Origin of the sequence: Mesotoga sp. UBA6090, assembly GCF_002435945.1 — a bacterium.
Taxonomy (GTDB): Bacteria; Thermotogota; Thermotogae; order Petrotogales; family Kosmotogaceae; genus Mesotoga.
Window position 1 is genome coordinate 1 of the sequence record NZ_DIXC01000002.1, and the last position, 49,384, is coordinate 49,384.

Below are 49,384 nucleotides of genomic sequence, written 5' to 3' on the forward strand. Positions count from 1 at the left end.
TCCCTACTCGTATATTCTCTACGAGCTGCAGGTAACTCCTGGTGGAACCGTCTTTGTTTTTGAAGTGTTTCAGTCTGAGAAACATGGCACCTATATTATATCATCCAGCACAGGTACAAGTCTAGTCATAACAAAGTGACAACAAAACCGACGTGGCACTGCATTTCAAAAGTGATTCGAGTATCTACGACGAATTTATGAGACTTTCACAACTTCTTCCTGCGATTTCTTGCCTTTTGCTGTCAAAGTTGAGACTAAATTACCGGCTTCAGCCAACGCTTCATGAAGATAACCATGGCCGCCACAGAGGAAATCACTAGATTGCTTAAGAACATCGCGTACCATATTCCTGTGGTTCCCATGGACAGACCGAAGAAGTATATCAGAGGAAGGCGTATTCCCCAAAGTCTTGTGATATTGAGAATCATGGACTGAATCGTATGGCCTGAGCCTCTTAAAGCCATGTCGAAGATGTTGTAACTTGCGAAGAAAGGTATGGAGAAGGAGACTATTCTGAAGTACTTCTCTCCTTCAATCAAGACAAGCGGGTCATTGATGAAAAACGCCGTCACTTCCTTCCCGAAAAAGAACGTGCCGGTGCTGATCACTCCAACAATCAACACGTTTATTCCGGTCGCCTTCCATACAACTGAATAAGCGTCATTCTTTCTTCCGGCGCCTAGGTACTGCCCAACCATCGATGACGTTGCCTGGGAAAGGCCGAAAGAGAACATCGTTGCAAGTGATGTTATCCTGTTCCCCACACCCAGGGCGGCGGTCGCCACCGAACCAAAGCCGGCAACCATTGAAGTGATTATCAGGAATGCGAGAGCCGTTATCGACTGTCCGGCAGAAGAGGGGAGACCTATCCTCAAGACGCGGGTAAGAGTCTTCCACTTCGGCCTAAGATCTTTGAAATTGACTTTAAATCCTCTCTTTCCCTTGAATAGAATGACTGTCGCAACGATCACAACAAATCCTCTTGAAATTACAGTTGCAAGAGCTGCACCGAAGACCTCCAGTCTAGGAAAGCCTATACCAAATATCAAGAGAGGATCGATAAGTGCATTCACCGTTACAGAGAAACCCATCAAGCACATCGGTGTCTTTGTATCCCCGATGGCGGTGAAGAGCGAGTTGAAAGTGAACATCGTGAAGGTGAAGGGAGCCCCTAGAAAGATCGTTCTCATATATGTATTGGTTACTGAAAGCAGTTCTGTCGGAATATTGAGGAGCTTCAAGACGGTCTCGGAAAAGATCGCACCGAGAAGACCGAGAATCACAGCGACGGCGAAGCTTATGGATATCACCTGCCCGGCTACATGAGAGGCCTCTTCCTTTCTTCCTGCCCCAAGATTCTGAGAGACGAGAGCCAGTCCCGCTACTGCAAGCCCCCCTCCTATGGAGATCAGTAAGAAGATTGCCGGCCACGCAATTGTGGGTGCGGAAATCTCTACCTTTCCTAGCTTCCCGAGCCAGTAGGCGTCGACCATGTTGTAAACGGTCTGGAAGAGCATGGTAAGAACCGCAGGCCAGGCGAGTTTAAGAAGGGCGCTCATCATGCTTTCATCTAGAATATTGACTCGTTTCATCTTCGCTCCTATGATTTCGATTACGTACTATTTCATTTATAACACAACAGTTACGAAATAAGAAGCAAGGAAAGTCCATGGTCGGGGGTAGGGGGTTGGTGGCATCAAGATCAGAAGTGATGCTGCCTCCGGCAAGAAGTGAGGCTCGCTGGCGCGAGGAAGTGATGCTGGCGCTTACGCACCAGGAGGCAAAAACCAAAGAAAAAGAGCGAGCAAATTAAAGTAATCTGATCAGAACGAACTTATTTTGTCATCCTCAAATGCTCCTGTTCAGGATCTGGGCTATTGAAAGACCGGGGTTGGGGATAGCGGGTTGGTGGCATCAAGATCAGAAGTGATGCTGCCTCCGGCAGGAAGTGAGGCTACAACAATACACAAGACGCAAGGCTGGGCAAGAACGGCCCAGGTCGCAATGCCCGCTTCGCGGGAAAAGAGCCGCTTGGATAAGAAACGCTGAAGGCTGTACGCTGGAAAAAACGATTCTTCGACACTTTGTGTCAAAGTTCTTCGTTAAGGACCACGAGATAAGGAGACAGGGCGAGACGGTGCTCTCGCCCTCTCGGTGAGCGCAGCAAAATCTCGACAATGCTCTTTCTCGACTCGTCTTATTGAAGGACCGAGATGCTAAAACAAGTTCAGAATGCATGAGAGACGCGGAATCCTTGATGTAGAACCAAAAACCTGGACGCGTAGCGTCGGAACGAAGAACCGTTCTTTGACGATTTTTTATTCTTGGGCTTGCAACTTGGAACAGGCAACTTGCAACTGTTCTTCGAAGGACGGTTCCTACTTGATGACATGATCTGGCGTTTTCGGAATAGCCAAACGTTATCTCAAGGCAGCGGTTTTCGGAGACTTGTCGTATCGTAATAACGAAGTGGTTTTCGGAATAACCCTTCGCTGTCATCCGGAACTTGATCAGGGATCTGGTTCCAAGAACGAACAACCACGAACCGGTTTTTTCTCAGCTGAAGACGGTGGACCGTTGACGGGCAACGCTGTTTTCATCAGCGACCAGCGGGTTTTTGATCTTAAGCGTACAGCGGTTCTTAGGATCGCGATGCTGAAACAAGTTCAGACGGATTGTGAGGTTTTCAGAACGATCTTGATCTTCATACCTCTGTCCTCACACCTCTGACTTCTTTTCCCCCTCTAGGTTGTTTTTTTGTCCTTCACATGAATCTCGAGTATTCTATTACTCCGGATATCAGTCCGGCGAAGACCTCAAGAAGCTCTATGTCTGCCTTGCTCCAATCGAATTGGCCACTAAGCCTTTCCAGTCCGACGAAACCGACGGGCATCTGCCGAGAGAAAATCGGAATGACGACAAGTGAAACGACTCCCTGCTGCGCAAGAACTTCGGCTTCTCTGCTTGCCTCCTCTGGGAGTTCACTGACTACATAAGAGTGTACCCCGCCTTTTTTCATTTCCTTTATCCACCAGGAGAACTCCTCGAACGGCATGTTTTGAAGATGGGGTTTGGCGCTCTTGACGCCTTCTTTACACCATTCGTGGGTGTTCCTGGTCGAATTGGTCCTGCAGTCCAACAAGAAGACATTGGATCTGTCTGCGGAAGTCAGCTCGCCTAGTTGTCCAAGCGCCTTTTCTATCGCATCGTCTATGTTCTCATACTCTTTTAGCGCTCCGGAAACCTCTGAAATCACTCGTTCGAAATTCTGTCTCCACTGGAGTTCTGCGGCCACCTTTCTGAATGCACTCGTGTCTCGGGCCACAACCATTGTGACTATGGAGTTCTGAAGATCAAGCACCTTCAAGCAAATCTCCACTTGAAGTTTCTCCCCGCTCTTCATAGTGAGAAACGAATCAGTTGTACACATTCCCTTTATCTGAAGATCGGCCCTTATTTTCTTTATCTGAGAATCAAGATCTCCGGCCACTGAATAGAAACTCATCTCCAGAAGTTCATCGTAGGAGTATCCAAGTTTTTCGGCTGCACTGTTGTTAGCTTCGACTATCCTGCCGGGCCTCATAGGATCGTCGAGGCTCACCAGGAAGATCATATCGTCAATCAGGCTGGCAAACCCTTCATACTTTCTCTTGAGATACTTGTTCAGCGTATAAAACTTATTGGACCTTGAGGTTTCTCCGACCAAGGGATCCTCTGAAACCCTCTCTACGTGCATATTCCATCTCAACTTGGAAATCCGTTCAGACAATGTCTTGATCTCCGCCGTACCGTTGTCAACGATGTACACTTTTATTGGTTCCATAAGACCCTCCGCAGCTGAATTGATAAGAATTCTATTCAGGATTTAAATACAGTCTTCCCGTTCAGAACGGTTTCTTGAACTTCAAGTGTTTCGTCTAGCAATACCAGATCTGCGCGATAACCCTCGGAGATTCTTCCGCGATCCTTTATGCCAATAGAATTCAGAGAATTGAGGGAGGATACCATTGCAAGCTCCTTCAGTGAGCATCCCGTGAATTCCCTGAAATTTCTGACAGCTCCGCTGAAGACAAGCACAGCAGCGGCTATTGTTCCGTCCTCCAAAGTAGGTCTTGCATTTTTCAGAAAGACTCTCTGTCCTCCCAGTTCATACTCTCCATCGGGCATGGCCGTCGCATCGATAGTATCGGTAACTATCATAATCTTCTTCGGGCCCTTTATTCCATAGATAAGCTTCACAAAACCCGGCAAAGAGTGAATCCCATCCACTATCATCTCTACCGAAAAAGGAAGCAAAAGAACAGCTCCAACGCAGCCCAGTTCTCTGTGATGAAGAGTGTTCATCCCGTTAGGGAAGTGGGTTATTCTATCGCAGCCTTGATTATATGCTCTCTCCATGTCCTCGTACGTTGCATCGGTATGTCCCAGAGAAAGAGTTATTCCACGCTTCTGTATCAGTTCTTGCGCCTGCGAGAAGCCCTCGAGCTCCGGAGCCATGGTGATGAGCTTCACCGATTCGATAAGCGTCTCCTCGATTTCCTTCAGGTCGATGCTTCGAATGAGTTCTGGATTCTGAGCTCCCTTTCTCTTTAGACTCAGGTAGGGGCCTTCATAGTGAATGCCCCCAACTGAAGTCAGAGTGTTGTTTTTTATGTAATCTCTTACTACTCTAGCAGCAGAAAGGATGGCCGAAGGAGTCGATGACATAGTAGTCGGCAAGAAACAAGTCACTCCCTGAGTGTAAAGGAAGTTCTCCCACTTCCTTAAAGCTTCCCCGTTCATAGAGAGAGTGCCCACACCTACTGAGCCATGGGTGTGAGGATCGACAAATCCCGGCATCAATATTCTTTCGAATTCTTGAGTCCCTTGAATTCGCTTAATTTCCGAGATTACGTTTTCTTCAGTTTCTACACTTCCCACAAACTCTCCATCGATAGGATCAACAACCAGTACGTTCTCGAATCTCATCTGCCTTCAACCCTCCCTGTTATGAAAAAATCATGGCCAGGTTATCTGATTACCCGTCGACATCTTTCCTCTTCCCATAAGAACCCTCTCATCGAGATCGAAGATACCCCTGTAGTAGGCCGAATATACTGCGAACCACTGGAGAGGGATCATCAGAAGGAACGGGGCAAAGAGCGGGTCGAAGTCTCCATAATCCTTCACATCAAAGCGTATTACCTCCGCGCCGTTAGACTCAGCGATTTTTATAACCCGTTCGCTCATATCTCTCGACTCGTCGCTCCCCACAAGGAAGACCATCAGTGGCTTGTGACCGTCAAGCATTTCCGCAGGGCCATGTCTGAACTCCGACGTTTCAATGAATGAAGCATTGACTCTCATGTTTTCCATGAAGACAGTCAGTCCGAACTTATAGCCTATGGCGTAGGCCGCCCCGCTTGCGAGAACGTAGAAGAGGTCGCTCTCCTGATACTTTCTCGCCAGCCTGTAGGCCCTTGATTCCTCTTCTTTGTATATTCTGCCAAGCAGTTCAGGCATAATCTCTATCTGTTCGTATAACTTCGAAACGTCTCTCCCTTTGAGCCTGGCTATTTCAAGACTGAAAATGAAGGCTCCGGCGAGTGGAAGTATAAACAGTCCATTAGAGTCGTAGACTATCGATTCGTCGGCTTCCCTTGCCAGAATGCTGTCGTGTTTGCTTGTAAATGAAATCGTTGTCGCTCCCTTTTCGTTGGCAAATCTAAGTGCTGCCGCAGTATCTTCGGTATTTCCAGAGAAGGAGGCGAGTATTACCAGCGCATCCTTGTCAAGTCTAGAAGGATTCAAGCAGATGAAATCATAGCTCTTGTAGTAATCAGAAGGAAGATCGGTCATCTTCTTGAGTATATAATCACCTGAATAGAGATTACACCAGGAGTTCCCGCTACCCACCCAGTAAATCTGCTTAAAGCCTTTATCTAAAGCAGTCTTCGCAAGATTCTTGATTCTTTCCGCATGCTCTTCTAGGAAGGCGGAAAGATCCTTCTCAAGAGAAGGGGCAGTAAAGAGTATGCTTTGTTTTGCATTATTCAAAAAATCTTCAATTGTCATTCCAAACACCTCCGAATATCTATCAAGAGTTTAGTTAGTCTCTTGGTGAGGTACATGATTCCCTTATGATGAGTCGTGTAGGCAGTCTGGTGAGTCCCTTTTCATATCTCTGACCTCTGATATTCATCAGTATCCTTTTCGCGGCCATACTGCCAATCTCTCTCGTATCCTGAGCCACAGATGTTATTGGAGGATTACATAGATCAAACCAAACAATATCATCGAAGCTAATGACCGATATATCTCGCGGAACCTCAATTCCCATGTCCTTCGCAGCAAGAAGCAGTCCCGCCGCCATATAATTGTTCGTTGCTATTACCGCCGTGATATCTTTGTTCTGTCCCAGTAGAGAGACGCCGCTTTTGTAAGCTCCCTCAACCGTAAAGCCGCCAAGTTTTACCCACGACTGCTTTTCCTCTATTCCGTACTTTGAAAGCGCTTCCCTGTATCCGGCAATCCGATCGTAGTTTGTACTTATGTCGAGCCTATCCGAAAGGAAACCGATTCTCCTGTGACCAAGCTCCAAAAGATATTCAGCTGCCTCAAAACCTCCACCGAGGTCATCGCTTACAATCATGTCAACATCAAGGCCTTCAATGATTCTGTCAATCAGCACTATGGGAATCTCGGACTTCACAAGTTCCTTCAAATGATCGGAATTGCTACGCGACACCGGGGCGAGAATCAAGCCATCTACCTGTTTCTGAAAAAAACGATCTATAGATGTCTTCTCGACCTCCACTTTTTCGTCGGTACTTGTGACAATCAAACTGTACCCTTCTGGGACAATGACATCGCTTATCGCTCTCGCTATCGTGGAGAAAAAGGGATTCTGAATATCGCCCACGATCAATCCGATATTCTTCGTCTCACCGGTAGCCATGCTCTTGGCAATGTAGTTTGGCTTGTAGTTAAGTTTCTTTGCAGCCGCTATGACCTTTTCTCTCGCCTTCTTGCTGACGTATCCATATTTCCCGATCGCCCTCGCTACCGTTGCCCTCGAGAGACCCGTCTCTTTCGCAATGTCGTCCAGCGTTGCTGCCATGCTCCATCACCCACTCGAAATGCACGTGCTTAGTAAAATCGTTTCTGATAACGGTATCATATCCTTCGATCTATTCTATCTTATTATCTTAAGTTATGTCAAGTTCAATAAACGATTGAAAGTGGCTCTCAAATTGGCTACACATTTCTTGATTTTTTTGGTTATAATTGTACTGAATGAGAAATGAGAACGCTCTCATATTCTACTAATGGCTGTTTGTTGTATTTATCATTCATTTCGATCATGGAGGTGCATCTTTGAAGACCATTACCAGATTCTCGAAAAGGTTCGACAGCACGCTTCTGAAGGCGACCGCTACAATCAAGGAGTCCGAAGTCTTTATAGACGATAGTGTCTCCTGTGATTTCAGAGCGATTGTGGTTCCATGGTACTTGATGGACAGAGTGGTTGGAAAAGTCAGAGGTACGGATATCTCGGCTGCCTGCGGGTCGGGTTTTCCTTTCGGATTTGAGACGACGGAAACGAAGGCTTATATGATTAGGGAGTCGCTTCGGCTCGGCCCCGAAGTGAGAGATATAGATATAACGGCCAATATTTCCGCTATGAAGTCTGGAGACTGGGATTACTTTGAAAGGGAGCTCTCTTATCTTTCCGGTCTTCTAAGAGATGTCGTCTGCAAAGTAATCATCGAAGTATCTTATCTCGATACCGGCGAAATTGAAAAGGCTTGCTCTATTCTGATGAAGCTTCCTTACGTCGACTTCGTCAAGACAGGTACGGGATACGGTTCAAGAGCCACTACGGTAGAGGATGTAAGGACTATCAAGAGAGTTGTGGGAGATGAAAAAGGAATAAAGGTATCGGGAGGAGTGAAGTCTCTCTCTCAAGTTGAGGAGTTCATGGCCGCAGGAGCTGACATCTTTGGTTCCAGCAGCGCGATAACTATATACAGGGAATTCAACGAAAAATACCCCGGGAGAGCCGACCTTGCATGAAAAGAACATGAATGGAGGCAGAAATGAAGCTGTTTATAGATGATGGAAACGTCCAAGCGATAAGTGAGTTGTTCGATTTAGGGTTCTTTTCTGGGATAAGCACTAATCCAAGTATTCTGAAGAGAACGGGAAGAAAACCACTCGAAGTCATAAAAGATATGTTGAATAGGTTTACGGGCCCTCTCTTTGTCCAGTGCGCCTCGAGAGGTCACGATGAAGTGCTCAAAGAGGGAAATGAACTCTTCAGGCTGGACCCCGAAAGGATAATTCTCAAGATCCCCTTCTCGAGAACAGGCATAAGGGTCTTGAGAGAATTCAAGCAGATGAATATAAATGCATTGATTACCGGGGTCTTCTCCGTTCCTCAAGTGCTGATGTCTGCAGAAGCGGGCGCCGACTATGTGGCGCCATATGCGAACAGGATCGAAAACCTGGGAATAGATCTCTCTGTTGTTGGGAGTATGCAGAAAGTATTGTCCAACGGGAGCTACGAGACAAAACTAATCGCTGCAAGCTTCAAGACTCTGACACAAATCTCTAAGATGGCCGAGCTACCTATATACGGAATGTCGCTTCCAGTAGCTATGTACAACGAGTTCTTCTCACACAGCGGAACACTGAAGGCAATCGAAAACTTCGAGGCAGATTGGGATTCAATTGAAGACCGTGAATGGGTTCCTCTGAAATCATGAGTTCCCATCTTGTTTGAAAGCGAGGTTAATTCTTGAAGTACATAATGGCACATGACCTGGGTACAACTGGAGACAAGGCAACTTTGTTCAGCCAAACAGGATCTTTTCTCACTTCATCCTTCGCCGGTTATGAAACCTTCTACACCGGTCCCGGAATGGTTGAGCAAGATCCCGAGGCATGGTGGACTGCCTTTTGCACGACAACTTCCGAAATCATTCAGAAGGCAGAAATCGACAAAAAAGATATCTCTGCACTCAGTATTAGCGGGCAGATGATGGCAGTAGTGCCGGTAGATAGATCGGGCAAACTGCTCAGAAGGGCAATTATTTGGGCAGATTCGAGAAGCACCGAACAGGCAAGAGAACTTCTATCTAAAATTCCGGAAAGCGATCTTTACAAGATAACTGGTTCCAGACTCTCGCCCACCTATCAGGGATTGAAGATAGCCTGGCTAAAGAAGTACGAACCCGATCTATATGAAAGAACTTTCAAGTTTCTTCAGGCAAAGGATTACATAAACCTTCGCCTGACAGGAAAGTTTGCGACAGACTTTTCCGATGCAGTTATGACAGCTCTATTTGATATCTCGAGGTTAGAGTGGTCTGAAGAACTGATTTTCGCTCTCGGAACTGAAAGCTCAAAGCTCCCTGATGTATACGCCTCCATTACCGACTTGGGAGAAATAAAGAAAGAAGTGGCGGCGGACCTCGGCCTTCCAAACTCATGCAAAGTAATACTCGGAGCAGGAGACGGTTGCAGCGCGGCCGTGGGAGCAGGCGCCGTTGAAGTGGGCGACACCTACCTATACCTTGGATCCTCCGCCTGGATTTCCACAATAACCGAAGAGCCTCTACTAGAGAAGGAAATGCGTGTGTTCTCTGGGGCGCATGCAGTAAAAGGCCTTTACTTTCAGTCAGGCACTATGCAGGCTGCCGGAACCTCATACAGCTGGATTAAGGATATTCTTTACGGTGATGGGTCCACAAAAGAAAGCGATCTTGATATCTATTCTCATCTTGACAACCAACTCTGTGAATCTCACTGTCACAGTGAATCAGTACTGTATCTTCCATATCTGCTTGGAGAAAGAAGTCCCATATGGAATTCCCATGCAAGAGGTACTTTCATAGGATTGTCTGCCTCCCACAAGAAGGTCGATATCGTGCGAGCAGTAATCGAAGGCGTTTCTATGAATCTGAAATGGATTCTGGAAAGTCTGGAAGAATCCTTGCCGATAGGTAAGATCAGGGTTATTGGAGGAGTTATAAAAAGCAGAATTTGGAAGCGTATGATCTCAAACATTCTCGGAAAGACTATCACCATTCCGCAAAACGTCGATGAAGCTACTTCTATCGGGGCGGCCATGATTGCCGGAGTAGGTGCCGGTCTTTTTAATTTCTCCGCGGTTCGGAATTTCGTCGTTGATGTCGAAGAAATCGAGCCGATCGGGGAACAGCAAGAAGATTACCTGAGACTCTACGACCTGTTCAAAGAATCATATCTTGCTCTAGAGAAGACATTTGAAGGGCTTAATGGAGTCAGAAGGGGTTAGGCAACGTAACGGGAGTTGTACCGAAACAGGGTGTCGCAACCATACTATGTAGAGAAATCGCGACACCCTGTTTTTTTGCTCTTTGAAATCGTCTTCAAATAATCTCGATTATAGGGAAATAGCTTTCCTAAATGAACCGATCTTTTGAACATACAACGTTCATAACCCTTGTTTTTCGACAATAATCACCTTGAAATGGCTTCCTACGCATGTTCAAAAATGTTGTCTCATAGCTCAATTGCAGTATCATTTTGCTGCATTTCTTGCTTCTGTCGACTTCCTTTTGAACATGACTGTTCCATAAGTTCTTCAGCACTTTCTGACATATATTAATACATTCAGCCATAATGGCTTATTACAGCTATCAATCTTTTGAACAACTTCAAGAATATCTTCTCAAGAGGCCTATCAGAGTTATCTACAATCAATGTTCAAAGCGAAAAAGTTTTGAACATGACCTCAAATACTTTGCAGAGAAGACGTCTGAGAGTTTTCGACGAGTTTTGAACATACCTAATTATTATTATTTATAAAGATATATAGAATAAAGAAAAGACCTATAAGAACACTCTATCGAAAAACAAAACACCAAAAATAGTTAGTATAACTGATTATATGGATCTACAGACTATTACAGTCTTTCCAGGCAATCAATAAGCATCCGTGACTGAGAATTCTTTATCTCCGATTATTGGCTTACACTCAGTACCGTTTGAGAAATCAACCTTTCTACAACGAAACAGAGAAGAACAATCGTAAGACCTGAAATACAGCTTCAAATTCTTGTTGTCCTTTATGGTAACCCACTGAGTGTTCTCAAAAGCTGCCGGACCACTTCCTTCTCTTTTTGAAACTCCTGCAGGAATGTCCACTGTATTTAGAAGGTGAAGGGCAAGCATTACTCCTTCCTCTTCGGTTTCAACCGGATTAGAAAACTCTCTTAAAAGAGTTATCCTAACAAATCTAGAGGGAGGAGTTCCATCACCGGGAATTCCAACGTATCCACTGCCAAAGCCCATTCCCTTATATGTTATCCCATTGATTTCAGCTTCTTTCATATATGCACTTAGATTGACGTAGTTTCTCAGGTTCTCCAGATGCCAGGGAAGCTCCGGAGCATTCGTGAGAACTGCATTTGGATTATCATAGATTTTCATCTCACCATCAATGAACTCCACAACCATGCTTCCACCAGACTTGTCATGTAAAGAAAGGTGAAGAGGGGGGGAACTTCCCCGAGAAGTTCATTTGATTCTCCCCAAATAGTCATTTCTTCAAGACCGTTCTTAACTGATTCGAGTGTCTCAAAGTTCCAAGAATCCAGGAAGGAAGATCGAACAGCTCTATAACCTTTGTAGGCTCTGAATCCCGAGAGACTTCTTCATACTCTGTTCCCGGTAACCAAAGGGCGCTCAAAGACAATCCGTTTTCATTCAATCCAACAAATCCATATTTGTTTTCCCACGAGACGGCTTCAGACCCATCGGGCATGTGGCTGCTAAAACTATCATCCCTGTTGAAGAAGACAACTTTCGAGTTCAGAGGATAGGAAAAGTCCATACTTCTACCTGAAATAACCATGCCCTTGTTCCTTTCAGGCGAAAGAAGGAACTCAGTACATCCAGTCGAACAGAAAGAAATACCGCTAAAGCAACAACTACTACTGACAATTTTCTCACTCATTTACGTTCTCTAGATGAAAGTGTTAAAGGTTAAAATGGGAGTAGATTTGACTCGTGATCCCGCTTAAATGAAGAGAGGTAATCTGTATTAATTGTGCTGTGCAATAGAAGCGTAAAACCTCTATTATTCAGAATCCTTACCTATAAAGGCCAACACAATGTGATTAACACCGAAAACCAGCAGAGTGATCCCAATCAGTACTGCAACTGAAAGACCAGCAATTAGAGGATGCAAAACAAGAATTACACCTCCAATGAGAACAAACACATTGAAGACTATGCTTAGAAAATAGATCCCCTTTCCTGCAGGTTTAATCCTGTCAGCGTTTATAAGGTTATTGATCGCATCGACTATGAACCAGATGGCTATGATGAAAGCGAAAACATTAGCTGCAAAGAGTGGTCTGAACAAGAATATGATCCCAGTAATTACCAAGAATATTCCGAGAACTAGAGCGAAAAACACCTTTGCTCCAGTTCTGTTCTCCACTTTGAAGAAGGCGACTATTAAAACAATCCCTCTAACAAGAACTACTATGCCAAGCATAATCGCAAGTGTTGAGAATGTCGCTAAAGGATGACTAAAAGAAAACACCCCTCCAATTACTAGAAAGAAGCCCACTAGAAGAGAAATCCAATCTAATTTCTTCACCTCTGCCATGTTATCCACCACCTTTACCCGTTAGTACAGAACGGGTCTATTATAAATCAATTGCCCTTCGTAAGTATCAGACGCCATTGTGTTCCATGAAGCCCAACTGAGCTCCACCTTACTTCCTTCACAATAACCGAATCCATTCCGCGTGAAAAGAAACTGTATTGTCCCCATCCAGATTCCTTTTTAGATATCTCACTACCCAACACTCTTAGCTCCTCAAAGGGCTTGTAAAGCTGATCGGTGAAGAGGTTCCTGCCTATCTCCATTTCATCCTGATCATAGAATATCAAACCATCTGGCTGCATAACCCAAAATTCGTAAGGTTCATAGTTCTTCGGAATTATTAGGGGCGCGAGGAAGGTTTCCGGTTTTATCAGGAAACTTAAAGAACCGGAGAGTTCCCCTTCCTTAGTAAATACTGGCCACTCAAGATCAAGAGCAGGGAAGCCCTCAACAGCAATAAAACTCTGGCTTAATACCGGTAATCCAGTTCTATGGAGTTCAGTCACCTGTTCTTGATCTCCAATCCAGTCTCCTTCCACATAATTGAATTCATCCGGGTATATGTGCGTCAGAACCCCTTCGATATCTATGAAAGATACGTTCACAACCTGAGGATTGTTTGAGTACAGCTCTTTCAAGATCTCTGTCATCTCAGCAGGATTATGGAGTACGCTTCTTATATCTTCCGCTCCTTTTGCGAGGGAGCTGTCCATGAGGTTGAACTGCTCCTGAATTCTTTTCTGTACACTTTTTAGTAGAAGATCCATGTCCTTCTCTTCGGCAACATCAGCGATCGGTTTGGATATCACAAATGTCTAGCCACCATGCGTTGATTTCTTGAAATACGCAGTATTCAAGTTCACACCGTCGGAATATATCAAACTCCCATCGTCAGTTGAGAGTCCTTCCAACCTCTCGCTCAGACCGATCACAGGGTAGTCCAGAGAACCGAGGAGAAGTGCGGTGTCGTCTGTCAAGGCAAGTGAATTCTGAGTGTCAAAGACGTAGAAGTGAATCTCTGGAAGCAGTAATAAACGTTCTATCAACGAGGAGTTCCAGTTTTCAAAGAAGGCAGAGAGGCCTACGAAAGCAGAAATCTTACCGTCATCCTTAACAGGAACCGCGAAGACTATCGATCTCTTTCCCGTAGATCGACTAAGTACCTGATAACCCAGTACCTCTTTTCCTTCGAGAAGATCGGGAAAGTAACCGCGATTCGCCAGATTCAAGCCGGTCCAGTCTCTTTGAACGGTATAGTATCCTCCATCAGGGAGAACATATAGGGCAAGCCCTTCATACTCCATGTTGAATTTCTCAAGTAGGGGGCGGATGAGTGACCAGTCTCCAGACTTTACTTCAGCACAGGATGCAAGAATCCTCAATGAACTCATAATTCCTAAGAGTCGTTCTTCAAAAGACGTCATGATAAGGTTTAGGAAACTCTGGGCTGGTATCGACCAATCAGAAATAACTTCATCGACAATGTCGGTCCAGCCGACATTGAGCTCGATATTCCATTTACCGAGAGTTTCGGTATTTAATAGTGTTTTCGGATTCTTGGAAGTCTCTATCTCAATTTCTGATACGGAGGTTCCAGAGAGGATACTAGATGCAAGAATCGCCGCCCGCCTTCCCTCTTCAAATCCAGAGTTTACGACTCCACCGACAGCTCCATCGCGAACAATGAAGTCAGATACACCGAAGACCGGACCGGACGAATTTTCCGCTGTCCATTGTGTGACGTCGCGGGCGTTGACTGTAATGCCTGATCTGTCCTCGACAGTCCTCACTGAGAGAAGAACGACCGCTTCACTCGGAGAAACGTCTTCTACGTACTCTTTCCAATCCTCAAATACCTTGAATCCTTCGATCTCTACCGATGTATCTCCCAAATCGAGATTTTGTAACTGCTCCTTCATTCCCTCAAAGGTCTCGCTGTCGTCTCCTATAAATCGAAAAGCTTCAATTTCTGGAAAGAGTTCAAGTATCATGGAGATCGTTTCATTGGCGAAGATTGTTTCTCTTACACCGGTTTGATTCGCGTTGATTAAATAATGAACCGAAGGATCGAGATTCACACCGCAAAAGATAACCGGCGCATCGAGATAATCCTTTGCGAAATATTCCATCGCATTGTCATCACAAGCGATCAATATGTCTGGATTGAATGCAGATGCCTCTTCTGAGGCCAAGACTCCGGACTTGATCTTCCATTCCTCCGAAGTCTGAAGGCGGGTATCCATGTAGAAGACTTTCCACTCGAAAGAAGGATCGGACAATACACCTTGAATACCTTCAAGAAGCTCTCTAGACCAGCTGTAATCGCTATCATAGCTCTGTACGACCATGATCTTCGTAGCCACAATATGAGAGCAAAATAGAATTGAAAAAAGGAAAATGATCAATAACACTTTTCTCATTGAGAAACCCCCCGTAGAAAGTATTGGAGCCCAAACAAGTGGATTATATGATATAAAGGCGCAAACTCAAGACAATCTAAAGTGTGTGGTTCCGCAACAGATGAATGACTCAGACTGAGAAATCTGCCCTACAACGGAGGAAAATCTTTCTACATCACTCTTCGGTATCTGAATCCTTCGTCTGTTTCTTTCTAAAAAACTGTACTGCGGCAAAATCATTGGTCATCATTGCAAGGGTATCTAACCTTCTTCCCGTGTACATCCAGGGCAGAAGAAAGAATACCACCTGAGCTGGAGGAATGTTGAATGGAAGCACAACCATCGAGATAGTGAAGAGGTCTAGTGGGCTGGGGACGCCAATCGATGCAAACACGGCAATGATGGATGAAAACATTATATAGAGATAATCTGCGGTACCCAGCGTTTTCCCGAGAAGCTGCATGTTGAAGATCGCTACCACTACAAAGAGGGAAACCGTTTGCGGCTGAAACATTACAAGAAGCAGCGGAATCACTCCTTTCTGATTCTCATCGTTGAAATGCTCGCTTTTCTCACATGTCTTCACCGCTTCGGGAATAACGGCAACAGAAGAGAGAAGGGCGAACAAAAGCATCATCGGCTTCTTTATTACTCCGAGGTATTTTTTCGGGGAGATAGACGCTTTCCTGGCTCCAAGGAATGTCCCGATGAGAAACCAGATTACAAAACAGACAATTTCACATACTATAAGCATTATTAGCGCAATCAGAACTTTAGTATCTCGGATGAAGATCAAGGCCTGTCCAAGCATGAGACTAAAAATTCCTATCGGAAGAACGTAATAGGAAAGCCTGAAAAGAAAGAGGAAGGCATCATTTACAGTTTCTATCGAAGTGACGATACCGGTTCTCTTAGAAGATTGAATATACCTCACTGCGAAGGCAAAGATTATTGAAAAGAAGACTAAAGATTATTGAAAAGAAGACTATAGTTAGGGTTCTGTTCTCTGCAAATGCCTTTACTACGCTATTACCAATCATATTTGAAGGTAAGGCCCATATTATGGAGCCTGCCGAGAGGTCCACTTCTTCATAAGGATCGGTCTCTCTCATCGAAGAAACAAGAGCTTCCTGAGCTTCCGTAGGGATTCCAACTCCGGGTTTCAGGACTATTGCCGTAAGAAGTCCGATCGCCGATCCTATCACAAAGAAGAAGAGCATTATCATCGCAAATCGTTTTATAAAGCTCGCTCCACCTGATCTTTCAATAAGCTTGAGAAAGTTGAGCGTAACAACGCAGAACAAAATTGGAAGGCCACAGAAGAGAAGATAATTGAAAAAGAGGGTTCCAATTGGACTTAGGAAATCAATTATCTCGGGAAATGTGCCGCCCACATAGAATCCCAATACCATTGAGAAGAGAATTGTCCATATATTGAACAGCCAGTGTGGAACACTCTCACTTGATTTGTTTCTTCGTAGCTTATTCTGGCTACTGTGAACTATTAGAATCGAAAAGGCGAGTAGCAGAGCAAGAATTATCCATCTATACGGATCGCCGACCAGGAGAATTTTCCCGTCTCCATCAACTGGATCGTATAGCTTCGAAACGAGATCGAAGTCAATGTACTTAGAGACAAACTCTTCTGTCCGATTGTATTCGCTGCTCAAAAACCTATTTATCCATTCGAGAAGTTCCGGGTTATTTTGGCTCACTCCGATCACAATCTGATCTTCGTTAGGTAATAGATAAAGAGAGTAATGGAGGATAAGAGATGTGTTTCTGACGAGAAAGGACTCAGTCCAGAGATTGTTCAGGAAGAAAGCTTCGCCCTTTCTCTGAATCAGCTTTCTTGGAGCCTCTTCGGTGCTATCGACGGCCGTTACTCTTGCATTCGGGAAGTACTGTTCGGCAAGGGATTCGTATACGGTGTCTCCTACAGTCAATATTGAAACCATTGGATTGTTAAGAGTCTTGAATGCGGCTTCAACGGACATCTCCGGGTCGTTCTTCTTGATCTCTTCGAAAAGCTGAGTATCGACCAGCACTGAAAGTCTCTCCGTAAGGTAGGCGCGTGACAGGAATATCTGTGCTGCTCTCCGGGGCGAATATGAGTAATAACTGAGAATAATATCGCCCTCACCGGAGCGAAGGTTTTCTGCAAGAGTTTCATGACCTGAAGCAGTTCGAATGAACTCCGCTTCAACGCCCAATTGAGAAGCTATATGTCTTCCAAGGTCGATGTCTATGCCCGAGAGATTCCCTTCGCTATCAAGATAATAAAATGGATACCAGTAGTCTTCCGTTTGCAGAATCCGTAATACTCCGGATGTCTTTATTTCTTCGACGCTTCTGAATTCTCGTGCACATATAATCGCACAAAGCAAGACAAAAAGCAGTACCGCCGCGATTCTCTTCATAGAATGCCCCCGCAAAGTATTTGAGAGATTATATCATTATCACGGAAAAAGGCTGAGCAACATCAATACATTAATTCTCCTATGAATTGAACTATCCAAGAGCTTTCTCCACCCTGTCCGCAGCGAGTTTCGCTGTAATAAGGCATACAGGGAGGCCTGCCGGATCGAAGCTCCACTGACCTACCTGAAAGATATTCTTCACCGGTGTATTGATCGATTTCTTCATCTTCATGAAGTCCCTCAAAGGAAAGGTCTCGGAAGGATGATAATTCCATCCTGTAATCGAACCACCACTGTTCAAGGTCTTCTCTTCCATAGTGAAAGGAGTGGCGATGATTCTGAACTCAATTTTCTCTTTTAGTGAAGGATATAGTCTAAAAAAGTTGGCCATTACATCATCGGCTACCTCTTCTTTCGTACGTTCATATGTCTCTATAGAAACATCATTTCCCCAGCGGTTCATAGCCTTTTGAGTTGTATTGAGGTTCAGAATTATTCCCGTCTTGCCTTCTGGAGCAAGAGACGGGTCTCTAAGGCAGGGAATGCTGATCTCCATTCCCGCCGTCTTGAAGTAGTCGGGAGATTCATAATCGCAGTATTTTGCAGCGACGGGAACATAGATTACGTGTTCTACATGTTGATCAAGATTCTCAGGAGCTGTGTCAACTCCCATAAATACGGAAAAGACAGAATCGGAAACCTGCGCTCTATTTAGTCTTTGGATAAAGTCTTTGTCAACGGCATTCTCAGGGAGGAGGCTGTTGTATAGACGCTTCGCGTCGGCAGCATTAACGATGAAGGATGCCTTCAGCTCCTGCCCGGTATCTGTAACCACTCCGGTCGGTGAGTTGTGTTCGAGAAGAATCTTCGTAACCTCGGTGTTTGTAAGGACTGTGCCTCCACTTTTTCTAATGAACTCTGCAAGCTCAAGGGGTATTCGTTCTATTCCACCTTTGGGATAGAAGTAATCTCTGAAGACCGTTGGGTAAGCAAGACCAAAAAATGCGGGAGTCCCGTCGAAAAAGGGCTCATCGATGATACTGACCAGTTCGTCATCGAGTATTCTAGCTCGTAAGAAATCTCTAAACGGTACATTGTTGTATTTCAGTTTCTTCAAGAAGCCGAGAAGCTTCTTGCCGTTCTTGAGAAACCAGGGAATTGATTTCAACTTTGTCAGGAATGTAGTCTTTCCGTAAAGCGGTCCCGACATGCCTGACAACGAACCCATAAAGCTGTTTAGTTCTTCCATTTCCTTAAGCAGATCCTCTATGCCGGATCTGCTTTCGGGAAAGCGTTTGCCTAGGAAGTCGAAGTACTCCAGAAGGCTTTCGTCCGATTCCATGGAAAAGACTTTATCCTCGAAGCCAGCGTACACTCTGTTCTTTACGAATTGTAGATTATCCAGGATACCGAAGTTCTCAAGCATTGGAAACAGAAGCCCGGCGTTTTCCACGGCCTTTATTCCGCTGTCGAAGTGGTAACCTCTGTGCTCAAATGAGGAGGAACAGCCTCCGGGTTTTTCGGCTCTCTCTACAAGTGCGACTTTCTTTCCCGCTTTGGACAGAAAGGCGGCACAACTGAGGCCAGCTATTCCCGCACCGATAACAATACAGTCGAATTTCATTCAATCACTTCCTTTTCAAGCCAGCTCAAGAGCCTTTTAACTGGTACGGGCTTTTTATCGAAGGAAAGTCTTCTACAACTTTTCTCGCAGTACCCGGCGCATTCTGAGCACAGTGTGTTGACTGTAGTTTCAAGTAGCCGCTTCTTCGCCCCTATGAAGTTACCCGACTCGAGACGCCTGAGAATTCCTCGAATATCCTTTCCATCGGGGCATCTTAACGTGCAATTTGGGATATCGCAGAGCTGGCAGGAACTGCTAATCACAGGAACGGTCTCTCTGTCGAGAACTGTATTCTCAAGGTCTACTGAATCTCGTCTCTTTCTCGAAGTATAGTGAACCCTTTCAACTTCAGGCTCCCTGTAGCTGTATTCTTTCATCCTTAGCCTTCTGAGAACAAGGTTTGCAGCGCCGATACCGGAGACCGTAACTGCAGGTGTCCCCATTCCCATAACTGTTGAATCTCCGCAGATAAAGAGGTTTTCCCATTCACTCCTGGCATGAAGTCTCTTTAGCAGTTCCTGACCTATGGATTGCTTCGGACCGCCAACACGCCCCTCGTTCTTTAGGGTATATCTTTCGATTGTAACTGGAGTTGCCGTCTCCAGATGTTTCAGGGATTCTCTCAGTCTGGGGAATCTCTTTTCTATTAGCTTAAGAACCCTCTCGGTCTCGACCTCTTTCATCTGACGGTATTCCTTTGTGCCGCGAGGGGGCCACTTCTTCTTTGAGGGAGCTATCATGGACATTACGTGAGTTCCTTCGGGACATACCGAAGGTTCGTCAATCGAAGAGATATAAACTGTGACATCGCTTTCGGCTATTTCGTCAAATTCCTCTACAAACATCTCCACCGGATTAGTTCCGGCCGGGATAGCAGAAGAATCGACGGCGGCTACACGACCATGGCGGGAAAAGTCGACTCAAGAGACTCCATCCATTTAACTCTTTCCTGACTAACAAACTTTTCGGGAACGATTCCTCCATAGAGGTTCCAGACCGTCCCACCGTAAATTACGAAGTCAGATATGATTTCGCTCCCATCTTCGAGCTTTATCCCCGCTGCCTTTCCATCCTTAAACAGAACCTCACTAACCCTGTTTTCGTACAGCATGTAACCGCCATTTTTCTCGATCGCCTTCTCAAGTTTGTTTGGTATCATCTGCGATGAACCTACAGGGTAGAAGCCTCCTCCTTCATGATTGTCTATGAACATAGTTACGGCCAGGATGCCGAGGGTTTCCTTTACGGTCGTATAGCAGTAGGTGGAAGTGAGAACATCGAAAAACTGATAAAGCTCCTTTGCTTCGGGGTCTATAAACTTTTGCATAAGTTCTTCAGTGCTTCTGAATAGAAGCCTGATCATTTTCGCCTGTCGTACAGGATGCTTCAGCAGAGATCTGAGACTGTCGCTTTTCTTCATTTCAGTAGGAGGGACAATTACCGGATCTGCAACAATCACGTTATGATATAAGTCGGCTAGATAGTTGTAGAACCTTCTGAGCTGTTCTTCATATCCGGGAAAGTTATTTCCAAGTTCTTCTATAAATCGATCCAGATCTGGCCAGAAAACTATTCTCTTCTCTCCGAAAGTCACGGCGTATAGGGCCTCGTGTCTTACCATTTCAATGTCTTCGCCGATCTCGTTGAAAACAAACCTGTGAGAATTGAAGCCGCGGTTTCCAAATCCGAATACCATGCCGACTGCAGAATCAAACGTAAAGTCATTTCTTCTGAATATCGAGCAACATCCTCCCGGAAGATAATGCTGCTCTGCAACGAGCACTTTTAGACCCCTGTTAACAAGTAGAGAGGCAGCCGATAAACTTCCGAGTCCAGATCCAATTACCGTAACGTCGTATTTGTTTCCAGGAAAGAACTTGCCGTTCATAGCCACCCCCTATCAATAAACATATGTTATCTATTAGAATTCTAAATTATTCGAAAGGTCTTCTCCTAGAGTTTTTTGCAGCTTGAGAATAGTTGATCGGCATGCGATATTAAAGGACAAGGCGGAGCATATGCTCCGCCTTCAAGATCTACTTATCGCTTTGAGGTGGTAGGAGGTTAACTTTACGGAATCATTACTGAATCTATTATGTGGATTACACCATTTGCCTCAAGTATATCCGTTACGAGTATCCCAGATCCTTGAATCTTGACTTCGTTTGGGTTGATCATCAACTGGCCGCCATTAAGAGCAGTCAGAGATCTCATGCCCAGGACGTCTTCAGCCATATATTCTCCCGATATGACGTGGTATAGGAGTATATTCTTTAGAGTCGGTATGTCTTTGAGCAGCGATTCGACTGTACCTTCGGGCAATTTTGCAAAGGCTTCATCATTCGGGGCGAAGACTGTGAAGGGGCCATCACCCATTAGCGCTTCTACTAGACCGGCTTCCTGAAGTGCTGTTACCAGTGTTGTAAGGGAGGCCGCATCGATAGCAATTTCAGGAATTCTTCTTGTCTCTCGTTCTGGGGGAAGGATGACCGTGTCTATAACATGAATTACTCCATTGCTTGCTTCTATGTCGACTGCCGTTATCATTGCAGTGCTCACGTAAACCTTGCCCTCTTCGACTTTTATTGGTATGTAGCCGCCTTCGACAGACTTCAGCGATTCAAGAGAGATCACGTCCGAAGCCATATACTTTCCGGGAACCACATGGTAGGTAAGAATTCTTGTCAGTGTCGGTATGTCGTTTAGGAGACTTTCGACAGTTCCCTCCGGGAGTTTTGCAAATGCTTCGTCAGTTGGAGCGAATACAGTAAATGGTCCATCTCCATTTAGTGTGCCCACAAGACCCGCCTTTTCAACCGCCGCCACAAGGGTACTGAAATTGCCTGCCGAAACCGCTACTTCTACGATGTTCTTGGAGAAACCAGTAAAAACCAATCCTATTAAAACCAACACCAGAAATATCTTTTTCATCATTTTCACCTCTATCAGAGTATTTTGTAATATAGTGTTCAAAACTAAATCGTTGACAATATGATTTTACTCCGCCGTTTTCATAGTTGTCAATAGGGTTGTACACAATATAGAATTGTAAGCCGTGATTTCTCTTTGTTTCTTTGAAAAAGCTACACAGAAATAATCATACGAACGCTTAGCTAATTCTTAATCAATGCTTTACTTGGATAATCATGGTTGTCGTGGCAGATGAGTACTTGACGAGAGAAAAAACGGCTTTAGAAGAAGTCTTTGAGAAGACATTGATCGGTTCCTATGAATTGGCAATCACGTATGGGTAGATCTCAACTCGGCGGAGCCCTTTTCGGTAAGCTTGAGATATCCGTCGTATTCAGTTACGAGCATTTCCTTATCCAATGCCTCGAGGGCGGTCTTGACGATCGATTCGTCAGACTGTGAATCGGAAATTCCCAAGGCTCTAAGAGGTTCTATATCTTGATAAGCCATAGATGCCTTTGCCTCGCACTCCAGCTGATCACGAGGCTGTATCTTGCCCTGATCGATCATGAAAAGAAACCAGCGCTTTAGCTGTTTCGCCCTGAACTTGTTGAAGAGGGAAAAGCCATATCTTTCGAAGTCAATCTCCTCTCCTCTGGCAGATCTTATAAGGTCTATCAGTAGCTCTGCTGCTCCTCTTAGAATTAGAAAGGAAACAATCAATCCTACTATGGCATCGGCGTAGGGAATCCTCATGAGAGATATGATAAGGCCTACTGCTACACTTACAGCTACTAGAACATGATTTCTTGAATCCGTCGACTGGGTAATCAGTGGGAAGGATCGGTTCTTAAGACCTGAATATTTTTGATAGAACCACAAGAGAGCGCATACTATTCCAGAAATTGTCACTGCAGTAAAAGTAAGGAGATCGGGAGAGGGAATCTCACCGGAAACGAGCCTGAATAAAGCCTCTATCAATGAAAAAACTCCAGTTGCTCCCATAAATAGCAACAGAATCAGGCTCACCAGATGTTCATGGTTCTTCTTCACTCCCCAGTACACGAAAACACTTGAGATTCCGTCCAGAAGAGTATCGAATGAATCATTGAGAAGACCCACACTGCCTGAAAGAATTGCGGTGGGAAGCTTCAAGGCAGCAAGGATGAAGTGAACAACTATAGTTATTCTCGAGACAGTTTCGGCCCTTGTCGCTTTTTCCAGAAGTCTGCCGCTATTCTGGAGTTCGGCGAGCATTTTCTTTGCCTCAGACTCTCCCTTTTCCGTCAGCGTAAATGTGTTCCCATTCTGAATTAACCACTTATCTTCTTTCATGTCTTCTATAGCGGAATCCAGAAATGAATCTAGATCAGTGGCTTCGTGCATCCTCTTGCCATAGGGGAAGACATCGAAGAAAATGCCGAACCTTCTCCCCATTACTGAGAAGTACTCTTTCAGTAGTTCCTTCGTGTTGCAGCCTTTAAGAACTGCAGCGGCCACATTCCATTCATGTCCATAATGCCTTGAATGATACTTGTGTTCCATAGACGCTCCAGCATTCTTCCAATCAAATTATGTATGTATCATTTTGTTTGTCACATGCCAAATGACGGACAGTTACCTAATTATAATACAACTAGTATTCAGCGAAAGTAGACCCTAATATAATGCCGAAAAAACGTTTTGCAAATCATAAACGCACTCAGCAAATGAATGCAATTTTGGCACGATCGAAGTAACAATATCGACCAAAGCGCAGTTATACTTTGGTGTCAATATCTAAGAAAAAACTCCATCAGTGACATTCACAATTCCAACAGGCCAGTAAGAATTCCCTGCAAACGCTTTTTCTAGGAAAGATTCTAAAGCAAATTCACACCTGGTATGGAACCTTTCTTGAAAATCGCTACCATGCTTACTGATCCAATTAGAACCGCTCCAAGTACTATCTCCTTCATGTAGAAAGGAAGATTGATCATAACAAATCCATTTGTCAGAACTGACAGTAAAAGAGAGCCAATAACGGTTCCCCAGATATTTGGAACTCCGTCTCGCAGAAAGACTGCTCCAATGAACATTGCGCTTATTCCCGGCATAAGATATCCGTCGCCCATAGCTGGAGTACCTGATCCAAGAAGCGAACCTATCATTATTCCGGCAAGTCCTGCCATGAATCCCGAAATCAGCAAGGCAATGAACTTCACCTTCCTAACTTTAATACCCACATGCTCAGATGCTTTTGGGTTTCCACCTACTGCGTGAAAGAATCTTCCGATCTTCGTATGTTCAAGAACAACCACATAAATAGCTATAATAATTGCGAATATTACTACCGGCATTGGAATTGTCTCAAAGAGAAAAGACCTTCCAAGGAATGGAAATATTTCCGGGAATTTCGCTGAGTAGTAGGTCGATCCTCCCGTAAGCCATTTCGTAAATCCGGCAAGAAGCGTCATCATTCCAATGGTAGTAATTATCGACGGAACCCCAATGAAAAGTATTACTAGTCCATTCAGAGCACCGACTCCCAAAGCTACCAAGAGGGAGATTATCCACGCGGGAATTGCTCCCATGAAGAGTTTTCCCATCAGTATTACACTAAGAACACCGGAGAACCCTGCAAGTGATGCGAATGACATATCGAATTCACCGGCTATCACAACAGTAGTTAGACCGATAGCGAGGATTCCCGTTATGCTTGCCTGTCTAATAATCGATAGAATATTTCTTACACTATAAAAGGTAGGTTCCATGAATGAGAATACGGCAAATACGATGATCAATGCAAATAACACACCGTATCTTCTCACTACTGAAGCCAGGTTTTCTTTTGAGATCATGACCTATCCTCCTCATCTAGCCCTTCCAGGTATTCTCCCTTGAATTGGCAGTTAGCAATCTGCGATTTAAAGAGCCATGGATAATATCTTTTCATCATCGAATTCTTCGCGAGACAGCTCACCAGAAATTCTTCCTTCTTTAAAGACATAAAGCCTATCACAAACTCCTATAAGTTCGGGGAGTTCAGAAGAAATGAAAATCACGCCTACGCTCTTTTCTTCTGCAAGATTTCTGATCATCTTGTAGATTTCGAACTTCGTCCCAACGTCGATTCCATTTGTCGGATCGTCGAGAATCAGAACGCTCATGTGGTCCTTTGAGATCCATCGGCCGATGACGACTTTTTGCTGATTGCCGCCGCTCAGAACCTGGACATCCTGATTGATATTTGAGTACTTAAGACTTAGTGAACTCTTGTCAAGAATGGTTTTAACGAGAGAGTTTTCTTTCCTGGCCGAGACAACTCCCAGGAGTCTTGAGAACTCATCAATATATGATATTGTCAAATTCTTCTTCAGATTCAAACTTGTAAGCAGTCCCTTTTCTCTTCTGTCGTCCGGTACGAGGAAGACGCCTTCCTCTATCATTCTATGTACATTTGGATCAACCTCTTTGCCTTTGACAATTACCCTGCCGGTCTTTGTTTCTCTCAGACCGTACAAGTGTTCTATTAGCTCGGTTCTTCCAGAACCAATAAGACCGTATAATCCAAGAACTTCTCCCTTTTTCAAGTGAATACTAATATCCTTAAGGAATCCCGAACCGCTAAGGTTTTCGACCTGTAGTATCGTGTCCCCGGAACGATTCGTCACTTCGGGAAAAAGGCTAGAAATATTCCTGTTCACCATAAGTCTTATCGCCTCTTCCTCAGAAAGGTCTTCCTTATCCCTTGTGGTTACTCTCTCACCATTTCTGAATATCGAAATCCTGTCTGCGTTTTCGAATACTTGCTCAAGTTTGTGAGTAATTAGTATTACGGAAACACCTTCATTTTTTATCTGATGGATTGCACTGAACAGCGACTTGACTTCCGACTCGGTAAGACTGGAAGTAGGCTCGTCAAGAATCAATATCTTCGGCTTGTAGAGGAAAGCACGAAGAATCTCTATGGCCTGTCTTTGCGCAGAACTGAGAAGCGCAACGGGGATGCCGAGAGGCACTCTTAGATTGTAGAGTTCAGATAGTTCCTCTGCTTTTGAAAGAATCGATTTTTCGTCTATCAGGAAACCTCCCTTGACAGGTTCCTCTCTCAAAAGGATGTTTTGAGCGCCGGTGAGATATGGAATGAGGTTCCGCTCCTGATAAACCATTCTTATCCCCAGTCTGAGGGCCTGGGAAGGGTGAGTGAGTCTCACTTCGGCACCGTTGAGAATGACATTTCCCTCATCTGGTCTCACTATTCCTGTCAGAACATTGCAGAAAGTGCTCTTTCCTGCTCCGTTTTCACCACAAATAGCGTGAATCTCACCCTCGAGCAAATCAAAGTCTACGTTGCTCAGGGCTTTGACCCCCGGAAAGGATTTAGATATTGATACAGTCTTCAGAACAACATTCTTATCCGACATATTAGACCTTCTTTCACCAGGTAATCCAGAATCAATATCGGGAGAGAGAATCCTCTCCCGATATTGGCCTCTAAAACAGGTCGATTACTGAATCTTGTATGGACCGCCAGCGTCTTGCCAGTTGAACCATGCATCTGGATCGTCTGGGTCCATTCCGTAATAACCGAAAACAGCATGAATAGAACTTCCTGGTTCGGGAACATTTGTCTCATCTGTTACATATGGAGTTGCATATATGACTCTTCCCGGAGGTACGAGAGAGTCTGGATGATCAGGTCCAATTCCCATTTCTACCTGGTTGATGACTTCAAATACGGTGTGAACGTAGTATTCGAATGGCTGACTTACCGTGGCAACAAATGGAGATCCACTTCTTATCATAGAATAAACAGCTGAACCTCCGTCTATACCGGTAACGAAGATATCGTCCTTGTCGAATCCTGCCTGTTCAATTGCACGTGCGGCATACTGACCAGGAGTGTCCCAACCGGCAAATATCCAGTCAAGGTCGTTTCCGTACTTCGTCATCCAGTTGACTGCAACGTTGAAAGCACTATCTTCGTATCCAACGAGAGGTAGAAATTCCTCAGCAACAAGCTCAATGGCCGGCCAATCTCTTTCGAAGAGTGTTGCAGCGACATAGGCTCTTCGTCTCATAATATGCCACTTACCACTGAAAATTGCTACTTTTCCTCTTTCGTTTAGCCTCTGGATTCCCCAGTAGCTCATTAGAGCTCCGGCAACAGCGTTATTCTGTGTACAACTGAGAATAACTCCAGGTTTAACTTCAGTATCAACACAGTAGACACCAATTCCCTCTTCGGTTGCTTTGAGAATGAGATCTGCAATAGCTTCCATGTCCCAGTAAATGATTACGATGGCATCTACTTTTTTCTGAATCAAGGTCTCCATCGTTTCACGTTGCTGGGCCGGATCTCTTACAGTCATTGCATCAATAAACTCCCAATCCCTGTGAGCACATTCGATCTTCACCTGCTGGAAATCTCTCTGACAGGATTCTGCCTCAAGCCCATGTCCACAGATTGCAACTGTCACGTCTTTCGCATATTCCGTTCCTGCAAACGCCATTGTTGAGAAAGTGAGCGTCACAACTACAAGCAACGAAATCAAAATTCTCTTCTTCATTCCTTCACCCCTTTTCAAGATTTGTTTAGTTCTTCTGAAACTTCCCTCAGAAAGCGATAAACAACTGTTGCTCCGGGATCCTGTTCGCCGACTGTACGGCTGCCGAATGCTTTTGCTCTGCCCTTCTTTGCTTCCATGTCCTTAGTTCTTTCCAGTCCATATTCCGCGGCCTCTGCTGCTTTCTCGAAGGCCTCGGAAATCGATTTGCCTTCAGAAGAAGCCTTTTCAAGAGCTTCCACAGCAGGCTCAAGAGCATCAAGCATCGTTTTCTCTCCCGTTTTTGCCCTTCCTCTCTTCATAATTCCCTCTAGTGCAGCCCTGAACATACCGGCGATTTCATCCAGAGTGAGAGACTCCTTACCCAAAACCTTCTTGCCCCCCTCAATGAACGCGCTCGCCGTCAGAACTCCGAAAGTGGAGGGATTTGCCTGATTGAACTGAATTCCACACTTCTTTATCAGAGCCCCTATATCCTCAGTTTGAAAATTCTTCAGAGTTTCGATTATCGCCGTGCAGCCCTTTCTTATAGTGATGCCTAGATCTCCGTCACCTATGGCAGCGTCAAGAGCTCTAAACTCATCGACATAGTTCTTCTCCAGTGAATTGCAGGCACCATTTAGAATCTCTGAGACCTTTGCTGCACTAATGGCTTCTTTCATCTGATCACCGCCCCTCAGAATTGCTGCAGAAGCATCGGCGAATGAACCGGCATATCGAGGAGCTCCTTGAATTCCCTGTCAAGTTTGAAGAGAGTTATCGAAAGACCTTTCATCTCCATTGAGGTTGCGTATTCTCCCACGAATGACTTGTAAATCTTGATTTTCTTAAGATCCAGTATTTCCTTGACCTTTCTGAAGGTTACGTAGAGTTCCTGAGGTGCTGTCGCACCGAGTCCGTTAACCAGTACGGCAACTCCGTCTCCCGATTCAAATGGAAGATCATCGATTACTCTCTCCGTCATGAAACTGGCAATCTCATCGGCACTCTTGAGTTTTTCTCGCTTTATGCCGCGCTCTCCATGAATGCCCATGCCGATTTCCATTTCATCATCGCCAATCTCGAAAGTTGGCAATCCGACTGCCGGAATGGTGCACGGGGAAAGGGCGACTCCCATTGTTCTGATAACATTCAGAGCTCTGTCGGTTGTTTCTTTTACTTCTTCAAGAGAGGCACCCGTGGCAGCCTTCGCACCGGCAATCTTATATGCGAAGATCAGCCCGGCGATTCCTCTTCTTGAGCCGGCATCATCGGCGGGGGCCGATGCCACATCGTCACAACCGATGCAGGTTTCTACTCTGATTCCCTCTTCTTCGGCCATTTCGGCGGCCATGTCGAAATTCATTATGTCTCCACCATAATTTCCGTACAGGTAGAGTACGCCTTTCCCGCTGTCTATAGCCTTCGTAATTGCAAGCATAGTTTCGGCCGAAGGCGATGAGAAAACGTCGCCAACGGCAGCGCCATCGAGAAGGTTTTCGCCTATATATCCCAGGAAGAGGGGCAGGTGACCGGAACCACCACCGGTTGCGATGCCTACCTTGTCTTTCACGGGTGCTCTTGGAATGATCAAGGCTTTGTCATAGCCTTCAACTCTCTTGAAGTCCTTAGGGAATGCCATAACAATTCCATCGAGCATTTCCGTGATCAAATTGTCAGTGGAGTTAATGATCTTTTTCATGACTATTTGCCTCCAAGCCACTTCACCACATTTACCCAGAATTGACCGTAATCCTTCCACTCAACCATCCCACGGCCCCAGTGAGGAGCTGGATCGGTAGCGAATGCAAGCGTTCTACCCTTTCCATACTGACCGGTGACTATTATTGGATCTCCGTTGTGTTCTGCCAGGACTTCTCCTTCGGGCTTTGCCTTCACTTCGTTGTATCCGGAAAATAGAGGAGGCGCCGAATCGAAGTCTACTCCCTTGAAGATCGGATGGTCTTTCTTGAGGACTTTCGGAGTCATTCCTTCAGAAATTTCGACCCTATCATCATAGGGATAACAGGTGACGGGAAGTATCTCCTCAACAGGAGTCTTGTGCCACTTGGCTACTCCAAACATGCCTCCAAATGATAGCCAGCCACCTACACCGCAGAAGCCGCCGCCATCACGCGTCCATTTCTTCAGTGCACCAAGCCTGTCGATCCCCATAGGGCAGTTGTTAAATCTGTCTTCGTACATTATTACTGTGTCTGTACCAACGTCACTGAAAAGTATTACGTCGTACTGTCCAAGCTCGTCCGGCTTTGGGAAGTTCCTCTGTACCTCGCTTGTCGGCAAGTAAGTCAGATCGATTTCCGAATCCGATTCAAGGGCCTTTCTCAGATGGAAACTTTCATCATGTACGACTCCATCTGTCCAAGAATTCATACCTTTTACGTACGTTGTGATCAGCATTACCTGATCTCCACAATAGAATACTTTAAGCACGAAAATACCTCCTTTTGATTTTGAATTAGGTCACCAATGGGCCTTTTATGTGAGACATTCTTCATCAGAACCAGAATTGTGATCTAATTCCCAAAGAAAAAAGAATAAAGGTGCCCCATAACCCAAGGCACCCATAACCTCTAAGCTCTATGCTTTCCCACCGCACCAACCATGAGTGCGAAGGATACTTATTCATTTGTGTTTCTTCGATTCGTGGCGGTTCTAACGCAACTCATTGGATCAGATTTTGTTTTCAGAAACAAACAGTCTCGTGGTTCATGTCAAAGTCTCTTTTTACTCATAATAGGTAATCAGATAGACAGTCTTTGTTATCGGTTTCCACAGATCCTCATCTTCGAAGTAAACAAGATATCTTTCCTGAATACAGTTCCCTCTATCGTCGTATAGGTATTCATAACTGTAAGTTAGCGGACTTCCACCGATATTTCTGTTATAGTTAGTTTCTTTCAGTTTCAGCCCTTCATTATTATATTGGGCCGAGTAGACGGGATTGCGCGACACCGAAAGACAGTCGACCTCGAGAACCATATTGCCATTCTCGTATTGAGCTTCATGCTTAAAGAGTATCTTTCCATTTGCATCGGATAGGGTGAAGCTTACTAGATTCCCTTCATCATCATAGGAAGCTTCGTAGACGGAAATGACCGTATCGCTCTCGTTGTAGTTGTATGCCTTCATCAAATTGCTGTCTTCATCGTACTCATAACCGTACTTGTAGGAGAAGTCTCCGTACTTGCCATAGCCGATCTCCATGAGTAAGTTTCCGAGGTCATCATATTGATACTCATTTCTGAATTCAGTTTGAAGTCCTTCCTTTTCCTTATACTCATAGACTATATACTTGGTTTCCGACGTCATGTAACCGAGTTCGTTATAGCTGGCTAAGTATTTTGTGCTGTTTGTTGAATCATACTGAACATCGTTTCCTTCGACGAAGTTTCCACTTTCGTCGTACTTTGCAGAGTATTTCGAGGTTATCGAACCATCTGAGGAGTACTGAATTCCTTCAGTCTGTCTCCCGCCCTCGTCGTATTTGTATTCATAACCGTGTTCTAATACAGAGTCGTTAACTACCCTTTTTCCCTGCATCGTGATCATGTTGCCTTCGCTATCGTACTGATAGGAATATTCAAACTCCACAACACCGTCGCCGGCAACTTTGCTCTCACGGATAGTATTTCCTGATTCATCGTACTCAGCGGTCAGAGTGGCAAAATTTATCCACAACTCGCCGTCCTGTGTATTATAGTTTCTTATTTCAATCCTTTTCACTCCAGATGTGCTTATATTATCCAGGTAAGAATCGACCCAGAAGGCTCCACAAAAGCTTCCGATGAACATGGACATAACTAACAAGAAACGACAGAGTCTGAAAATGCTTGACAGCAAATTAATCACCTTCCATCGGCAAAGTCTCACTTCGTTTTGTTGAAGAAGCTCTCTTGAATATCTGAGAGAATAACTGCAACTGCTCTGGCACCCGCGTCATATGCACCAATGCTCCTGTCTCCCAGATATCTGGCCCTTCCTTTCGTTGCAACTATCGTTTTTGTAGATTCGGCTCCTTCTTCTGCCCTGGTTACGGCCTTTTTAAAGGCCTCTTCTATTGGTTCGTTCAGCTTCGCGCTTTCCTTCAAAGATTCTTTGAATGGAATAAGCGCATCCAGAAGAGTTTTATCTCCCAATTCAGCTTTACCGACCTTCTGTACTCCATCTACCATCGCCTGGAAGAGCTCGGAAATGTCGGCGATTTTGAGATTCTCCTTTCCCTTAGAAACTCTCGAAGCGCTCAAAAAGGCATTGCCCCAAATTGGGCCGGAAGCTCCACCGCATTTTTCCATTATTATCATGCTGCAGTCTCTCAAAAAGGTTCCAATATTACTCTTTTCAAGATCCTTCCACTTCGACTTCACTTCAGAGAAGCCTTTCGCCAAAGAAGCTCCAAAATCGCCATCGCCGGCAACTGAATCGAGATCACAGAAATACTGTTCGTTTCTTAGTATAGAGTCGATAGCGATCCCAACGACTTCTATGAATTCATCCTTCGAGATTACAGTCATGTTCTAGGCCTCCGTTTCCTTCCAGGCAGCGGTTTCACAGGGTGCTGAGAGAAGTCTCTTCATTTGCTCATCGAGTTTAAGAAGGGAGATTGAAGCGCCTTCCATATCTATAGATGTCATGTAGTTTCCAACCAGAGTCTTCGCTACTGCGATTCCCTTATTGTTAAGAATCGAGGCTACCTCGTTGTTAAGTATGAAAAGCTCTTGCAGCGGAGTTCCGCCGAATCCATTTATCAGTACGGCAACCTCCTCTTCCTTTGACACGAATAATTCGCCAAGTATTCTTTGGATAATCAGTTCGGCAGTTTCCTTAGCTGAGAGCAAGCTGTCTCTGAATATTCCAGCTTCTCCATGAATTCCAACACCAACCTCGATCTTGTCCTCTTCAAGGTCGAAAGTAGGTTTCCCTCTTGCAGGGACGGTGCAGGAAGTGAGTGCAATCCCCATAGTTCTAACATTGTCAATAACCCTTTGGGCGATCTCCTTCACCTGCCTGAGAGAAGCTCCCCTTTCTGCCAGAGCGCCTGCAATTTTGTGAACGAAGATCGTTCCGGCCACGCCCCGTCTATCTTCCTTCTTTTCGATTGAGATATCATCATTTACACAAACGCTGTCAACTCTAATATCGTAGTCTTCAGCCATTGCAGCAGCGCTTTCGAAGTTCATGACATCTCCCGAGTAATTCTTTATAACCAGCAAGACCCCTTGCTCCGAATGGTTGTGCTTTATGGCGTTGAAGATCTGCATTACAGACGGTGAAGCAAAAACATCACCACATACTGCCGCATCAAGCATTCCCTTGCCTACAAACCCTGCATGAGCCGGCTCATGACCACTTCCACCGCCACTGATCAGATTAACCTTGTTCTTGTTGGGATTCTTTCTCGAAATCACCATGAATTCCTCGTCGAGTGCAAGGTTCTCCGGGAAAGCCTTCACCATTCCCTGACACATTTCGATTACCACGCTTTTGGGATCATTGATCAGCTTCTTCATCTCTCTACACCACCTCAGCTATTCTTATACCATATCTCTTACTAGTTCTTGCTCGGTTGGTTTCCGCCTCTTATCGGCATCTACGATAAGCGAAATGTTTCCATCTTTCATAATTACTATCCTGTTGCTCAATCCTATGAGTTCGAGCAAGTCGTCTGTTATTAAGATGATGGCAAGGTTCTTATTTGCCGCTTCTCTTATGAAGGTGTATATTTCCTCTTTTGCTCCGATGTCTATGCCTCTGGTGGGATTGTCGAGAATCAAAATATCGAGATTCTTCATAATCCATTTGGTCAGTACGATTTTTTGTTGGTTTCCTCCACTCAACGAAAAGCACAGATCTTCGCTAGTTGCCTTAATTCGGAACTTCTCTATTCCCTCTTTGATCAATTTGGATTCTTGCCTGTTGTTTATAAAGCCCAGGCGACTGCTGAACTCACTGAATCTTGTAATCGTAAGATTGTTGGCAACCGTTGACAAGCCGATTATTCCGTTTTCCTTCCTTTCGGAAGGAACATACCCGACTCTTAGCTTGGTCATATTTCTTATCGTGGCTTTAGACACGGAATGGCCATCTATAATGATTTCTCCTTCTGTTGGCTCTCCCACCCCAAAAAGGGTCTCGCCCAGGAACTTCTTTCCAGAGCCAATCAGTCCACCTATTCCAAGGATCTCCCCACGACGGACTTCCAGAGAAACAGAGTCATAAAGGCCCTTCTTGGAAAGATTTCTCACCCTCAAGACGGGATCCTCATCCCCATTGAATTCCTTTTGATCTTCAACTCTGTAGGTGTCGGCACTTAACTCTCTTCCTACCATAAGCGGGTGGATCTCTCTCTCTTCCGAGACCTCGGGATCAACTTCTCCAACCAGCTGCCCATCTTTGAGAATTAGAATCCTGTTACAGGCATTCATCAATTCTGAAAGACGGTGTGAGACAAATATGAATGTTGCCTTGTTTGAAAAACTCTTAATTCTGTCGAGAAGAATCTCTCTTTCCTTTTCTGGGAGCGCAGCAGTTGGTTCATCAAGAAGTATTAGAGGGGTCTCGATCTTGTACATGTCTGCTATGACAAATGCCCTGATGATCTCAAGCATCTGACGTTCATGGAATGAATATCTAGAGACTTCTTTTCTGGGGTCGATATCGAGCCCAAAACTCTCCAGATAACGTTTCGCTTCGGAGATCATCTGCCTCTTCTTCAAAGTACCGGCCACCTGGAATCTCTTCTCGTGTGAAAGAAAGAGATTTTCGTAAACAGTCAGGCTTTGGACAAGGTTCTGCTCCTGGAAGACCATCGAAACTCCGAGTATGTTAGCCTCTCTGAAGCTTTGAGGAGCATACTTTTTTCCTTCCAGAAACATCTCTCCTTTATCGGGTGGTTCAACTCCTGCTATAAGCTTTAGCAGAGTTGACTTTCCCGCCCCATTTTCACCGGCGAATCCAATAACGTCGTTCTTATTGATCTTGAAGGTAACATCTTTCAGTGCCTGCACACCAGGATAGTTTCTATCGATTCCCTTGATCTCAAAGAGGATTTTGCTATTTTCTTTTACTTTTTCATCCATAAAGATAAACCTCGCATTCTCAGTATCACCTTTTTGAATCGAAGATCACTTAACGGCGATCATCTTCGGTCTTCCAACATTGGACATAAGCGCACCGGCAATTATCAGAGCACCCATTGCAACGTTCCTGAATTCAGGCGTTACACCCATGAAATTCAGGCCGCTTATCAGAACGGTAACCAGCATCGCTCCGAGAACTGTGCCGATTGGTCCTCCTCGACCTCCGCTAAGAGGAATGCCGCCCATGACAACGATTGCTATTACGGGCAAGGTATAAGTATCACCAGTATAAGGGCATGCAGCTTCAAGCATTGATGCGTCAAGTGCCCCGGCTAGTCCTACGAGCGAACCATGAATCATAAATACAAAAGTCTGAATCTTTACAACGCTGATCCCTGAATACTGGCATACGTACTCGTTGTTGCCGATGGCGTAAATCATTCTGCCAAGCACTGTTTTTTTGGTTATTATTATAGTTATAAGCACTACAATGATTGGTATAGTGATCAAGTTCGATATGCCACCTAGAAAGCCGCCTCTTGCGACTGCCAAAAAGGATTCCGAATGGACGTTGTAAGGAGACCCTTTTAGCATCAAAACTGCAGTTCCATTTAAGATTCCCATCATGGCGATAGTGGATAGAAACGTCGGGATTTTCAGGAAAGTAGCCAGAAAACCGTTTATCAGACCTACCAGAGCCCCTACTATCATCCCCACAATAATCGATGCGCCACCTAGCGCAGAGCTAGCCATTGCGGATGCCACGGCAGTAATCGTTATCGTCGCTCCGACTGATACGTCAATACTTCCCATCAGAACGACCATAGACATACCCATCGATGCAATCAGCAGAATGGCCATCTGTACGAGCAAGTTGTTGAAGTTCTTTGCAGACAAGAATGTTGGATACTGCAAACCGAATATCAAGAACAAAACCACAAGTAGTAAGGGAGTCCACAACTTTGAAAGTAAGAACTTTCGCTTCCTGTTTCGATTATCCATCATCATCCACCTCCCTGCCTACTTGGTAAGAAGTAATCTTCCGCGTCGATGAGGAAGCATTACGAGTGAAATGGCTGCGATTAGCAGTATGCCTTTTGCAATGTTTTGGACATTCGATGTACTTCCAATTAGACTCATTCCATTATCGAACATACTGATGAGAAGAACCCCTATGAGTGTCTTCAATAAACCACCAGAACCTCCCATGATGGAAGTCCCACCAACGACCACGGCAATTAGCGTATTGAAGAGGTACTTGTCTCCAAGTCTTGCTGGTGCCATTCCCAGATAAGAAGAAAGTAAAACAGAGGCAATACCGACCAATAACCCGGAGAATGTGAACGCGATTATCCTATATTTATTTGTATTGATTCCCATTTTCTTCACGGACTCTTCGTTGCTTCCTATTGCCAAAATGTATCTTCCCACTACTGTCTTCCTGCTTATGAATACGAAAACTGCAAATACAATGAAGGCCCAAATAATGACATTTGGAATGCCTTCGATCATCTGTCCCGTCGAAATCCAGGCAAAGTCCCTGTTTCTAATGGATATGTTATAACCATTTGTTAGACCAGTAGCTATTCCCACATAGACATACATCATCGCCAGTGTAACGATGAAAGACGGAAGTTTCAGAAGTACCACCAGTAGACCGTTAATCAGTCCCGAAAGGAATCCTACGACTATCGCAAGAACTATCATCCCTAATCCACCCTGAGGAAAGAAGTAAGCGGCAACAATCGCACAGGATGAAAGCATGGCGCCCACAGAGAGATCTATGCTTCCCATGAGTATGGGAAAAGTCTCTCCGGCGGCAACCAGAAGGAAGACGCTCGAGACTGTCAGAATACCTGTGATATTCCTTATTCTTGAGAATGGCGGATATAAGATTGCGAAAACCACAAAGATTCCAACAAGCAACAAGTAAGGAAGTACTTCAATAAGGTTCTCTGCTTTTAGTCCTTTTTTAAAGAGATTTTTGAGAGCCAAATTCCTCATCCTTCCAGAAAGAGTAGACTGATCCCCCGTCGCTGGAACAGTCTACTCCAGCATTCAAAAGTGTTTTTTAAGAATCATACGGTGCTTAGTTATTACATCCTTCTCCAAAATCTGGAATGTCGAAGCGGTAGGGAACGTCAATAACTTCATGAACAAGCACATCGTTTTCCATTCTCTTTACGATATCTGCTCTGAGACCTTCTTCCAGGTTGTTCGCAACAAATACGTAGTTGTATGGGGAGCTCTCGAATGGCGGGACAACCCAAGCAGCGGTGAATTTCTCAAGATAAAGCTCGTAGATCTCCTGGTAAAGACCGGACTCCATAGCTTCCTTGTACTCCTCGGGTACTTCGTAACCCCTGGGCTTTTCAAGGTAAATCCAGTTGGTGAATCTCTCGGGGTATATCGGAACGAGAAATCCCTGTGGGTCCCAGTCGTCTGGATGGAGCGTTCTGGACATTTTCTTCCAGTCGTAGTCATATGGAGTGTCCTTTCCGAAAGTCTCAATGTACCAGTCAACGTTTTCAGGAGTAATGAAGGTCTGCATTGTTGACATCATCGTTTCAGGAACGGTCGGTTTCCAGCCGTTCTTCATGTCGTATACAGTAACGGCCTGTCTTCCGGCCATCCAGAATCCGTAAATTCCAGCGACAACGTCGAGACTTCCATCCTTGATATCGACAAGGTTGGACTTGTTAGCATCGGTTGTGACCTGGTAAACATGTTTCAGTCCTGCTTCTTCACAGGCAATTGCCGCGCCAACATTCATGCTGGTATTTGCGCCGAATATTCCGTCTATCCTGTCACCGAACTTTGCGATCCAGTCTCTGGTAACAGAGTAGCCCTTGTCCCTTATGAAGTCTGCATATTCCTCTCCGATGACCGTGATATTCGGAAAGTTCTCCATAAGAGCGGCTTTGTAACCTCTAACTCTATCGTTACCTGCTTTGGAGCCGGGGAATCCCCAGAGAACGCAGGTCTCGCCCTCTCCGTTGAGAAGTCTGCCCATTTCCAGTCCGCCAAGATAACCGTCCACATATGCGTCAGGTCCAATGAACTGACCATAGTATGGGCCAGCGTCTAGTGGTGTCCACCAGTCGGCTATCTCTAGGATGTTCGCGTAATAGACTTTCTCTCTGTTAACGAAGTTCGATGCCTGAATAACAGATTCAATTGTTGGTGAGTAACCAAATATCATCTTGACACCGGCGGCAGCGAAGGACTCTATTTGGAACAAGAACTTTTCGGGGCTCCTGTCGTCGCTGGCTGCTATGTACATGTTTCCAAGAGCCTCTACAGACTCCCTTGCGCCTTTGTCAAAAGTAAGGAAGAAGTCGTTTGCCATCTGTGCATACGTGCAGACCATAGTATCCGTTGAAAGTGCAGTAACACCAAACATAGCAAAAACAACAATTAACAGAACACTGAGCTTTTTCACCTGTACCATCCTCCTTCAAAAGAAGTTCTCTAATAGATCGAAACATTTACACGAATAACTGTTTTTCGTTGTGCCAACCTCCCTTCAACATATGAATCAGAGAATGATTCTTATCTTGTATTCGCCTCCGTAACCCTCGCCGTAGTAATCGGTTTTCAATGCGTGCAGTTGTCCCTTGAAATAGCGGTTTCCAACGGGAGTCTCCCACTTCTTTCCATAGGCCTCAGTTACGTCGCCGCTGATTTCTCCAAGTTTTCCAAAGCGAGGCATCAAAACGGGGGTAGGACCGTCAATTGCAAAAGGCGGGTAATGCCATGTCCCTTTGTTCAAAAGGACGCCTTCATTCGGTCCAATAAGGAAGGCTCTGGTCTTCTCAGCTTCGGGGACCTTCGATTTCGGTGCAAGAACAAAGATGAACTGCTTTCCACCCAGAGGGAAAAAGAATTCGTAAGTTTCGTAATGAACCTCAGTCCAATTAAGGATTTCCCCTATTGGCTTTGGATAGACAAAGAGCATACCCATCGAAAAGCGGTCTTCTTTGTTGTCCTTGAAAGGAATTAGATCCCAGTAAGCCTTGATCATGCTGTTTTCGACTGCGGCTTTTGCGTCCACAGGATGCAACTCATACTTGCCTTCTTCCGTGTCTTCATCTCTACCGATGATTCTGCCAAAGGTGCTGAAATCTCTCATACTTACTTCACTTAATTTTTCCAGTTTTACATCAACCACTGCCATAATCTCTCTCCTCCATTCTTAGATTCTTTTGCTCACACAGTGAACAGAAATCTATTTTTCAGAACTAAATGCATGGAACTCCCAAAACAAAAAAAGGTGCCCGAATCTAATCAGGCACCCATAACCTTTATATTTCCTTACTCAGCAATACCAATCATAAGCATCGCTCTTCAGTATATTCACTTTTCATATATTCACTTAACAATTATGCACAAAACGATACGTCTAGCAAAGTCCCGTGTGATGACTTCTATCCTATTTAAGACCCATTAATAACGATTATGAAAAAAAAGCTCAAGCGTTCGCGAATTCTGAACAGCTGTTACTGCTGACCTACATACCGTAATGCAGAGTATTGTCTGCTTCTATAATTTCCCTGGCAACAACAACAAGCTTCAAATTCCTGTCTCTACTAATCTTCTGGAGCAACTTCATCGCCTCTGACTCTTTTATCCCATTGCGGTCCATCAAAATCCCCTTTGCCCTTTCTATGAGTTTTCTTGCCTCTAAAGCCTCTTCCTGCTCGTGGAGTTCCTTCTTAAGAAGCATAAACTCCTTAAATCGGCCCATGGCAATCTCTATGGCGGGCTTGAGTTCTTTCTCATCAACGGGTTTTACTAGATAGTTAAAGACACCTGCAGAGTTCGCCCGCTTGACGGTCTCTTCGCTGCTGTATCCAGTAACAATTATCGAGGGTACGAGCTTTACTTTTCCTATTCTCTCAATCGCTTCGATTCCGCTAAGCGCTGGAAGGTTAATATCTACGATCAGTAAATCCGGATCCTTTTCAAGTGCAAGTTTCACGAAGGTCTCGCCATCCATGGCCTCTCCTATAACGTTATGACCGAGGCCGATAAGAGTTTCTTTGAGCCCTCTAAGGACTATGTACTCGTCTTCTGCGATTAGTATATTTAAAGAACTGTCCATAGGAACTGACTCCCCTTTCGGCTAGGTTTAGCGCATAATCGCTAATAATTCTTTTATGAGCCTCTCGTTAGCAAAAGGCTCTCTTTTGGAATCAGGATCTTTACTTTTGCTCCTTTTTCCGAGGCGATTTCAAGAGTACCGTCGAACTGATTCTCGACGATGGATCTCGCAAGCGAAAGCCCCAGTTTCTCGTCTTTTGCTGAAAAGGATCTGTTGGGAAATCCCGCGCCGTTGTCCTCCACGATTATTTCCACATTATCATCAAAGCTCTTGCAGGAAATCGATATTAAACCGTTCTCTAAATCTTTGAAAGCGTGTTTCACGCAGTTGTTTATCAACTCGCTTATTGTAAGCGAGATTCCGCTTGCTTTGTCGTATGGAATAAAGATGTCATCGAGATCTTTCCTTACCTGAAGAGTACCATCTACTATGTTGAAACGTACTATAGTGTCTACAAGACTCTTAAGGTTTATTATGCTTCTACCTAGTTCATCGTGAGAAAGAAGATCATGAACGGCAGCTATACTTTTAACCCTGGAAACAACATTGTCCAGAAGATCTTCGACTTCGCTGCCCGTCTTCTTATTCAAACTCCTCTTCTGGATATTTATAAGACTTACAATGGTCTGAAGATTATTCTTTATCCTGTGGTGGCTTTCCTGAAGCAACACCGAACTCCCCATGAGCCTGGTATTGTCTATTGCAAGGGCGACCTGCCTCGAAAGCGTATGAAATATCTTTTTCTGCTTTTCAGTTGGCTCATAGTATTTACGATAGCCTACCTGAAACAAGGCGGTGTGGTGAGATCTTACTGAGACTGGGTCACAAACAATTGTCTCGGTATTTCGAATGCTCTTAAAGAGCTTTTCGAAAAGCACATCATCGAAATTTGAAACAAAGAGCTTCTTGTTGTCCATTATTCTCATTACAACTTCGTCATTAAGGGCGGCTTCAACTAACTCAGTCTCTTTGTGTTTTATTGTGTCCATAATCGTTCTGGTCTTTTCATCGACCAGGTACACATAACAGGAGTCGGACTCCATAATTTTGCATGTGTAGTTTTCAAGCATTTTCAAGACATCATTTATCTCGTAATTAGAAGTAAGATACTCGGCCGCCCTCAAAACGGCGTCGATAATGTCCTCGGTTTCTATTTCCTCGGTCTCTCGTTTTATCGAATCTGATTTTTTCCATCCGAGTATGAGTCTTAGAAGTTTCTCCGGCTTGTCTTTCGCTTCTTCGGAGCTTAGAGTTCCACAAAGCACCCCTTCGGATAGAACACTTATTCTGTCGGAGTATTTCATTGCCTCGTCCCACTTGTTTGTGACATAGAGTATTCCCGTTCCCTTTTCCTTCAGTTCGGTGAGTATTCTAAGAAGAAGATCCTGTGACTTGGAACTTAAATTGGCAGTAGGTTCGTACAGAACCACCAGCCGAGGCTCATAAATACACAGCCTCAGGAGCTCTATAAGCTTCTTCTCTTCGGTCGAAAGCCTATACACGTGAGCCTTCTCTGAAATGCCAAGGTCGAATCTTGCGATGAGTTCTTTCACAGTGCGGTTTATCTTCGAATGGTTAATCAGCTTGATAACATTGGAATGGCTTCTCAACATGTACATGTTCTCTGCCACGGTTAAACCCTCTGCAACCATAGGTTCTTCGAGGAGGAACATGATGTCCGTCGAACCTCCTATCTTGATTTTGTTCGTGACATCTATTCCATCAAAGAAGACTCTTCCGGAAATCTTCTTCTCAGCCCCGGTGAGAACATTAACAACAAGTTCCTTTCCTGCGCCATACTCTCCGACGAGGGCATGAACTTCAGAAGAGGTGACTTCCAGATTGATCTCCTTGAGATTGACATTGCCCGTGTCATTGCTACTAAGTTCTTTGATATCAAGAATACATTGCTCCATAGCGGATCCCTCGAATTCTGCAGCCTTTTTCCTTTCATACAGCTGCAGCAACAATAAATAGATCACGGATCAGAAAAGAAAGTCGAACAAACATTTGCTTGTTGAGAATGAGTCTCATAATCATTCTACAACACAATGTATCGAAACTATATGTATGTGTAGGTTTCTACGTGTTCAGAGTTGCATCTAACTCGAAGAAGCCTTGATCAGCATTAAGAATAGTAGGATTCGAGACTCGCGAAAACTAATGTTATGTGAAGTACAACTTTTGAAGTAAAAACATCACAGTAAAGAATGATAATAAAATATTAATTAGTGTTAAAATTTATATGTAAAGCAGATTGACAAGTCTCTTCATTTTGAACGAGATTCGGTGCGGTCTGCCTGCGTTAGAATTGACGTCCTGATGCTTAACTGGTTTGGCTTATCCGTCAGGGCAAGGAGGAATCTGAAATGTCTTACAAGCACTATTATGTTGGTGACTCCGTTTTGTCGACGGGTGACTACGAGGTTCACACTGGTGATTGTGTTGAGCTGGCAAGAGTAGAGTCAAAGACTTATCTTGGCTATTATGATAACTGTCAGGATGCGATTAGGAAGGCAAGTGATATCTATCCGAACGTATGCGGCTGCAAATACTGCTCGCCTGGTTGTCACAGGAGATAATTTTCCCTAATTGCGGGGGCTATCGGTTCTTTTACTGCAATACTGTAGGTTGGTACGTGTGCGATCTGAAGAAACTGTTCGAAAGCTCTTCAGGTTTAATTGCTGTTTTGGTTTCAAGTGGCTATTGCGAATTCTTTACGGCTTTGGCTTCTATTCGAAAACGCTGCTCGTGCTAAAATCAATCGAACCTGTATGGTTATCGATACCAGAAAGTTATCTACTTTCTAGAGGGAGAGACCTATTTGAATGACGGCAGAACAAAGGTTGGAATAGGTTTTGCGACGGGGCGAAGGCACTTTCAGAGAGTTTTGCGTAGCTACGTCTACAACTGGAAAGAGTCTGAACTGGTTGACAGCGAAGAACTAACGCTGAACCTATTTGTTGCCTATGATCTGAATTACAAGAATACAAAGAAGGCAAATTACACCAAGATCAGTTCCAGTGTGGACGAATTACTGTTCTCCAAACATTTCATAGGTCAGAAGGAAGTTGAAGAAGAAAAGAGGGAGCTCATTAAGCGCGGGATTGTCGATTCGGAAGAAGCTTCTTTGGTTTTTGGAAAAGGATATGCTTCCCAGAGAAACATTGTTCTTTACAGTGCTCTGAAGAATCACATCGATTGCCTGCTCTATCTTGACGATGACGAGTATCCAGTTGCCGTTACGAACGACATGGGCTCTGTTTCGTGGATGGGCCAGCATCTTCTGAAAACTCACTTGAACTACATTGATCAGGCCGACATCACCTACGGTTATCACTGTGGATACATTTCTCCGATCCCCTTCATAGAGTTTTCTCCAGCACTACCCGAGGATACTTTCAGACTCTTCATTGAGGCGATTAGCAACGACATAGTCAAGTGGGAGACTCTCAAAAGACTTATAGTTGCCGGAGGAGTATTGTACGCCGATCCGGAGATGCTGAACAGTAATGAAGTCTTTGAAGTTGAAGAGGTAAATCATACCAAATTCATCTCTGGATCGAATCTCTGTCTAAATCTAAAAGATCCAGGCAGACTTTTCCCCTTCTATAATCCACCTGGAGCAAGAGGTGAAGATACTTTCTTGAGTACCTGTCTGAGCGACAGGAGGGTGCTCAAAGTGCCAAGTTACGCATTTCATAACGCATTCTCAACGTACAACCACATTTTGATGGGTGTTCTCCCAACCAGTCTCAGACCTATAAGAGCCGATTCGAGAGACATAGTTAAACGTTTCTACAGATCCTGCATTGGATGGATCAGATACAAGCCTTTGCTTCTTTACATAACCGATCGCAACAACTATTCGAAGAAGATTGAAGAGATGAAGATCAACCTTAGGGAAACATTACCTTCTATTTCATCGTACTTTGGTACCGATTCGTTCTACAACATTTCCAAAGAGCTGAACAAGTATCATAAGTCGGTCAAGGAACACTACGAGCAGTTCGAAAGAGTAAAAAAGATTTGGTCGAAGATATCGGATTATCTCCGGGAAGCTTATTAAGGATTGTGAATGGGTATTTAATCTGAAGTTTACATTGAGTTCCCAAAGGAAAAATTAGAACTTCTCGGGTTTTTCTGCCTGGAGATCGAAGATATGTCCACATTCTCTGCAAACGCGCACGATCACCTCAGACCCCATCGAAAGAGGCTTTCCCAAAGGCATAAGTGCTGCATAGCCTGACCAGTAACCCTTCCCTATGTCTAGCGAGCAACAGTTTGGGCACTTTCTGTTCGAATCATTGAGCGCCTTCAGTTGAAATTTCAGATAGAATGCATCAAGACTCTATTAGAAAGAAGTTCTAAGAACAGTATTGCCGGTTTATCTTTTTTCATACGCCGTACTTGGATCTCGAGGCACCATGATGGTAAGTTTGCCCTGCGTCTCGTGCTCTTCGTTGTCGTTGTGGTATAGTACCGCCTGAAATCCTAACCCACAGGGAGATGGTCCCGTCATTTTTTTGAAGAGATGAAACCTGCAAACAGAACAACAACAGCACCCGCAAGAAATTGGCTCTTATTCATGCATTTCACCTCTTCTAAGAAGTCTCAAAAAAAATACCGGAAACACCTGACTTGGCTAATCATACCAGAATTACTTCAAACTGCCATTCTAAATCTTCTATGCGGCAGAGTACTGGTCTTGAAGCCCTCAGCTATTGGCGCGCTGAGCTCAAGGTCACTCATCTCTTTATTGTAGTATATAGACTCGGTTGAAAGGGTATTCTCTATGTACAGAATGCTCTCACTGACGTATTTTCCGATCTGCTCGGGATCGACGTTGAAATCCAGCCTGAAAGAGAACAAAACCTTTATGACGAGATCTTGATGAAGCAAGTCAAGATCGAAAGAAAATAGAATATAGGCTATCTCTCCATCGTTTCTTGGATAGCCAACAACTTTTTCCGTAGGAATTACATTGATTATCTCGATCATGTGTTGTCCCAACGTGTTCAACGGAAGAGGAAGCCAGATCTTAGGATTGTCTTCATTCGGAAGATCTGCCCTTGCAACTTCGACCTAGTAATCGGCCAGGAACTCTCGTGGATCGAAATACGCGCTCCAGGGTTGCTTGAACTCTGCAAATCCCGGTTGCTTTTCTCTACCATATTCTGCGAGAATGAATCTTACCGCTTCGCTGAAGTGGATGGCCCAGTCGGGATTGCGCTTTAAAGATCGAGATCTCTGTAGAGTAGATTCTGCTCAAATTCCGAGAAGAACATTTCCCGACCGTCAATAATTCTTCTTTGAATCTTTCTCTCTTCGATGAATTGACGAACTTCTGCATCTGTATTCGGATTAGGGTAGTGCCCGGTTACTATCTCCTTCGCCTCGTCGTATGTAATCGAAAACGCTATCAAAGATTTGATTCCATTCTGTGAATTCAGATAAGAGAGGCTTTTCTCTACAGCGGCCGTTGAAAGCGAAAACAGAACTACCATAGTCAGTGCCACAATTACCTTCTTCAAACAACACCCTAATGAATCAGCAAAGCCGATAAGACTTGTACACCTTATACAATCTTCTACGTAAATTGAAAATTGAAACGAGGTCTTCTCAAGGATGGGCTTCTGAACTTCAAGAGAGGTGAAGCGAAAGGCGGAACACTTCAGTCATCTAGATTTAGAAGAGAATTATTGCTAAGAATGGAAAGAGCTTGCGTAAGCAAAAAGGGGTTAAATTTGATAAAATTAGTCACATTAAGTTCTTTGTTGTGGTTAAAGAAGGAACAGTTTCTGTGTCCTGACTTGATACAGCCATCAAAGACTGTGGAGGAGAATCTATGAAACCAAAGATATCAGTACTATTATCGGCAATATTTCTCGCTTTTCTTATCTCTCCGCTTTACGCAGGCAATCTGGAACCTCCTGCGAGACCTCCGATTCTGGCAACTGCGATAGGAAATGGAGCAGGATCCGACATTCTCGCTCTAGTCTGTGAGATGCACGGCATTGATTACGAGAACAATCTTCAGTTGAAACCCGAGGATTTCACCGAGAGACTCGATTCGGAAAATGCGCCCGGAACACTTTTTATTGCACCTGGAGCCTTGGTCGAGGGAGATCTGTATACCGTCTGCGGCGTTGAGGAAATTGATGTCGGTCAGGAGATCTCTAGAATTGAGAACCTAATATCAATAGCCAAGAAGCGGGGAGTTCCTGTTGTAGCCATTCACATTGAAGGTGGCTTCACTTCGCCAGATAACGATCCGAGGCAGTCCTTCGACTTGCTTATGCCGAAAGCCAACTACATAATTCTGGTGTCGCGGGAAGGACCGAGTGAGTATTTCTTAGCGCTCTCAGAGGGAACCGGGGTACAGCTGATAGTGGTCGACAAAGCTGAAAGAATTCTCGATGCTCTTGATCTGCTGTTCGCAATGGGCGGATCTTGATGGCTCGAAACATAGTCTCACCTATTAAGTCTAGAAATCTCTTTGATACCTTTGGATAGAAGTTGAGTATGAGTCTCTCTTCTTTAAGGATCAAAGATTGAGTTTCAGTCCATGATTGATGGCTCTGCGGTGTTGAAATATACAAGTAGTTTGGGTTACCTTCGCTGTTTGTAGGTTGCACAGTAAGGGCTTTCAATCCGATGAAAGATTATCTCCGAAAATTTAGCCTCTTGAGGTACTTTGCATTCTTCGTGAGTCGTTCCAGCTCATTGCTCTCCTTTTTACCAGTGATAGAATTGGAACGCGGGAGGAAGACAAAATTATCCTGGAAAGGATGGTTGTTATGGATTCTGAAAAGCTTACGGAGCAGGAATGGCACAAAAAGCAGGCGATAGAGAACTTCAACCTTACATGGGACCTCATAGATAAGAAAGACAGAACAGCAGAAGATGACCTTCTTATGATACATACCGCTCACGCATCTCGCTTCCACTGGGGAGTAGTAGGTACCCCGATCGAATTTGCAAGGGGTGAGTGGCAGGTGTCCAGAGTTTACTCTTTGCTCAACATGGCGGAATCGGCATTGTATCACGGAGAACTTTCGCTGAAATATTGCACCGACAATGCGATAAGTGGTTTCGATCTTGCCTTTGGCTATGAAGCCGTTGCAAGAGCCTACATGGTTGCAGGAAAACGTGACCGTATGGATGAGTATATGAAACTAGCAAGAGAAGCAGCCGATCTAATTGAGGACGACCAGGACAGAAACTACTTTCTTTCAGAATTGGAAACTATCGCTCTATAATAGTAAATGAATGCTGTTTGACGAAATTTGACTTCGAACTACACGAACGCGAAATAAAAGGCCCCGAAAGGGGCCTTTGTTATACAAGCAAGCTAGTTGACTTCCTGCAATGTCGACTCTTCCAGGTATTCAGAGAGTTCTACCAAATTCACTTCGTAGATTCCCCATCCAGCCTCATCGACTTCAAGGAACTCTATTCCGCGGATTGCATTCCTCTCGATGTATCCCGCGCCTTCGGGAGAAGAACGGTACAGAAGCGGCCCGACCGTGTCAACCGGCAGGATTTTCCAGTTGTTCGTGGGGGCAGGATCTACTTCGCCTATATATTGTATGTACTTTATTATTGCCTCACGGTTTATCTCCGTTGTGGCAAGTATAACGTTATCGGCTACGTGTGGGAAGTTTCCTCCACCGCTTCCTCTGTAGTTGTTTGTCACTACCAAGAACTCCATTGATTCATCTAGCGGATTGCCTTCAAAGGTAGCAGAAACCAGGCGTTGGCCGGAAGGCCTGGTTATGTCGTAAACATACTCAATTCCTTCGATTACATCGAAGTTGTATTCCCTGAAGTCGTAATTGACTATATGCTGCGGCTCTGCAGACGACGGGTCAATCTGATTGAAGTTGCTTGCTGCTGCCTCGAGCCAGTCTTTTATCTGTTCACCATTGAGTTTCGCTACATAGACGGTATTAGGATATATGTAGATATCAGTGATCGATCCGATAGAAATGTCGCCTTGTACGTGCGTAAAATATGATGGCCCCTGTCTGCCGGCAATGAATGGAGCAGCAGCACTGAGAATCGGGAGCCATTCATATTCGGAACCGGCAAATTCACGCTCCGCCCACCATATTTGAGCTTCGTTTATGATCTGAGTGACAGGATTGTCCATTATTCTTGAGAAGTAAGACGTTATCTCAGTATCGGTCCAGCCGATGGGGGTTCTCACATACTCTATCGTTGCTTCGTGCTTCGGCCCAACGAGTTCGGCCAGAAGCGGATGAGTAATGACTTCGTCTGTTACGGGAACCAGATTTGCAGAACCATCAAGCACTTCCCAGTCTCCCGTATTCCAGTCATAGGCGAGGTCGAGACTTATTACACCTAAGTGTGATCCCCAAGAGCCCGGAAGTACAGTAGGAACACTGAAGATTAGGCCCTTGTCGTTATCTATGCTCTCGAAGTCTGGAAAATCACCCGGAAAATGAGAATGCTGATGACCGAGAATCATCGCATCGATTCCTTCGACCTGAGCGAGGTAATATGCAGCGTTTTCCTGAGCGTCATAGCTTGTTATTTCATCTGTAGATATTCCGGTATGTGCAACCGCAATTACGAGATCAGCCTGGTCTCTGAGGACAGGAATGTACTTTTCTGCTTGTTCGACAATACCCTGAGTGAAGACGTAACCTTCAAGATGACGTCTTCCCCAGCTCATTATCTGAGGTGGTGTAAAACCAATCACTGCAACCTTGATAGGTATTCCATCGACTTCCCTGTCGAGAATTACGAAGGGATTAACCAAGAAAGACTTTGGGTCGTTTGCCATTCTGATATTTGCGGAAACCCAGGGGAATATAGAGTTACTTCTTGCGCGTTCAAAGAACTCGAGACCAAAGTCGGTGACGTCGTGATTGCCTACGGAAACAGCATCATAACCGATATAGTTGTAGGCCCGCACGATTGTCTGGAAGTCAAAGCCTTTAAGCGGATTAACATCGGCTTCATAGTCTCCCACGAGACTTCCCTGAATGAAATCACCCGTATCGAATAGCAGAGTGTTCGGGTTTTCACTTCTTACCTCTTCAATCAGCGTGAATACCTTTGCGAGACCTATGCTTTCATTCGGCTTGTCCCCCATATAGTCATAGGGCATTATGTACTGATGCATGTCTGTTGTACCCATAATAACTAGGTTGTGAATAGTCGTACCGGTTGTTGCGAATAACAAACTTGAAAACGCAAGTAAGATCAAGAGAACAGTCGCAATACTCTTCCTTTTCTCAAGCATTTTCTCACTCCTCCTTGAAAGACCGGCTGCCTTTCATCAATAGTGAGGCAACCATGTGGGTATTTATTATATAACTTTCGTTATCTCGCGGCAAAGACACTTACCTTTTTGTATCCCATGACATTGAATTCAGCCATGAGTTGTTTCACTGTTTTCACGTCGGTGATATTGCCAGGGAGTTTCCGGTAGTAAAAGGGAAGTCCAGACTGTTCACCGAAGAGAAGGGCGAGGTTGATTTGAGGTAGTCTCTCGTACTCTTTGTTTTTTCCCTTCTTTACCTGTCTCAGTATCTCCGAATAACTGGAGATGGAAGTGATGTCAAAGGCCCAGTATTCTTTCTCAATTCTACGTCTGCCTTGCTTCTTGAAGAACATCATTCTCT

At 44.6% G+C, this 49,384-nt stretch carries 42 protein-coding genes and 2 pseudogenes; 7 read left to right on the forward strand and 37 right to left on the reverse strand.

Annotated features, from left to right (window positions below; translation table 11 throughout):
* Positions 1–254 precede the first annotated feature (254 nt).
* The 5 genes from B3K42_RS00105 to B3K42_RS00125 form a co-directional block, all read right to left on the reverse strand.
* A complete protein-coding gene (locus B3K42_RS00105; protein WP_110991108.1) occupies positions 255–1,592 on the reverse strand; it encodes an MATE family efflux transporter in 1,338 nt (445 codons plus the stop codon).
* Between the two features lie 1,172 nt (positions 1,593–2,764).
* Positions 2,765–3,823: a GAF domain-containing protein gene (locus B3K42_RS00110; RefSeq protein ID WP_110991106.1), complete on the reverse strand. Its 1,059-nt coding sequence runs from the start codon at positions 3,821–3,823 to the stop codon at positions 2,765–2,767.
* 35 nt (positions 3,824–3,858) lie between these two features.
* Complete coding sequence (nagA, locus tag B3K42_RS00115; RefSeq protein WP_110991105.1) at positions 3,859–4,968, reverse strand: N-acetylglucosamine-6-phosphate deacetylase; 1,110 nt, start codon at positions 4,966–4,968, stop codon at positions 3,859–3,861.
* 30 nt (positions 4,969–4,998) lie between these two features.
* Positions 4,999–6,054, reverse strand: coding sequence for an SIS domain-containing protein (locus tag B3K42_RS00120; protein ID WP_110991104.1), 1,056 nt, complete (start codon positions 6,052–6,054; stop codon positions 4,999–5,001).
* Between the two features lie 34 nt (positions 6,055–6,088).
* Positions 6,089–7,099: a LacI family DNA-binding transcriptional regulator gene (locus B3K42_RS00125; RefSeq protein WP_110991103.1), complete on the reverse strand. Its 1,011-nt coding sequence runs from the start codon at positions 7,097–7,099 to the stop codon at positions 6,089–6,091.
* Between the two features lie 257 nt (positions 7,100–7,356).
* On the opposite strand from B3K42_RS00125, the gene deoC reads away from it, so the two are divergent.
* From deoC to B3K42_RS00140, 3 genes are read left to right on the forward strand one after another with little or no spacing between them, the layout of a single operon-like run.
* A complete protein-coding gene (gene deoC / locus B3K42_RS00130) occupies positions 7,357–8,055 on the forward strand; it encodes a deoxyribose-phosphate aldolase (protein WP_110991101.1) in 699 nt (232 codons plus the stop codon).
* Between the two features lie 23 nt (positions 8,056–8,078).
* Positions 8,079–8,747 carry a transaldolase family protein gene (locus B3K42_RS00135; protein ID WP_258367455.1) on the forward strand — a complete coding sequence of 223 codons (669 nt, stop codon included), beginning with the start codon at positions 8,079–8,081 and terminating at the stop codon, positions 8,745–8,747.
* Positions 8,748–8,779: 32 nt separating this feature from the next.
* A complete protein-coding gene (locus B3K42_RS00140) occupies positions 8,780–10,300 on the forward strand; it encodes a xylulokinase (RefSeq protein WP_110991099.1) in 1,521 nt (506 codons plus the stop codon).
* Positions 10,301–10,950: 650 nt separating this feature from the next.
* On the opposite strand, the pseudogene B3K42_RS00145 reads toward B3K42_RS00140, so the two are convergent.
* The 28 genes and pseudogenes from B3K42_RS00145 to B3K42_RS00280 form a co-directional block, all read right to left on the reverse strand.
* Positions 10,951–11,520: pseudogene (locus B3K42_RS00145) on the reverse strand (linear amide C-N hydrolase); the annotation flags it as partial.
* A 46-nt stretch (positions 11,521–11,566) separates the two neighbouring features.
* On the reverse strand, positions 11,567–11,983 hold the full coding sequence (locus B3K42_RS00150; protein ID WP_110991097.1) for a linear amide C-N hydrolase: 417 nt from the start codon (positions 11,981–11,983) through the stop codon (positions 11,567–11,569).
* Positions 11,984–12,106: 123 nt separating this feature from the next.
* Complete coding sequence (locus B3K42_RS00155) at positions 12,107–12,643, reverse strand: HdeD family acid-resistance protein (RefSeq protein WP_110991096.1); 537 nt, start codon at positions 12,641–12,643, stop codon at positions 12,107–12,109.
* Positions 12,644–12,690: 47 nt separating this feature from the next.
* Positions 12,691–13,452 (reverse strand): cache domain-containing protein, encoded by a 762-nt coding sequence (locus tag B3K42_RS00160; RefSeq protein WP_110991095.1) that lies wholly within the window; start codon positions 13,450–13,452, stop codon positions 12,691–12,693.
* 6 nt (positions 13,453–13,458) lie between these two features.
* Entirely contained in the window at positions 13,459–15,063 is a 1,605-nt protein-coding gene (locus B3K42_RS00165; RefSeq protein ID WP_110991094.1) for an ABC transporter substrate binding protein, read from the reverse strand.
* Between the two features lie 154 nt (positions 15,064–15,217).
* On the reverse strand, positions 15,218–15,976 hold the full coding sequence (locus B3K42_RS00170) for a cation:dicarboxylate symporter family transporter (protein ID WP_181419122.1): 759 nt from the start codon (positions 15,974–15,976) through the stop codon (positions 15,218–15,220).
* On the reverse strand, positions 15,954–17,462 hold the full coding sequence (locus B3K42_RS00175; protein ID WP_110991092.1) for a cation:dicarboxylate symporter family transporter: 1,509 nt from the start codon (positions 17,460–17,462) through the stop codon (positions 15,954–15,956). Before B3K42_RS00175 ends, B3K42_RS00170 begins: the two co-directional genes overlap by 23 nt.
* A gap of 91 nt (positions 17,463–17,553) precedes the next feature.
* Positions 17,554–19,086, reverse strand: a complete 1,533-nt coding sequence (locus B3K42_RS00180; RefSeq protein ID WP_110991091.1) for a phytoene desaturase family protein — start codon at positions 19,084–19,086, stop codon at positions 17,554–17,556.
* Positions 19,083–19,931 (reverse strand): hypothetical protein, encoded by an 849-nt coding sequence (locus tag B3K42_RS00185; protein WP_110991090.1) that lies wholly within the window; start codon positions 19,929–19,931, stop codon positions 19,083–19,085. The genes B3K42_RS00180 and B3K42_RS00185 overlap by 4 nt, the downstream gene beginning before the upstream one ends.
* 47 nt (positions 19,932–19,978) lie before the next feature.
* Positions 19,979–20,974, reverse strand: coding sequence for a phytoene desaturase family protein (locus B3K42_RS00190; RefSeq protein WP_110991089.1), 996 nt, complete (start codon positions 20,972–20,974; stop codon positions 19,979–19,981).
* Positions 20,975–21,156: 182 nt separating this feature from the next.
* Entirely contained in the window at positions 21,157–22,017 is an 861-nt protein-coding gene (locus B3K42_RS00195) for a fasciclin domain-containing protein (protein WP_292596158.1), read from the reverse strand.
* Between the two features lie 309 nt (positions 22,018–22,326).
* Positions 22,327–23,541, reverse strand: coding sequence for a cation diffusion facilitator family transporter (locus tag B3K42_RS00200; protein ID WP_110991087.1), 1,215 nt, complete (start codon positions 23,539–23,541; stop codon positions 22,327–22,329).
* 317 nt (positions 23,542–23,858) lie between these two features.
* Positions 23,859–24,836 carry an ABC transporter permease gene (locus B3K42_RS00205; RefSeq protein WP_110991086.1) on the reverse strand — a complete coding sequence of 326 codons (978 nt, stop codon included), beginning with the start codon at positions 24,834–24,836 and terminating at the stop codon, positions 23,859–23,861.
* Between the two features lie 66 nt (positions 24,837–24,902).
* Positions 24,903–26,402 (reverse strand): sugar ABC transporter ATP-binding protein, encoded by a 1,500-nt coding sequence (locus tag B3K42_RS00210; RefSeq protein ID WP_110991085.1) that lies wholly within the window; start codon positions 26,400–26,402, stop codon positions 24,903–24,905.
* 84 nt (positions 26,403–26,486) lie between these two features.
* On the reverse strand, positions 26,487–27,548 hold the full coding sequence (locus tag B3K42_RS00215; RefSeq protein ID WP_146227077.1) for a sugar ABC transporter substrate-binding protein: 1,062 nt from the start codon (positions 27,546–27,548) through the stop codon (positions 26,487–26,489).
* 14 nt (positions 27,549–27,562) lie between these two features.
* Positions 27,563–28,207: a dihydroxyacetone kinase subunit DhaL gene (gene dhaL, locus B3K42_RS00220; protein ID WP_110991083.1), complete on the reverse strand. Its 645-nt coding sequence runs from the start codon at positions 28,205–28,207 to the stop codon at positions 27,563–27,565.
* Positions 28,208–28,221: 14 nt separating this feature from the next.
* Positions 28,222–29,226: a dihydroxyacetone kinase subunit DhaK gene (locus tag B3K42_RS00225; RefSeq protein ID WP_110991082.1), complete on the reverse strand. Its 1,005-nt coding sequence runs from the start codon at positions 29,224–29,226 to the stop codon at positions 28,222–28,224.
* Between the two features lie 2 nt (positions 29,227–29,228).
* Complete coding sequence (locus B3K42_RS00230) at positions 29,229–29,978, reverse strand: glutamine amidotransferase (RefSeq protein WP_110991081.1); 750 nt, start codon at positions 29,976–29,978, stop codon at positions 29,229–29,231.
* A gap of 294 nt (positions 29,979–30,272) precedes the next feature.
* Positions 30,273–31,388, reverse strand: coding sequence for a hypothetical protein (locus B3K42_RS00235; RefSeq protein ID WP_292596166.1), 1,116 nt, complete (start codon positions 31,386–31,388; stop codon positions 30,273–30,275).
* A gap of 26 nt (positions 31,389–31,414) precedes the next feature.
* Positions 31,415–32,059, reverse strand: coding sequence for a dihydroxyacetone kinase subunit DhaL (gene dhaL, locus B3K42_RS00240; protein ID WP_110991077.1), 645 nt, complete (start codon positions 32,057–32,059; stop codon positions 31,415–31,417).
* Positions 32,060–32,062: 3 nt separating this feature from the next.
* Complete coding sequence (gene dhaK / locus B3K42_RS00245; protein WP_110991076.1) at positions 32,063–33,055, reverse strand: dihydroxyacetone kinase subunit DhaK; 993 nt, start codon at positions 33,053–33,055, stop codon at positions 32,063–32,065.
* A gap of 24 nt (positions 33,056–33,079) precedes the next feature.
* Positions 33,080–34,624: a sugar ABC transporter ATP-binding protein gene (locus B3K42_RS00250; RefSeq protein WP_110991075.1), complete on the reverse strand. Its 1,545-nt coding sequence runs from the start codon at positions 34,622–34,624 to the stop codon at positions 33,080–33,082.
* Positions 34,625–34,669: 45 nt separating this feature from the next.
* On the reverse strand, positions 34,670–35,629 hold the full coding sequence (locus B3K42_RS00255; RefSeq protein ID WP_258367451.1) for an ABC transporter permease: 960 nt from the start codon (positions 35,627–35,629) through the stop codon (positions 34,670–34,672).
* A gap of 15 nt (positions 35,630–35,644) precedes the next feature.
* Positions 35,645–36,628, reverse strand: coding sequence for an ABC transporter permease (locus B3K42_RS00260; protein ID WP_041928310.1), 984 nt, complete (start codon positions 36,626–36,628; stop codon positions 35,645–35,647).
* An 85-nt stretch (positions 36,629–36,713) separates the two neighbouring features.
* Positions 36,714–38,066 carry a sugar ABC transporter substrate-binding protein gene (locus B3K42_RS00265; protein WP_110991073.1) on the reverse strand — a complete coding sequence of 451 codons (1,353 nt, stop codon included), beginning with the start codon at positions 38,064–38,066 and terminating at the stop codon, positions 36,714–36,716.
* 96 nt (positions 38,067–38,162) lie between these two features.
* A complete protein-coding gene (locus B3K42_RS00270) occupies positions 38,163–38,801 on the reverse strand; it encodes an ureidoglycolate lyase (protein WP_110991072.1) in 639 nt (212 codons plus the stop codon).
* 333 nt (positions 38,802–39,134) lie between these two features.
* The gene (locus B3K42_RS00275; protein ID WP_110991071.1) at positions 39,135–39,728 is read right to left on the reverse strand and encodes an ANTAR domain-containing response regulator; all 594 of its coding nucleotides are present in this window, start codon (positions 39,726–39,728) and stop codon (positions 39,135–39,137) included.
* A 53-nt stretch (positions 39,729–39,781) separates the two neighbouring features.
* Positions 39,782–41,644, reverse strand: a complete 1,863-nt coding sequence (locus B3K42_RS00280) for an ATP-binding cassette domain-containing protein (RefSeq protein WP_110991070.1) — start codon at positions 41,642–41,644, stop codon at positions 39,782–39,784.
* A gap of 453 nt (positions 41,645–42,097) precedes the next feature.
* Between B3K42_RS00280 and B3K42_RS00285 the strand changes: the two genes are divergently transcribed.
* Positions 42,098–42,310, forward strand: coding sequence for a hypothetical protein (locus B3K42_RS00285; protein WP_099772346.1), 213 nt, complete (start codon positions 42,098–42,100; stop codon positions 42,308–42,310).
* Positions 42,311–42,552: 242 nt separating this feature from the next.
* Complete coding sequence (locus tag B3K42_RS00290; RefSeq protein WP_110991069.1) at positions 42,553–43,797, forward strand: hypothetical protein; 1,245 nt, start codon at positions 42,553–42,555, stop codon at positions 43,795–43,797.
* Between the two features lie 596 nt (positions 43,798–44,393).
* On the opposite strand, the gene B3K42_RS00295 is transcribed toward B3K42_RS00290, so the two are convergent.
* Positions 44,394–44,729 (reverse strand): hypothetical protein, encoded by a 336-nt coding sequence (locus B3K42_RS00295; RefSeq protein WP_110991067.1) that lies wholly within the window; start codon positions 44,727–44,729, stop codon positions 44,394–44,396.
* A gap of 233 nt (positions 44,730–44,962) precedes the next feature.
* The gene (locus B3K42_RS00300) at positions 44,963–45,262 is read right to left on the reverse strand and encodes a hypothetical protein (protein ID WP_146227076.1); all 300 of its coding nucleotides are present in this window, start codon (positions 45,260–45,262) and stop codon (positions 44,963–44,965) included.
* 314 nt (positions 45,263–45,576) lie between these two features.
* On the opposite strand from B3K42_RS00300, the gene B3K42_RS00305 reads away from it, so the two are divergent.
* Together B3K42_RS00305 and B3K42_RS00310 are read left to right on the forward strand one after the other, a co-directional pair.
* Positions 45,577–46,185, forward strand: coding sequence for a DUF6305 family protein (locus tag B3K42_RS00305; RefSeq protein ID WP_258367443.1), 609 nt, complete (start codon positions 45,577–45,579; stop codon positions 46,183–46,185).
* A 343-nt stretch (positions 46,186–46,528) separates the two neighbouring features.
* Entirely contained in the window at positions 46,529–46,990 is a 462-nt protein-coding gene (locus B3K42_RS00310; RefSeq protein WP_110991079.1) for a hypothetical protein, read from the forward strand.
* Between the two features lie 92 nt (positions 46,991–47,082).
* Here B3K42_RS00310 and B3K42_RS00315 read toward each other — a convergent pair whose 3' ends face one another.
* A complete protein-coding gene (locus tag B3K42_RS00315) occupies positions 47,083–49,002 on the reverse strand; it encodes a bifunctional 2',3'-cyclic-nucleotide 2'-phosphodiesterase/3'-nucleotidase (protein WP_110991065.1) in 1,920 nt (639 codons plus the stop codon).
* Positions 49,003–49,085: 83 nt separating this feature from the next.
* Positions 49,086–49,384, reverse strand: a pseudogene (locus B3K42_RS00320) (transposase); the annotation flags it as partial.

Coding starts and splice junctions, on each gene's coding strand:
- B3K42_RS00155 (WP_110991096.1), bottom strand. CDS start 12,643: ATGGCAGAGGTGAAGAAATTAGATTGGATTTCTCTTCTAGTGGGCTTC.
- B3K42_RS00165 (WP_110991094.1), bottom strand. CDS start 15,063: ATGAGAAAAGTGTTATTGATCATTTTCCTTTTTTCAATTCTATTTTGC.
- B3K42_RS00225 (WP_110991082.1), bottom strand. CDS start 29,226: ATGAAAAAGATCATTAACTCCACTGACAATTTGATCACGGAAATGCTC.
- B3K42_RS00110 (WP_110991106.1), bottom strand. CDS start 3,823: ATGGAACCAATAAAAGTGTACATCGTTGACAACGGTACGGCGGAGATC.
- B3K42_RS00260 (WP_041928310.1), bottom strand. CDS start 36,628: ATGAGGAATTTGGCTCTCAAAAATCTCTTTAAAAAAGGACTAAAAGCA.
- B3K42_RS00275 (WP_110991071.1), bottom strand. CDS start 39,728: ATGGACAGTTCTTTAAATATACTAATCGCAGAAGACGAGTACATAGTC.
- B3K42_RS00125 (WP_110991103.1), bottom strand. CDS start 7,099: ATGGCAGCAACGCTGGACGACATTGCGAAAGAGACGGGTCTCTCGAGG.
- B3K42_RS00295 (WP_110991067.1), bottom strand. CDS start 44,729: ATGATCGAGATAATCAATGTAATTCCTACGGAAAAAGTTGTTGGCTAT.
- dhaL (WP_110991077.1), bottom strand. CDS start 32,059: ATGACTGTAATCTCGAAGGATGAATTCATAGAAGTCGTTGGGATCGCT.
- B3K42_RS00190 (WP_110991089.1), bottom strand. CDS start 20,974: ATGAACGGCAAGTTCTTTCCTGGAAACAAATACGACGTTACGGTAATT.
- B3K42_RS00185 (WP_110991090.1), bottom strand. CDS start 19,931: ATGTTTGTAGAGGAATTTGACGAAATAGCCGAAAGCGATGTCACAGTT.
- B3K42_RS00270 (WP_110991072.1), bottom strand. CDS start 38,801: ATGGCAGTGGTTGATGTAAAACTGGAAAAATTAAGTGAAGTAAGTATG.
- B3K42_RS00180 (WP_110991091.1), bottom strand. CDS start 19,086: ATGAAATTCGACTGTATTGTTATCGGTGCGGGAATAGCTGGCCTCAGT.
- B3K42_RS00280 (WP_110991070.1), bottom strand. CDS start 41,644: ATGGAGCAATGTATTCTTGATATCAAAGAACTTAGTAGCAATGACACG.
- dhaK (WP_110991076.1), bottom strand. CDS start 33,055: ATGAAGAAGCTGATCAATGATCCCAAAAGCGTGGTAATCGAAATGTGT.
- B3K42_RS00135 (WP_258367455.1), top strand. CDS start 8,079: ATGAAGCTGTTTATAGATGATGGAAACGTCCAAGCGATAAGTGAGTTG.
- dhaL (WP_110991083.1), bottom strand. CDS start 28,207: ATGAAAGAAGCCATTAGTGCAGCAAAGGTCTCAGAGATTCTAAATGGT.
- B3K42_RS00310 (WP_110991079.1), top strand. CDS start 46,529: ATGGATTCTGAAAAGCTTACGGAGCAGGAATGGCACAAAAAGCAGGCG.
- B3K42_RS00250 (WP_110991075.1), bottom strand. CDS start 34,624: ATGGATGAAAAAGTAAAAGAAAATAGCAAAATCCTCTTTGAGATCAAG.
- B3K42_RS00210 (WP_110991085.1), bottom strand. CDS start 26,402: ATGTCGGATAAGAATGTTGTTCTGAAGACTGTATCAATATCTAAATCC.
- B3K42_RS00285 (WP_099772346.1), top strand. CDS start 42,098: ATGTCTTACAAGCACTATTATGTTGGTGACTCCGTTTTGTCGACGGGT.
- B3K42_RS00200 (WP_110991087.1), bottom strand. CDS start 23,541: ATGGAACACAAGTATCATTCAAGGCATTATGGACATGAATGGAATGTG.
- B3K42_RS00150 (WP_110991097.1), bottom strand. CDS start 11,983: ATGAGTGAGAAAATTGTCAGTAGTAGTTGTTGCTTTAGCGGTATTTCT.
- B3K42_RS00315 (WP_110991065.1), bottom strand. CDS start 49,002: ATGCTTGAGAAAAGGAAGAGTATTGCGACTGTTCTCTTGATCTTACTT.
- B3K42_RS00255 (WP_258367451.1), bottom strand. CDS start 35,629: ATGATGGATAATCGAAACAGGAAGCGAAAGTTCTTACTTTCAAAGTTG.
- B3K42_RS00205 (WP_110991086.1), bottom strand. CDS start 24,836: ATGATCTCAAAAGAAAACCTGGCTTCAGTAGTGAGAAGATACGGTGTG.
- B3K42_RS00305 (WP_258367443.1), top strand. CDS start 45,577: ATGAAACCAAAGATATCAGTACTATTATCGGCAATATTTCTCGCTTTT.
- B3K42_RS00120 (WP_110991104.1), bottom strand. CDS start 6,054: ATGACAATTGAAGATTTTTTGAATAATGCAAAACAAAGCATACTCTTT.
- B3K42_RS00105 (WP_110991108.1), bottom strand. CDS start 1,592: ATGAAACGAGTCAATATTCTAGATGAAAGCATGATGAGCGCCCTTCTT.
- B3K42_RS00175 (WP_110991092.1), bottom strand. CDS start 17,462: ATGAAGAGAATCGCGGCGGTACTGCTTTTTGTCTTGCTTTGTGCGATT.
- nagA (WP_110991105.1), bottom strand. CDS start 4,968: ATGAGATTCGAGAACGTACTGGTTGTTGATCCTATCGATGGAGAGTTT.
- B3K42_RS00215 (WP_146227077.1), bottom strand. CDS start 27,548: ATGAAGAAGAGAATTTTGATTTCGTTGCTTGTAGTTGTGACGCTCACT.
- B3K42_RS00195 (WP_292596158.1), bottom strand. CDS start 22,017: ATGAAAAAGATATTTCTGGTGTTGGTTTTAATAGGATTGGTTTTTACT.